At 61.7% G+C, this 55,157-nt stretch carries 52 protein-coding genes; 25 read left to right on the top strand and 27 right to left on the bottom strand.

Annotation, left to right across the window (positions count from 1 at the left end; genetic code table 11):
- Together Q7U49_RS15185 and Q7U49_RS15190 are read right to left on the bottom strand one after the other, a co-directional pair.
- Window positions 1-868 (bottom strand): alpha-ketoacid dehydrogenase subunit beta (locus Q7U49_RS15185; RefSeq protein WP_304765573.1); only part of this gene is annotated, 868 nt, incomplete at its 3' end.
- Window positions 869-870: 2 nt separating this feature from the next.
- The gene (locus tag Q7U49_RS15190; protein WP_304765576.1) at window positions 871-2,118 is read right to left on the bottom strand and encodes a 3-methyl-2-oxobutanoate dehydrogenase (2-methylpropanoyl-transferring) subunit alpha; all 1,248 of its coding nucleotides are present in this window, start codon (window positions 2,116-2,118) and stop codon (window positions 871-873) included.
- A 258-nt stretch (window positions 2,119-2,376) separates the two neighbouring features.
- Between Q7U49_RS15190 and Q7U49_RS15195 the strand changes: the two genes are divergently transcribed.
- Window positions 2,377-3,282 (top strand): dienelactone hydrolase family protein, encoded by a 906-nt coding sequence (locus tag Q7U49_RS15195; RefSeq protein WP_304765579.1) that lies wholly within the window; start codon window positions 2,377-2,379, stop codon window positions 3,280-3,282.
- Here the strand turns inward: Q7U49_RS15195 and Q7U49_RS15200 are convergent.
- From Q7U49_RS15200 to Q7U49_RS15210, 3 genes are read right to left on the bottom strand one after another with little or no spacing between them, the layout of a single operon-like run.
- A complete protein-coding gene (locus Q7U49_RS15200; protein WP_304765582.1) occupies window positions 3,279-4,136 on the bottom strand; it encodes a sulfurtransferase in 858 nt (285 codons plus the stop codon). The two genes, Q7U49_RS15195 and Q7U49_RS15200, sit on opposite strands and share 4 nt — an antisense overlap.
- Window positions 4,137-4,167: 31 nt before the next feature.
- Window positions 4,168-5,055, bottom strand: a complete 888-nt coding sequence (locus Q7U49_RS15205; protein WP_304765585.1) for a DMT family transporter — start codon at window positions 5,053-5,055, stop codon at window positions 4,168-4,170.
- Window positions 5,056-5,057: 2 nt separating this feature from the next.
- Window positions 5,058-6,200, bottom strand: coding sequence for an aromatic ring-hydroxylating dioxygenase subunit alpha (locus Q7U49_RS15210; RefSeq protein ID WP_304765588.1), 1,143 nt, complete (start codon window positions 6,198-6,200; stop codon window positions 5,058-5,060).
- Window positions 6,201-6,721: 521 nt separating this feature from the next.
- Here Q7U49_RS15210 and Q7U49_RS15215 point away from each other — a divergent pair.
- The 4 genes from Q7U49_RS15215 to Q7U49_RS15230 all read left to right on the top strand — a co-directional run bounded on the left by Q7U49_RS15215 (window position 6,722) and on the right by Q7U49_RS15230 (window position 11,045).
- Window positions 6,722-6,964 carry an exodeoxyribonuclease VII small subunit gene (locus Q7U49_RS15215; RefSeq protein ID WP_304765591.1) on the top strand — a complete coding sequence of 81 codons (243 nt, stop codon included), beginning with the start codon at window positions 6,722-6,724 and terminating at the stop codon, window positions 6,962-6,964.
- Window positions 6,961-7,914 carry a polyprenyl synthetase family protein gene (locus tag Q7U49_RS15220; RefSeq protein WP_304765594.1) on the top strand — a complete coding sequence of 318 codons (954 nt, stop codon included), beginning with the start codon at window positions 6,961-6,963 and terminating at the stop codon, window positions 7,912-7,914. Before Q7U49_RS15215 ends, Q7U49_RS15220 begins: the two co-directional genes overlap by 4 nt.
- Window positions 7,915-7,949: 35 nt before the next feature.
- Window positions 7,950-9,818, top strand: coding sequence for a 1-deoxy-D-xylulose-5-phosphate synthase (dxs, locus tag Q7U49_RS15225; protein ID WP_370654023.1), 1,869 nt, complete (start codon window positions 7,950-7,952; stop codon window positions 9,816-9,818).
- A gap of 141 nt (window positions 9,819-9,959) precedes the next feature.
- Window positions 9,960-11,045 carry a TRAP transporter substrate-binding protein gene (locus Q7U49_RS15230; RefSeq protein ID WP_304765597.1) on the top strand — a complete coding sequence of 362 codons (1,086 nt, stop codon included), beginning with the start codon at window positions 9,960-9,962 and terminating at the stop codon, window positions 11,043-11,045.
- A gap of 93 nt (window positions 11,046-11,138) precedes the next feature.
- Here the strand turns inward: Q7U49_RS15230 and Q7U49_RS15235 are convergent, their stop codons facing one another.
- From Q7U49_RS15235 to Q7U49_RS15245, 3 genes are read right to left on the bottom strand one after another with little or no spacing between them, the layout of a single operon-like run.
- Window positions 11,139-12,998, bottom strand: a complete 1,860-nt coding sequence (locus tag Q7U49_RS15235; RefSeq protein WP_304765600.1) for a TRAP transporter large permease subunit — start codon at window positions 12,996-12,998, stop codon at window positions 11,139-11,141.
- The gene (locus Q7U49_RS15240) at window positions 12,999-13,601 is read right to left on the bottom strand and encodes a TRAP transporter small permease subunit (RefSeq protein ID WP_304765603.1); all 603 of its coding nucleotides are present in this window, start codon (window positions 13,599-13,601) and stop codon (window positions 12,999-13,001) included.
- The gene (locus tag Q7U49_RS15245; protein ID WP_304765606.1) at window positions 13,598-14,782 is read right to left on the bottom strand and encodes a substrate-binding domain-containing protein; all 1,185 of its coding nucleotides are present in this window, start codon (window positions 14,780-14,782) and stop codon (window positions 13,598-13,600) included. Before Q7U49_RS15245 ends, Q7U49_RS15240 begins: the two co-directional genes overlap by 4 nt.
- 110 nt (window positions 14,783-14,892) lie before the next feature.
- Between Q7U49_RS15245 and Q7U49_RS15250 the strand changes: the two genes are divergently transcribed.
- Genes Q7U49_RS15250 through Q7U49_RS15260 form a run of 3 tightly spaced genes read left to right on the top strand, consistent with a single transcriptional unit; the run spans window position 14,893 to window position 17,149 of the window.
- A complete protein-coding gene (locus Q7U49_RS15250; protein WP_304765609.1) occupies window positions 14,893-15,633 on the top strand; it encodes an ABC transporter permease in 741 nt (246 codons plus the stop codon).
- On the top strand, window positions 15,630-16,349 hold the full coding sequence (locus Q7U49_RS15255) for a phosphate ABC transporter ATP-binding protein (RefSeq protein ID WP_304765612.1): 720 nt from the start codon (window positions 15,630-15,632) through the stop codon (window positions 16,347-16,349). The genes Q7U49_RS15250 and Q7U49_RS15255 overlap by 4 nt, the downstream gene beginning before the upstream one ends.
- A 47-nt stretch (window positions 16,350-16,396) precedes the next feature.
- A complete protein-coding gene (locus tag Q7U49_RS15260) occupies window positions 16,397-17,149 on the top strand; it encodes a substrate-binding domain-containing protein (protein WP_304765721.1) in 753 nt (250 codons plus the stop codon).
- A 17-nt stretch (window positions 17,150-17,166) separates the two neighbouring features.
- Here the strand turns inward: Q7U49_RS15260 and Q7U49_RS15265 are convergent, their stop codons facing one another.
- Window positions 17,167-17,493 carry a branched-chain amino acid transporter permease gene (locus Q7U49_RS15265; RefSeq protein ID WP_304765615.1) on the bottom strand — a complete coding sequence of 109 codons (327 nt, stop codon included), beginning with the start codon at window positions 17,491-17,493 and terminating at the stop codon, window positions 17,167-17,169.
- Window positions 17,490-18,197, bottom strand: a complete 708-nt coding sequence (locus tag Q7U49_RS15270; protein WP_304765617.1) for an AzlC family ABC transporter permease — start codon at window positions 18,195-18,197, stop codon at window positions 17,490-17,492. The genes Q7U49_RS15265 and Q7U49_RS15270 overlap by 4 nt, the downstream gene beginning before the upstream one ends.
- A 152-nt stretch (window positions 18,198-18,349) precedes the next feature.
- On the opposite strand from Q7U49_RS15270, the gene Q7U49_RS15275 reads away from it, so the two are divergent.
- A complete protein-coding gene (locus Q7U49_RS15275) occupies window positions 18,350-18,931 on the top strand; it encodes a TIGR00730 family Rossman fold protein (RefSeq protein WP_304765620.1) in 582 nt (193 codons plus the stop codon).
- Window positions 18,932-18,969: 38 nt separating this feature from the next.
- On the opposite strand, the gene modC is transcribed toward Q7U49_RS15275, so the two are convergent.
- Genes modC through Q7U49_RS15295 form a run of 4 tightly spaced genes read right to left on the bottom strand, consistent with a single transcriptional unit; the run spans window position 18,970 to window position 22,649 of the window.
- Entirely contained in the window at window positions 18,970-20,034 is a 1,065-nt protein-coding gene (modC, locus tag Q7U49_RS15280; protein ID WP_304765622.1) for a molybdenum ABC transporter ATP-binding protein, read from the bottom strand.
- A 10-nt stretch (window positions 20,035-20,044) separates the two neighbouring features.
- Window positions 20,045-20,743: a molybdate ABC transporter permease subunit gene (gene modB / locus Q7U49_RS15285; protein ID WP_304765625.1), complete on the bottom strand. Its 699-nt coding sequence runs from the start codon at window positions 20,741-20,743 to the stop codon at window positions 20,045-20,047.
- Window positions 20,740-21,516 (bottom strand): molybdate ABC transporter substrate-binding protein, encoded by a 777-nt coding sequence (modA, locus tag Q7U49_RS15290; protein WP_304765628.1) that lies wholly within the window; start codon window positions 21,514-21,516, stop codon window positions 20,740-20,742. The genes modB and modA overlap by 4 nt, the downstream gene beginning before the upstream one ends.
- On the bottom strand, window positions 21,513-22,649 hold the full coding sequence (locus Q7U49_RS15295; RefSeq protein ID WP_304765630.1) for a sigma-54-dependent Fis family transcriptional regulator: 1,137 nt from the start codon (window positions 22,647-22,649) through the stop codon (window positions 21,513-21,515). Before Q7U49_RS15295 ends, modA begins: the two co-directional genes overlap by 4 nt.
- 115 nt (window positions 22,650-22,764) lie before the next feature.
- On the opposite strand from Q7U49_RS15295, the gene Q7U49_RS15300 reads away from it, so the two are divergent.
- The 8 genes from Q7U49_RS15300 (at window position 22,765) to Q7U49_RS15335 (ending at window position 32,450) form a co-directional block, all read left to right on the top strand.
- Window positions 22,765-24,510, top strand: a complete 1,746-nt coding sequence (locus tag Q7U49_RS15300; RefSeq protein ID WP_304765633.1) for an ATP-binding protein — start codon at window positions 22,765-22,767, stop codon at window positions 24,508-24,510.
- 7 nt (window positions 24,511-24,517) lie between these two features.
- Window positions 24,518-25,894 carry a sigma-54 dependent transcriptional regulator gene (locus Q7U49_RS15305; RefSeq protein WP_304765636.1) on the top strand — a complete coding sequence of 459 codons (1,377 nt, stop codon included), beginning with the start codon at window positions 24,518-24,520 and terminating at the stop codon, window positions 25,892-25,894.
- Window positions 25,895-26,025: 131 nt separating this feature from the next.
- The gene (locus Q7U49_RS15310; protein WP_304765639.1) at window positions 26,026-27,945 is read left to right on the top strand and encodes a hypothetical protein; all 1,920 of its coding nucleotides are present in this window, start codon (window positions 26,026-26,028) and stop codon (window positions 27,943-27,945) included.
- Window positions 27,946-28,173: 228 nt separating this feature from the next.
- On the top strand, window positions 28,174-28,650 hold the full coding sequence (locus Q7U49_RS15315; protein ID WP_304765641.1) for a 4Fe-4S dicluster domain-containing protein: 477 nt from the start codon (window positions 28,174-28,176) through the stop codon (window positions 28,648-28,650).
- A gap of 12 nt (window positions 28,651-28,662) precedes the next feature.
- Window positions 28,663-30,516: an aldehyde ferredoxin oxidoreductase family protein gene (locus Q7U49_RS15320; protein WP_304765643.1), complete on the top strand. Its 1,854-nt coding sequence runs from the start codon at window positions 28,663-28,665 to the stop codon at window positions 30,514-30,516.
- A 60-nt stretch (window positions 30,517-30,576) separates the two neighbouring features.
- Window positions 30,577-31,872, top strand: a complete 1,296-nt coding sequence (locus Q7U49_RS15325) for an NAD(P)/FAD-dependent oxidoreductase (protein WP_304765646.1) — start codon at window positions 30,577-30,579, stop codon at window positions 31,870-31,872.
- A gap of 10 nt (window positions 31,873-31,882) precedes the next feature.
- Window positions 31,883-32,137, top strand: coding sequence for a MoaD/ThiS family protein (locus Q7U49_RS15330; RefSeq protein ID WP_304765649.1), 255 nt, complete (start codon window positions 31,883-31,885; stop codon window positions 32,135-32,137).
- 13 nt (window positions 32,138-32,150) lie between these two features.
- On the top strand, window positions 32,151-32,450 hold the full coding sequence (locus Q7U49_RS15335; protein ID WP_304765652.1) for a hypothetical protein: 300 nt from the start codon (window positions 32,151-32,153) through the stop codon (window positions 32,448-32,450).
- 98 nt (window positions 32,451-32,548) lie between these two features.
- On the opposite strand, the gene crcB is transcribed toward Q7U49_RS15335, so the two are convergent.
- The 13 genes from crcB to gyrA form a co-directional block, all read right to left on the bottom strand.
- Window positions 32,549-32,932: a fluoride efflux transporter CrcB gene (crcB, locus tag Q7U49_RS15340; RefSeq protein WP_304765654.1), complete on the bottom strand. Its 384-nt coding sequence runs from the start codon at window positions 32,930-32,932 to the stop codon at window positions 32,549-32,551.
- A gap of 20 nt (window positions 32,933-32,952) precedes the next feature.
- On the bottom strand, window positions 32,953-33,240 hold the full coding sequence (locus Q7U49_RS15345; protein ID WP_304765656.1) for a helix-hairpin-helix domain-containing protein: 288 nt from the start codon (window positions 33,238-33,240) through the stop codon (window positions 32,953-32,955).
- 27 nt (window positions 33,241-33,267) lie between these two features.
- Window positions 33,268-34,287, bottom strand: a complete 1,020-nt coding sequence (gene rfaD, locus Q7U49_RS15350; RefSeq protein ID WP_304765659.1) for an ADP-glyceromanno-heptose 6-epimerase — start codon at window positions 34,285-34,287, stop codon at window positions 33,268-33,270.
- Window positions 34,284-35,213, bottom strand: a complete 930-nt coding sequence (gene rfaE1, locus Q7U49_RS15355) for a D-glycero-beta-D-manno-heptose-7-phosphate kinase (RefSeq protein WP_304765662.1) — start codon at window positions 35,211-35,213, stop codon at window positions 34,284-34,286. Before rfaE1 ends, rfaD begins: the two co-directional genes overlap by 4 nt.
- On the bottom strand, window positions 35,210-36,367 hold the full coding sequence (lapB, locus tag Q7U49_RS15360) for a lipopolysaccharide assembly protein LapB (protein ID WP_304765665.1): 1,158 nt from the start codon (window positions 36,365-36,367) through the stop codon (window positions 35,210-35,212). The genes rfaE1 and lapB overlap by 4 nt, the downstream gene beginning before the upstream one ends.
- Window positions 36,357-36,659 carry a lipopolysaccharide assembly LapA domain-containing protein gene (locus tag Q7U49_RS15365; RefSeq protein WP_304765668.1) on the bottom strand — a complete coding sequence of 101 codons (303 nt, stop codon included), beginning with the start codon at window positions 36,657-36,659 and terminating at the stop codon, window positions 36,357-36,359. The genes lapB and Q7U49_RS15365 overlap by 11 nt, the downstream gene beginning before the upstream one ends.
- Before the next feature lie 70 nt (window positions 36,660-36,729).
- Window positions 36,730-37,035, bottom strand: a complete 306-nt coding sequence (locus Q7U49_RS15370; protein ID WP_304765671.1) for an integration host factor subunit beta — start codon at window positions 37,033-37,035, stop codon at window positions 36,730-36,732.
- 112 nt (window positions 37,036-37,147) lie between these two features.
- Window positions 37,148-38,830 (bottom strand): 30S ribosomal protein S1, encoded by a 1,683-nt coding sequence (rpsA, locus tag Q7U49_RS15375; protein WP_304765673.1) that lies wholly within the window; start codon window positions 38,828-38,830, stop codon window positions 37,148-37,150.
- Between the two features lie 157 nt (window positions 38,831-38,987).
- Window positions 38,988-40,985, bottom strand: a complete 1,998-nt coding sequence (locus tag Q7U49_RS15380) for a bifunctional 3-phosphoshikimate 1-carboxyvinyltransferase/cytidylate kinase (protein WP_304765676.1) — start codon at window positions 40,983-40,985, stop codon at window positions 38,988-38,990.
- Window positions 40,979-41,866 carry a prephenate dehydrogenase/arogenate dehydrogenase family protein gene (locus tag Q7U49_RS15385; RefSeq protein ID WP_304765679.1) on the bottom strand — a complete coding sequence of 296 codons (888 nt, stop codon included), beginning with the start codon at window positions 41,864-41,866 and terminating at the stop codon, window positions 40,979-40,981. The genes Q7U49_RS15380 and Q7U49_RS15385 overlap by 7 nt, the downstream gene beginning before the upstream one ends.
- 2 nt (window positions 41,867-41,868) lie before the next feature.
- The gene (pheA, locus tag Q7U49_RS15390) at window positions 41,869-42,951 is read right to left on the bottom strand and encodes a prephenate dehydratase (RefSeq protein ID WP_304765682.1); all 1,083 of its coding nucleotides are present in this window, start codon (window positions 42,949-42,951) and stop codon (window positions 41,869-41,871) included.
- 26 nt (window positions 42,952-42,977) lie between these two features.
- A complete protein-coding gene (gene serC, locus Q7U49_RS15395) occupies window positions 42,978-44,066 on the bottom strand; it encodes a 3-phosphoserine/phosphohydroxythreonine transaminase (protein ID WP_304765684.1) in 1,089 nt (362 codons plus the stop codon).
- Window positions 44,053-46,686: a DNA gyrase subunit A gene (gene gyrA, locus Q7U49_RS15400; RefSeq protein ID WP_304765687.1), complete on the bottom strand. Its 2,634-nt coding sequence runs from the start codon at window positions 46,684-46,686 to the stop codon at window positions 44,053-44,055. Before gyrA ends, serC begins: the two co-directional genes overlap by 14 nt.
- A 248-nt stretch (window positions 46,687-46,934) precedes the next feature.
- On the opposite strand from gyrA, the gene ompA reads away from it, so the two are divergent.
- From ompA to glnA, 8 genes are all read left to right on the top strand, one after another.
- Window positions 46,935-47,660, top strand: coding sequence for an outer membrane protein OmpA (ompA, locus tag Q7U49_RS15405; RefSeq protein WP_304765690.1), 726 nt, complete (start codon window positions 46,935-46,937; stop codon window positions 47,658-47,660).
- A gap of 167 nt (window positions 47,661-47,827) precedes the next feature.
- Window positions 47,828-48,268, top strand: coding sequence for a hypothetical protein (locus tag Q7U49_RS15410; protein WP_304765693.1), 441 nt, complete (start codon window positions 47,828-47,830; stop codon window positions 48,266-48,268).
- 15 nt (window positions 48,269-48,283) lie between these two features.
- A complete protein-coding gene (locus Q7U49_RS15415) occupies window positions 48,284-49,705 on the top strand; it encodes a bifunctional enoyl-CoA hydratase/phosphate acetyltransferase (RefSeq protein ID WP_304765696.1) in 1,422 nt (473 codons plus the stop codon).
- Window positions 49,706-49,715: 10 nt separating this feature from the next.
- On the top strand, window positions 49,716-50,900 hold the full coding sequence (locus tag Q7U49_RS15420; RefSeq protein WP_304765699.1) for an acetate/propionate family kinase: 1,185 nt from the start codon (window positions 49,716-49,718) through the stop codon (window positions 50,898-50,900).
- Window positions 50,901-50,942: 42 nt separating this feature from the next.
- Window positions 50,943-51,689 carry a 16S rRNA pseudouridine(516) synthase gene (locus Q7U49_RS15425; protein WP_304765702.1) on the top strand — a complete coding sequence of 249 codons (747 nt, stop codon included), beginning with the start codon at window positions 50,943-50,945 and terminating at the stop codon, window positions 51,687-51,689.
- A gap of 20 nt (window positions 51,690-51,709) precedes the next feature.
- The gene (locus Q7U49_RS15430) at window positions 51,710-52,609 is read left to right on the top strand and encodes an EI24 domain-containing protein (protein WP_304765704.1); all 900 of its coding nucleotides are present in this window, start codon (window positions 51,710-51,712) and stop codon (window positions 52,607-52,609) included.
- Between the two features lies 1 nt (window position 52,610).
- Window positions 52,611-53,414: a molybdopterin-binding protein gene (locus Q7U49_RS15435; protein WP_304765724.1), complete on the top strand. Its 804-nt coding sequence runs from the start codon at window positions 52,611-52,613 to the stop codon at window positions 53,412-53,414.
- A 234-nt stretch (window positions 53,415-53,648) separates the two neighbouring features.
- A complete protein-coding gene (gene glnA / locus Q7U49_RS15440; RefSeq protein WP_304765707.1) occupies window positions 53,649-55,064 on the top strand; it encodes a type I glutamate--ammonia ligase in 1,416 nt (471 codons plus the stop codon).
- Window positions 55,065-55,157 lie beyond the last annotated feature (93 nt).

Below are 55,157 nucleotides of genomic sequence, written 5' to 3' on the forward strand. Positions count from 1 at the left end.
GCCCATTGGTGCGCGTGGCTTCATGCACGATGACGCAGCGGCCTGTTTTCTTGACCGAAGCCACCAGCGTGTCGAGGTCAAGCGGCCACAGGCTACGCAGGTCGATCACCTCGGCATCGACGCCCGACTCTTCGGCCGCGGCTTCGGCCACATGCACCATGGTGCCGTAGGCGATGACGGTCACCGCGCTGCCGGGCCGGGTGACGCGGGCGCTGTCCAGCGGCACGGTGTAGTAGCCCTCGGGTACCTCGCCCAGCGGGCGTTTGCTCCAGGGCACCACCGGGCGCTCGTGGTGGCCGTCGAACGGACCGTTGTAGAGTCGCTTGGGCTCCAGAAAAATCACAGGGTCGTTGTTTTCAATCGAGGCGATCAGCAGTCCCTTGGCGTCATAGGGGTTGGATGGCATCACCGTGCGCAGGCCGCAGACCTGGGTGAACATGGCCTCGGGGCTCTGGCTGTGGGTTTGGCCGCCATAAATGCCGCCGCCACAGGGCATGCGGATGGTGATGGGGCAGGTGAAGTCGCCCGCCGAGCGGTAGCGCAGGCGTGCCGCCTCCGACACGATCTGGTCGGTGGCCGGGTAGACGTAGTCGGCAAACTGGATCTCGACCACCGGGCGCAGGCCGTAGGCGCCCATGCCGACCGCCGTGCCGACAATGCCGCCTTCGGAAATGGGGGCGTCGAACACGCGTTGTTTGCCGTGTTTTTGCTGCAAGCCCTCGGTGCAGCGAAAGACGCCGCCAAAGTAGCCCACGTCCTGGCCGTAAACGACCACATTGGGGTCACGCGTCAGCATCACGTCCATGGCCGAGCGCAGCGCCTGGATCATCGTCATGGGCATCGTGTTCATGGTGTTGGTGGCGCTCATGATCAGGCTCCCACTCCATGTTGCAGTTCTTGCCGTTGCCGCACCAGGTGCGCCGGCATCTGTTCGTACACGTCCTCGAACATGGTGGCCACGCTTTGGTCGTGCGCATCGGCCAGCGTGCCGAATTTTTCAGCTTCCTTTTGCGCCGCGGCCACTTGCGCCTCCAACTTTTTTTTTGCGGCTTCGTGTTCTTCGTCGGACCAGGCGCCCAAGCCGATCAAATGTTTTTTGAGGCGCTCGATCGGGTCGCCCAGCGGAAAGCGCGCAGGGTCATTGGCGGGTCGGTATTTGCTGGGGTCGTCGCTGGTGGAGTGCGGTCCGGCACGGTAGGTGACCCACTCGATCAGTGTCGGGCCAAAGCTGGAGCGTGCCCGCTCCAGTGCCCATTTGGAGGCCGCGTACACCGCCAGGAAGTCGTTGCCATCGACGCGCAGCGAGGCAATGCCGCAACCGGCACCGCGCGCGGCAAAGGTGGTGCCTTCACCGCCGGCAATGGCCTGGAAGGTGGAGATGGCCCACTGGTTGTTGACCACGTTGATGATGACCGGCGCCCGGTAGACGTGGGCGAAGGTGAGCGCGGTATGAAAGTCGGCCTCGGCGGTGGCGCCGTCACCGATCCAGGCGCTGGCCACCTTGTCGTCGCCTTTGATGGCGCTGGCCATAGCCCAGCCGACCCCCTGGATGACCTGGGTGGCGAGGTTGCCGGAGATCGAGAAAAAGCCCTGCTTCTTGCTGGAATACATCACTGGCAGTTGCCGTCCCTGCATCGGGTCACGGGCATTGCTGTAGAGCTGGCAGATCATGTCCACCATGTTGTTGTCCTCGCGGGCCAGCAGCAGGCCCTGCTGGCGGTAGGTGGGGAAACACATGTCGCCGTCACCAATGGCCAGCGCGTGGGCGCAGGCAATGGCCTCCTCGCCCAGGCACTGCATGTAGAACGACATTTTCTTCTGGCGCTGGGCAATCAACATGCGTGCATCAAAAGCGCGTGTCAGCAGCATGGCGCGCAAGCCGCGCTGCAGCAGTGCCACATCCATTTGCGGGGCCCAGGGACCGACGGCCTGACCGTTGTCGTCGAGCACGCGGATCAGCGCAAAGGCGAGGTCGTTGGTCTGGGCCGCCGCCACATCGACCGGCGGGCGGCGTTTGACGCCAGCAGCGGACAGCGGGAGGTAAGAAAAGTCGGTGTCGTGGCCAGGACGCCCGGTGGGCTCGGGCACGTGCAGGTGCAAAGGCTTGCGCTGTGGCATGGGATCAATCTCCTGGCGGACTTGTGGTCCAACAAAGAATACGTGTTAATCGGCCTGGTGTGCATCGGGTTAAGCACCTAGGCCACTTCAATCTGCCAAAAGCCAAGGGATCACCGCGGCGTTTGGCATTAAGGCAAATCATAGCCGATGGGCACCGACCCATCACCAGTCTGATTTGTGAGGATTTGCACGTTCTGGGCAACCTTTCGGGGCATTCGCGCTTAAGCTCACCAGCTTTAAACCCAACGGAGACCGCAGATGCTGAATCAGGATCAATCCCAAGACTTTGACGCTTTGTTGCCAGGCCAATCCACGGTGAACGGTGCCAGTCGTCGTACCGCACTGAAAGTGGCTCTGGGCGTGGGCTATGCGGCCACCGCCATGCCGATCATGGCGCAAACGGCCATCAAAACCCCTGCCGACGGTTTGACCACGGGCGAATCGACTTTCACTGTGGACGGCTTTTCGGTGCCGTTTTTCCATGCTGCCCCCGCCGGCAAGAAGAACCTGCCGGTGGTGCTGGTGATTCAGGAAATTTTTGGCGTGCATGAGTACATTGCCGACACCTGCCGTCGCTTTGCCAAGGCCGGTTACCTGGCGATTGCACCCGAGATGTTCGCACGCCAGGGCGACCCCAGCAGCTACGGGGAAATGGCCAAACTGATGGCCGAAGTGGTCTCCAAAGTGCCTGATGCGCAAGTCATGAAAGACCTCGACGGGGCCGTGGCCTGGGCTGGTGCCAACGGCGGCAACCTGAACAAAGTGGCGATCACCGGCTTTTGCTGGGGTGGCCGCATCACCTGGCTGTATGCCGCACAAAGCAAGAACGTCAAGGCCGGTGTGGCCTGGTACGGCCGTCTGGTGGGCAATGGCACCGCGCTCACCCCCAAGCACCCGTTGGACCTCGCTGCCAACCTGAATGCCCCGGTGCTGGGCTTGTACGGTGGCCAGGACGGCGGCATTCCGCTGACCACGGTCAACCAGATGAAGGATGCCATGGCCGGTGCCAAGGGCAACGCCGCTGCCCAAGCCTCGGAATTTGTGGTGTACAAGGATGCGCCCCACGCCTTCCACGCCGACTACCGCCCGAGCTACCGCAAAGACGCCGCCGAAGACGGATTCAAGCGTGCGCTGGCCTGGTTCAAGGCCAACGGCGTAGCCTAACCCCGCGCGACCGGCCGGCTGCGGTCACTGCACCACTCGCTCCAACTGCCGGCATAAAGCGCGGCGCGGCCCAGGCCGGCCACTTCCATGGCGATCAGGTTGGGCAGCGCGCTCACACCGCTGCCGCAGTGGTGCACCACGCTGGCCGGGTCGCGGCCAGCCAGCAGGGCGTCAAATTCGGCCCTGAGTTGTGCGGCCGGTTTGAAACGGCCGTCCGGCCCGATGTTGTCGGAGAAAAGGCGATTCAACGCACCCGGAATGTGACCGGCCACTGGGTCGAGCGGCTCCACTTCGCCCCGAAAGCGCGGTGCCGCACGCGCATCCAGGATGGTCTGGCCAGGGCGACCCAATTGGTTAAGCACCATCTCGGTGCTGGCCAGGACCGCCTTGGGCGCGCTCAAGGGGTAACTGCCAGCGGGTTGCGCCTGCTTGATGCCGGCCTCGACCGCTCCCCCCGCCGCCACCCAGGCCTGCAGGCCGCCGTCCAGCACCGCCACCGCTTCATGGCCCAGCCATTTCAGCATCCACCACATCCGTCCGCAGTAATTGGCGCCCTGGCGGTCGTACACCACCACCTGCATGTCCGCTGCCAAGCCGACGCTACCCAGCCAGGCGGCAAAAGCCTCACGAGCAGGCAGCGGGTGGCGGCCGCCACTGGCGGCATCCGGTGCGCCCTTGGCGCTCAGGTGGCGGTCGAGATCAGCGCGCACGGCACCCATCAGGTGTTGCTCAAGGTATTGCGTATCGCCGCCAGTGGGCTGCATCAGCTCGAAACTGCAGTCAAACACCATCAGTGGCTGGCCGCTGGCCATCAGGGTTTGCAGTTGGGGGGCGGAAATCAGGGTGCTGTACATGTGGGCTCCTTGGTGTGTCTTGGGTGACTGATCAATGTTCTTCGGCGGGTGTATCGGGCAGGGCGCGGGTGCGCAACACGGTGCCGGCAACGCCGCTGGCCACAATCAGCGCCATACCCGCCCAGCCCATCGGGGCGATCTGGTCGCCAAACAGGAACAGGCTGTAAAAGGCGGCAAACACAATGCCGGCGTACTGCAGGTTGGCCACCAGCAGTGTGGCACCGCGGCTGAAGGCGCGCGTCATGGCCCATTGGCCCAGTGACGCCAGCACCCCGATCGGAATCAGCCAGGCTGCTGCCTGCCAGCTCACGCTGGTCCAGGGCGTAAAGCCATCCCACAGCACCCCCACCAGCCCGACGAGCGCGGTACTGAACGCAAAGTAAAACACGGTGCGGCCTTCGGGCTCACCGACCTTGCCTAAAGCGGTGACCTGCATGTAGGCCATGGCCGCGCCCATGCCTGACAGCAGGCCCACCAGGCCGGCAAACAGCTGGTTCTGGTCGAGCGTGGGGCGCAACATCATCACCACGCCGGCAAAACCGGCCAGCACCGTGGCCATCAGGGCGCCCTGGCGGCTGCCTTTGCCATACATCAGGGCGCCGCCCACCACAAAAGCCGCCACCCAGACGCCGCTCATGTAATTGAGCGTCATGGCGGTGGCCAGTGGCAAGTGGGCAATCGCATAAAACCAGGCGGCCAATGAAAAGATCCCGATCACGGCGCGCCAGGCGTGCATCATGGGCACCGGCGTGGCCAGTGGTGTGCCTCTTGCGCGCAAGACCAGCACCATGAAAATGACGCTGACCAGGCCGCGGTAAAACACCAGTTCGGGCAGGCTGAAACTGCTTGAGGCCACCTTGATGCCGACCGCCATGGTGGCAAAGAAGAAGGACGCCAACACCATCCAGAGCGCTTGCATGCTTACAGGCCTTCTGGTCCCATTTCGCGGCGATACCAGTTGTGAAAGTGCTGCATGCCGTCTTCCATCGGGCTCGGGTAGGGGCCGACCTCGTTGTCGCCGCGCGCCAGCAGGGCCCGGCGCCCGGCGTCCATGCGCTCGCCAATCTCGTCGTCTTCGAGGCAGGTTTCCATGTAGGCGGCCTGCTGGGCCTCGACAAATTCGCGCTCGAAGGCGGCAATTTCCTCGGGGTAGAAAAATTCCACCTGGTTCAGTGTCTTGTCAGGGCCCATCGGGTGCAGCGTGGACACCGTGAGCACATGTGGGTACCACTCGACCATGATGTGCGGGTAGTAGGTGAGCCAGATGGCACCGCGCTCAGGCAGCGTGCCGTTGCGGTAGCCCAGCAGGGCATCGTGCCAGCGCTGGTAGGTCGGCGACCCGGGTTTGCCGAAGGCTTTGGAAACGCCCACGGTTTGCACCGAAAACTGTTCGCCAAACTGCCAGCGCAGGTCGTCACAGGTGACAAAGTGACCCAATCCGGGGTGGAACGGCCCCACGTGGTAGTCCTCCAGATAGACCTCGATGAAGGTTTTCCAGTTGTAGTTGCACTCGTGCAACTCCACCTTGTCGAGCACATAACCCGAAAAATCCAGTGCGCTTTGCTCGCCCATGCCGGTCAGGTCGGCGGCAATGTCGCGACCGTTGTCTTCAAACAGCAGCCCGTTCCATTGGCGCAGCGGGTAGTTGGCCAGGTTCAGGCAGGGGTCGGTGGGGAAGTGAGGCGCGCCCATGAGCTTGCCCGCGGGTGTCTGGCCGCTGCGGTCACCGGCGCTGTAGGTCCAGCGGTGAATCGGGCAGACGATGTTGCCGGCCGAGGCGTTTTGTAGCGAGCCCCGCCCTTTCAGCATGATGGCCTGGCGGTGCCGGCAGACGTTGGAGATCAGCTCGATGCCATTGGGCGTGTGCACCAGCGCGCGGCCCTCGGCCTCGTGCGCCAGCGTGGCGTAGTCGCCCACGTTGGGCACACTGGCGGCGTGACCCACATAGCGTGGTCCCCGCTGGAAAAGTTGCTGCACTTCGCGCTGGTAAAGCGCGGGATCAAAATAAGAACTAACTGGTAGTTGGCCGGTGGCCTGCTGCAGTTGAAGACTTAAATCAGACATGGGTGACCTGACCTAAAGACTCCCCACAGGGAGATGCGCGGGTGACCGGAGTCATGCGCGAAACAAAAGAATCCAGCCTGGGCTGGCGCAAGGTAGGGCATTGTACCTTTGGGGCGTGGCTTGGCGGGTGCGGTTCAAACGAAGTGGGTGAACTGCCGGGGCCAAGGTGGCATCACGGTGCTTGCCCCATCACCCGGCTGATTTGATGCGCTGGTGAGTCGATCCCCCGCAGAGGAAATTCTTGCAGCGTCATTCGGTAAAAATAAGCTGCCATATGGGCGCACAGGTGCGGGGATTGGGTCATGCGACCGGGCTTTGGCGGCAAAGGCGCGCGCAGACAGCAGGTCGGCGATAGGCGCCTTCTATTTCGTGCGTGATTTGCTCCCAAAACCGCATGCGCATGGCCCGGTCGCCGCGCCGGGCTTGATGTCAGGCCTGCTGCTGGAAAAGTTACCCGGGCGGATCCGCAGCGCGCGCCAAGGCATAAAATCGCACTTTTGATTCCGGGAGTGTTGCGTTATATGGTTACTGCCTCGAAACACGGACCTGCTGCGCCCGCGCACTACGAGGCTGCCTTGCAGGAGCTTGAGCAGCTGGTGGCCAGGCTCGAGTCCGGCGATATGCCTTTGGAACAATTGCTGACGCAATACCAGCGTGGCGCAGAACTGTTGAAGTTTTGCCGCGACCGGCTGGCCGCGGTCGAGGACCAGATCAAGGTGCTGGACCAGGGCACGCTCAAGGCCTGGAGCGGTGAATCAGCATGACGGAACCCTTTGATCTGAACCACTGGTGTGCGCACCACCTGCAACGCGTTGAACAGGCACTGGACACTTGGGTCAGTGTCGACGCGACCGCCGACCTGGATCACGCGGCACCCGCCGAGCTCATGGTGGCGATGCGCTATGCGGTGCTCGATGGCGGCAAGCGCCTGCGCCCGCTGCTGGTGATGGCGGCCTTTGAGGCCGTCACCCAGGGTATGCGCCAGGCCGGCCTGGCGGTGGCGGCTTCTGACGAAGAGCTGGCCTTGCGCGCCGCTTGCGCGGTCGAACTGATCCACGCCTACTCCCTGGTCCATGACGACATGCCCTGCATGGACAACGACGTGCTGCGCCGTGGCAAGCCCACGGTCCATGTGGAATTTGGCTCGGCCAGCGCCTTGTTGGCGGGTGATGCGCTGCAGGCCCTGGCCTTTGAATTGTTGACCCCGGATAATGCTGCCGTGCCCGCCAGCCGGCAGGCCTGCCTGTGCCGTTTGCTGGCGCGTGCGGCGGGTTGTGCTGGCATGGCCGGCGGCCAGGCCATTGACCTGGCCAGTGTCGGACGCGCCCTGAGCGAAGACCAGTTGCGTGAAATGCACCAGCTCAAGACCGGCGCCCTGTTGCAGGCCAGTGTCATGATGGGCGCCGCCTGCGGCGACGCCACGGCCCAGGCGCGGCAAGCCCTGCAGACCTATGGCGCGGCCATGGGCCTGGCGTTTCAGGTGGTCGACGATATTCTGGATGTCACGGCCGATTCCGCCACGCTGGGTAAAACGGCGGGCAAGGACCAGGCCCAGGACAAGCCCACTTATGTGTCGCTGATGGGGCTGGAGCCCGCCCGGCGTTATGCTCAGACCCTCTTTCAGCAGGCGTTGGTGGCGCTGGCTGCCAGTGGTTTACCCGATACCCGCGCGCTGCAAGGCCTGGCAAGTCTGCTGGTGCAGCGTTCCAGCTGACGCGCTGCACCCTGTCAAAATTCGAGCCTATGTTGATGAATAACCCCTATCCCTTGTTGCAGACCATCCAGGCGCCGGCCGACCTGCGGCATTTGCAGCGCGAGCAACTCGACGCCCTGGCCACCGAGCTGCGTGCCTTTTTGCTGGAGAGCGTGTCCAAGACCGGTGGCCACCTGAGCTCCAACCTGGGTACGGTCGAACTCACGGTCGCACTGCACTATGTCTTCAACACCCCGTACGACAGGGTCGTCTGGGACGTGGGACACCAGACTTATCCGCACAAAATCCTCACAGGCCGGCGTGAGCGCATGGGCACGCTGCGCCAGTTGGGTGGTCTGAGCGGTTTTCCGCAGCGCGCCGAGAGCGAATTCGACGCTTTTGGCACGGCGCATTCCAGTACCTCCATTTCGGCCGCCCTGGGCATGGCCATGGCCTCGCGGCTCAAGGGTGAGGACCGCCATGCCATTGCCGTCATTGGTGACGGCGCCATGACCGCTGGCATGGCTTTTGAGGCCATGAACAACGCCGGGGTGTCAGACTGCAACTTGTTGGTGATCCTGAACGACAACGACATGTCGATCAGCCCGCCAGTCGGCGCTCTGAACCGTTACCTGGCCAAGCTGCTCAGCGGCCAGTTTTATGCGGCTGCCAAAAGCGCCAGCAAGAACGTGTTGCGCGGTGCGCCACCGCTGCTGGAACTGGCGCGCCGCATCGAAGAATCGGCCAAGGGCATGGTCAGCCGGGTCACCCTGTTCGAGAAGTTCGGTTTCAACTACGTCGGGCCGATCGACGGTCACGACGTGCAGACGCTGGTGTCGGTGCTGGAAAACATCAAGCACCTCAAGGGTCCGCAGTTTTTGCATGTGGTCACCAAAAAAGGCCAGGGCTACAAGCTGGCCGAGGCCGACCCGGTGGCCTACCATGGCCCCGGCAAGTTCGACCCGGCGGTGGGCCTGCAACAATCAACGTCGGCCAGCAAACCCACGTTCACTCAGGTCTTTGGTGACTGGCTTTGTGACATGGCCGCCGCTGACGACCGGCTGGTGGGCATCACCCCGGCCATGCGCGAGGGTTCCGGCATGGTGGCGTTTGAGCAGCGCTTTCCGCACCGCTATTTCGATGTCGGCATTGCCGAGCAGCATGCCGTGACGTTTGCCGCCGGCCTGGCCTGCGAAGGCCTCAAACCGGTGGTGGCGATCTACTCCACCTTTTTGCAGCGCGGTTACGACCAGCTGGTCCACGACGTCGCCATCCAGAACCTGCCGGTGGTGTTTGCGCTCGACCGTGCCGGCTTGGTGGGGGCCGACGGCGCCACCCATGCCGGCGCCTACGACATCTCCTACCTGCGCTGTATTCCCAACCTCAGTGTGGCCTGTCCGGCCGATGAAAACGAGTGCCGCCAGTTGCTCAGCACCGCGTTTGCCCAAAACAGCCCGGTGGCCGTGCGGTACCCGCGTGGCGTCGGTGCCGGTGTGCCGGTCAGGAATACGCTGGACGCACTGCCTTTTGGCAAGGGCGAAATCCGCCGCAGCGGCCAGCGCATTGCCATTCTGGCCTTTGGCACGCTGCTGTACCCGGCGCTTGAAGCCGCAAAGGCCCTGGATGCCACGGTGGTCAACATGCGTTGGGCCAAGCCACTCGATGTGGTCTTGCTGCTGCAGGTGGCCGCTGGCCACGAGGCCCTGGTGACCGTGGAAGAGGGCGCCGTGATGGGCGGGGCCGGCAGCGCTGTGCTGGAAGCGCTGGCTGGCGCCGGCATGACCCGACCGGTGTTGCAATTAGGCTTGCGTGACGCCTTCATCGAGCACGGTGATCCGGCCAAATTGCTGGCCCTGGAAGGCCTGGACGCACCCGGGATCGAAGCCGCTGTCCGTGCCCGCTTTGCGTTGGCGCAAGCTTTGTGAAAAAGCAAGTCTTTTCGAGGGTAAACCCGCCCGCTTGCAGAGGGTGCGCTTCTTAGAATATCAGGTGACACTTAAGCGTCATGGTCATGCCTTGCTGCATGGCATGACATGGAATTCAGTTTGCAAACAAGGAGTAAATCAATGGATCGTCGTTCGCTTATCAAAAATGCAGGTATCGCGGGTGTTTTGGCCGCCGGTGTGGCACCCGCCGTGCATGCCCAAGGCGCCACTGTGCGCTGGCGTCTGGCTTCGAGCTTCCCCAAGTCATTGCCCACCATTTTTGGCAGTGCCGAGATGTTTGCCAAGACCGTTAAGGAATTGTCGGGCGGCAAGTTTGAAGTTTCGGTGCATGCGGGCGGTGAATTGATGCCTCCGTTTGGCGTGGTCGATGGCATTCAGAACGGCACGGTCGAGATGGCCCAAACGGCGTCTTACTACTTCACCGGCAAGGATCCCATTTTTGCCTTTGGTTGCGCTGTGCCGTTTGGCCTGACTGCGCGCCAGATGGATGCCTGGATGGAGCACGGCAATGGCCGCAAGCTGATGGACGAGTTCTATGCCAAGTACAACATCAAGAGCCGCAGCGCAGGCAACACCGGCACCCAGATGGGCGGCTGGTACCGCAAGGAAATCAAGACCGTGAACGACCTCAAGGGTCTGAAGATGCGCATGGGCGGCGGCCTGTTTGGCGAAGCCATGCAAAAGCTCGGTGTGGTGTCGCAAAACATGCCCGCCGGCGAGGTCTACCAGGCGCTTGAAAAAGGCACGCTCGATGCCACCGAGTTCGTGGGCCCCTACGACGACCAGAAGCTGGGCTTCAACAAGGTGGCTCCGTTCTACTACTACCCCGGCTGGTGGGAAGGCGGCGCAGAACTCGAGTTTTTCATCAACACCAAGGCCTATGCGGCGCTGCCGCCCGAATACCGGGCCATGGTGGACGTGGCCACGGCCGTGGCGGCGCGCGACATGACGGCCAAGTACGATGCCTTCAACCCGATTGCCCTGAAGAAATTGGTGGCCGACGGCACCAAGCTCAAGCCCTTCCCCAAGGCTGTCATGGACGCCGGCTTCAAGGCTTCCATGGAAGTATTTGCTGCCCACGAAGCCAAGTCGCCAGAGTTCAAGAAAATCCACCAGGACATGCGTGCCTTCCAGCGCGACCAGCTGCTGTGGCTGCGTTTCTCTGAAATGCGTTTTGACAGTTACATGGCAGGCGTCAAGATCTAAGTCTCAGACGGTCCTGAAACGCCTCAAACAGCCAGGGTGCTGTTTGAGGCGTTCTTATTTGTGCAGCTCGGCCTGATTGGCCGAGGCACTGCCTCAGGGCTTGGCTTTTTTGCCGTCCTTGGCAATGGCTTCCTGCATGGCGGCCATGGGGTCGGCTTCTTCGTCCAGGGCGGGCGGTGCTTCCAGGGTGGGCGCGGCGTTGTCAGCGGGTGTGGCTTCTTCTGCGGGCGTCGCTTCATCGGCTGTGGGCTCGTCGGCGCCGTCCATGGGTTCGGTATCCAGCATTTGCAGTTGTTCCATCACAGCGGCGTCGCTCAGGCCCTTGTCGGTGGCCATGTTGCCTACCACCAGTGACGGGAACACCATGATGGCGACCACCATGATGAGCTGCAGCACGATGAAGGCTATCGAGCCCTTGTAGATCTCGTTGGTGCTCACGGCCCGGATGGTCTGGCCGGTCACGCGGTCCTTGTAGTCGAACTTGGCGGCCACGCTGCGCAGGTAAAACAACGCAAAGCCGAACGGCGGTGTCAGGAACGAGGTTTGCAGGTTCATGGCGATGATCACACCAAACCAGATCATGGCCATGTCAGGCGTCATGCCGGGCACCAGGCCGGGCAGAATTTTCTCGGCCACCGGGGCCAGCAGCGGCAGCACGATGAAGGCGATCTCGAAGAAATCGATGAACATGCCCAGCACAAACACCAGGATGTTCACCACAATCAAAAAGCCCCAGCCGCCACCCGGCATGTCGGTGAACAGGTGCTCCACCCAGATGTGGCCGTCGGCTGCGTTGAAGGTGAAGCTGAACACGGTGGAGCCGATCAGGATGAACAGCACGAACGAGGCCAGCTTGGCCGTGTTTTCCAGGGCCTGACTGAGCAGCGGCATGGACAGGCGACGCTTGCCAATGGCCAGGATCAGGGCACCGAGTGCGCCCATGGCGCCGCCCTCGGTCGGCGTGGCCACCCCTAGAAAAATCGTGCCCAGCACCAGAAAGATCAGGATCAGCGGTGGCATCAGCACAAAGGTGACCTGCTCGGCCAGTCGGGACAGCAGGCCCATTCTTGTGATGCGGTTAAAAAGCGCCAGCACCAGCCCGGTGATGGAGGCCAGCGTCAGGGTCATGATGACGATCTCGTCACCTGCGGAAGGCATGCTGCGCTCCAGCCAGCGGGTCATCAGGCTGTTGTGCACCTGGGACCAGCTCCAGCCCACCGCCGCACAAATCAACACCAGCACCAGCAAAGAACGGTGGCCCGAACTGCCATTGGGCTCGCGGTAAATCCGGGCTTCCTGGGGCAGGGCAGGCACCCAACCCGGCTTGACCAGTGCCACGATCACGACAAATCCGATGTACAGGCCCACCAATAGCAGGCCGGGCAACAAGGCGCCGGCATACATGTCGCCCACGGAACGACCCAACTGGTCGGCCAGCACAATCAGCACCAGCGACGGCGGGACTGCCTGCGCCAGCGTGCCCGAGGCGGTGATGGCACCGGTGGCGATGGTGCGGTTGTAACCGTAGCGCAGCATGATGGGTAGCGAGATCAGACCCATGGAAATCACGGCAGCCGCCACCACGCCGGTGGTGGCTGCCAGCAGCGCACCCACCAGAATCACGGCAATGGCCAGGCCGCCGCGCAGCGGGCCAAAGACCTGGCCCACGGTTTCAAGCAAGTCCTCGGCCATGCCGGAGCGTTCCAGAATGATGCCCATGAAGGTGAAAAACGGAATCGCCAGCAGCGTGTCGTTTTGCATGATGCCAAATATGCGCAGTGGCAGCGCCTGAAACAGCGAGGCCGGAAAGATACCGGCCTCCATGCCGATGAAGCCAAATGCCAGGCCGGTCGCGGCCAGGGCAAACGCCACGGGAAAACCGGTCAGCAAGAAGGCGAACAGTCCGCAAAACATGAGCGGCACAAATTGTTGTGCCAGAAAGGTGGTCTGCATTTATTTGCCCTCAGCCAGTTTGCGGGCAACGATGGCCTCGAGTTCTTCCAGGTGTTTTTCCTCGTCTGATTTGTTGACCTCATGCGACAACGCGTCGGGGCCCTGGCCTTTCAGGAAAGCAATGCGCTTGATCAATTCCGACAGCCCCTGCAGGGCCAGCAGGGAAAAACCCAGTGGAATCAGGCCGTAGGCCGGCCAGCGGATCAAGCCGCCGGGGTTGGGTGACATTTCACCCGTAGCCAGCGCGTTGGTGAACAGCGGCCAGCTCAAGGCGATGCTGAGCAGACAAAACGGCAACAGCACGATGAGGATGCCGACCACGTCAATCCAGTTGCGCGTGCGCGCCGTTAATTTGGAGGCAACGAAATCAATGCGGACGTGCGAATTTTTCAGAAAACCATAACCAGCGCCCATCAGAAAAACAGCGGCAAACAGGTACCACTGAATCTCCAGCAGGCCGTTGGAGCTGACGTTGAACATTTTGCGCACGATGGCGTTGCCGGCGCTGATCAGGGTGGTGGCCAGGATCAGCCACATGCTGAGTTTGCCGATCCAGGTGGTGATCTGGTCGATCAGCCGGGACAGCGCGAGAAATGGGGTCATGGTGTTTTCATTGTGTTGAAGGCCAGCAAGCTGGCGCCCTGAATTTTAGGGCGTGATGCCGGTGTTTTGTCCTGCCGGTAGTCCCACCAGGGCAAAACCTTGCGCATGGACTGCACCCGGCCACTTTGCTGTGCCTGGTAGCCCGGTATGGTGTTGATCTGGCCGAGCCATTGGGGAGTTTGCAACAGGTGCAGCAGGGCTGCGATGCCGGGCTGTGCCAGCGCCGACTTGAGGCACACCAGGTGGTAGCTTTCGTCTGCCAGCGGCACGAAGTCGAGGCCGGCGGCTTGGGCTGCGGCGGCAATGCCCAGGCCCGCATCGCACTGGCCTGCCGCCACCGCTTGCGCCACGGCGCTATGTGAGGGCTCGGTGTGGTCATAGCCTGGCAACTGGCTGGCCAACAGGCCGGCCTGGGCCAGCAGTTCGTCCAGCGCCACGCGGGTGCCACTGCCCAGCGTTCGGTTGGCAAAGCGGGCCTGGCGCTGCACCACGTCCTGCAAGCTGTGCAAACTCAGCGGGTTGCCCCGCACCACCATCAGTCCCTGGGTGCGCCGGGCAAAGCCGATGATCTTGTGCTGGCCCGGTTGCAGCAGCGGCTTGTAGATGCGCTCCGTCAGGGTTTTTTTGCCGGTTCCCAACAGGGTGTGAAAGCCGGCCATCACGCAGCGGCCTTCGTTGAGCGCGCGAATGGCGTCGACACTGCCAGTGAAGCGGATGTCCAGGTGCAGCCGGCCGCTTTCCTGGGGCAAGGCCAGGTGGTCGCCCTGCAGGGCGTGCTCGCGCAGGCGCGAGAGCGCGTCGTCATGGCTGGCATACAGGGTGACCACATGCACGCCGTTGTCAAAGGCCAGCGCGTAGCTGCGCTCCAGCTCGGCGCGCAAGGCCTCGATTTGGGGTGACAGACGGGCCTGCGCCCGGCGCTCGGCCCACATCAGCTTGCTGCCAAACTCCGTCAGGTGGGCGCGCTGGCCTTTCTCCCAGATCACCAGCTCGTTGCCCAGTTCGTTTTCCCAACGCTTGAGCTCGCCCCAGACGTGGCGGTAGCTCAAACCCAGTGCGCGCGCACCGCCCGAGATCGAGCCCTGGCTGCTCACCGCCTGCAGCAGGTCGATCAGCGGGTTGCGCAGCAGCGCCGGGCTGCTGTCTTTGGAGAGGGTGTAGTGGAGTTGCAGCCTATGCACGGTGGTTCATATCGCCAGGTTTTTGATCGGTGGCTAGGATAGCCGAATCCAACACGGACAGGGCTTGCGCACTTTGTGTGGCTGCAGCCGGTCCTGCCATTTTTCTCTTCATGACCACTTTTTCCGAAAGTGCGGCCACCGCGCTGCAACTCATCACCACGATGGACGCCGAATTGCTCACGATTGTGGGTCGTTCCCTGGCGGTGAGCGCGACCGCCTGCGCGCTGGCCTGCAGCCTGGGGCTGGTGCTGGGCGCATGGCTCGGCGTGGCACGTTTTGCCGGGCGCGGTGCGGTGCTGGCGCTGCTCAACACCTATTTGGCCGTGCCCTCGGTGGTGGTGGGGCTGGTGGTTTACCTGCTGCTGTCGCGCTCTGGGCCGCTGGGATTTTTGGGCTGGTTGTTCAGTTTCAAGGCCATGGTGCTGGCGCAAGCCGTGCTGGTGCTGCCGGTGGTCACCGCCCTGACGCGCCAGGCGGTGGAAGATGCGCAGAATTTGCACGGCGAACAACTGCAGTCGCTGGGTGCCCGGCCGCTGGTGCGCAGCCTGCTGCTGGCCTGGGATGAGCGTTATGCCTTGCTCACGGTGCTGATCGCTTCCTTTGGCAGGGCCATCTCCGAAGTGGGTGCGGTGATGATTGTGGGTGGCAATATCGACGGCTTTACCCGCGTCATGACCACGGCCATTGCCCTGGAGACCAGCAAGGGTGACCTGCCGCTGGCGCTGGGCCTGGGGCTGATTTTGCTCGCGGTGGTGCTGCTGCTCAATGCCTTGATTGCCGGGCTGCGGCGCTGGCGCGAGGCACGGGTGGGCGGCACGACACCCGCCGCCGCACTGGCGGTGTCGGCATGAGCGCGGTGTTTGCCCTGAACAGTGCCTCGGTGCATTTTGGCCTGCCGGCACGCGCCGTGCGCGCGCTTTCTGATGTCAGCTTGCAGATCCACTTGGGTGAGCGGGTGGCCTTGGTGGGGGCCAATGGCTGCGGCAAGAGCACCTTGCTGCGCGTGCTGCATGGCTTGATTGCGCCCACTTCAGGGCAGGTTCAAAGCCAAGCGGACTTGCGCCAGGCCATGCTGTTTCAAAAACCGCACCTGATGCGTCTGTCGGTGCAGGCCAATATTGCGCTGGGTTTGTGGCTGCGCGGCACGCCCTGGAAGCAGGCCAAGGAACAGGCCTTGACGGCGCTGGCGCGCGTCGGCTTGCGGGCGCTGGCTGCGCGCAATGCACGCCAGCTCTCGGGCGGCCAGCAGCAGCGTGTGGCCATGGCGCGCGCCTGGGCTTTGCAGCCAAAGGTGCTCTTGCTTGATGAGCCCACCGCCAGCCTGGACCCGCACGCCAAGCGCGAGGTGGAGGCCCTTATCGAGGAATTTGCCAGCGGCGCAGAGGCCATGACCCTGGTGTTTGCCAGCCACAACCTGGGTCAGGTCAAGCGCCTGGCCAGCCGGGTGATTTACCTGGAGCAGGGCCACGTGCTGGCCGACCTGCCGGTGCATGATTTTTTTGGTGGATCTTTGCTGCAGATGCAGTACCCGGCGGCCCATTTGTTTGTCAAGGGAGAACTGGTATGAAAGCCGTGGTGAAGCTGGCGCTGGTCGCCACGTCCGTGCTCGTGTCCATGGGCGTGCTGGCGCAGTCCATTGTGGTGGCCTCCACCACCTCGACCGAGCAGTCGGGGCTGTTTTCGGTGTTGCTGCCCGCGTTCAAAAAGGCCAGCGGCATCGACGTCAAGGTGGTGGCGCTGGGCACCGGCCAGGCGATCGACATGGGCCGTCGTGGCGACGCCGACGTGCTGTTTGTGCACGACAAGCCGGCCGAAGAAAAAGTGGTGGCCGAGGGCTTCGCCGTCAAGCGCCTGGAGGTGATGACCAACGACTTCGTGGTGGTCGGCCCGGCAGCTGACCCGGTCAAGGTCAAAGGCCGGGATGTGGTCGACGCGCTCAAGAAAATTGCCGGCGCCCATGCCGGTTTCATCTCGCGCGGCGACAAGAGCGGCACCCATGCGGCCGAGTTGCGCTTCTGGCAAATAGCGGACCTGGCCGGCAAGCAGGGCAGCGGCTACAAGTCTTGCGGTTGCGGCATGGGCCCGGCGCTCAACATGGCGTCCAGCACAGGCGCCTATGTGCTCACCGACCGTGGCACCTGGCTCAACTTCAAGAACCGGGGTGAACTCAAGGTGTTGGTCGAAGGCGACCTGCGCCTGTTCAACCAGTACGGTGTGATGCTGGTGAATCCGGCCAAACATCCGCACGTGAAGGCGGTCGATGGCCAGAAGTTTGTCGATTGGGTGACCGGCAGTACAGGCCAGGCAACGATTGCCAGCTACAAAATTGGCGGCGAACAGCTGTTTTTTCCGAATGCGGTGAAATAGACCCTTGTCGGAGCTTATTACCGGCCCCCGTTGCGCAGCAACACATACAGCGCGGTGCCTGCCAGAATGCTCAGCAGGGGGTGCTTTTTCCACCACTGCAAGGCCACCACCACGGCGACGGACATCGCTTCGGCCCAGGGGCCTGCGAGATTGTCTCGGGCATGGCCGACCAGCGTGTGCAACAGCAACAGGGTCATGATGGCCAGTGGCAAAAAGCGCCCGAGTCGCTGCACCAGCGGGCTGTTTTGCAGGAAGCGCGCGGCCAAAAAGGGCAGGGCGCGCAGGCCAAAGGTCACCACGGCCATGGCCACAATGGCGCCGATGGCGTAGGGGATGTCGATCATGGGCTCACCTTCCTGGTGCCGGATTGGCGCCAGAGCAGCCCGGCCAGCACGCTCAGGCCGATGGCGGTCAGCAAGGCTTGTTGCGGCAGCAGCGTCCAGGCGACGGCGTAACTCGCCACAGCAACCCAGAGGGGCGCGGCCGAGTCCGCTTTGCGCCACTGCTCGACCGCCAGCACGGCAAACAGGGCGGCCAGGGCAAAGTCCAGCCCCACCAGTGAGATTTGCGCCTGCGCGCCGATCACGGCGCCCAGCAAGGTGCCCAGCACCCACCAGCCCTGGTTGAGCAAGGCCACGGTGACCATCTGGCGCGTGCTGGTGCCGCTGGGCAGTGTGGTCAGCACCGAATAGGTCTCGTCGGTCAGGGCAAACACCAGGTACCAGCGCGCCCAGGGCTTCACAGGCAGTTTGTCCAGCAGCGACAGCCCATAAAAAACGTGGCGCAGGTTCACCACCAGGGTGGCCAGCGCAATCGACGCCCAGGGCAGGCCGGCGGCCAGCATCGGCACCATCATGAACTGGGCGGCACCGGCAAACACCAGCACACTGGCCATGACAGCCAGCCACCAGGGTGCGCCGGCTTGCACAAACAGGAAGCCGAACACCATGCCCAGCGGCACATAACCCATGGCCACCGGCACCGAGAGTGAGAGCACTGAGCTCGGTGGTGCCTGCGCGGCTGGCGTTGGGTTGGAAGAGGTGGTCATGAAGCAAGAGAAAGGGGGCAGCAATGGTGCGAAAAGGTGCGCCATGGCAGAGCCGCCGATTGTGCCAGCCAGCGCTGTGTGATCGCGCCCGACCCTGGCTGCATCCCACGGAGGTGGCCCGCGCGCGGGTGCGACGTTGCCATAATCAAACCATGAACAATATCTGCGTTTACTGTGGCTCCAGCCCGGGTCGGCTCGAAACTTATGCCGCTGCTGCGCGCGCACTTGGCGAGGCGCTGGTGGCGCGCGACCTGGGGCTGGTGTATGGCGGTGCCAGCATTGGGCTCATGGGGCTGGTTGCCGACTCCGTGCTGGCGCTTGGCGGCCGGGCCGTGGGCGTGATCCCGCAAGGTCTGGCGCGCAAGGAGGTGGTGCACCGACATTTGACCGAACTTCACGTGACGCAGTCCATGCATGAGCGCAAAACCCTGATGGCCGAGCTCTCCGACGGCTTCATCGCCATGCCGGGTGGCATCGGCACGTTTGAGGAAATTTTTGAAATCTGGACCTGGGCTCAGCTTGGCATCCACGCCAAACCCTGCGGTCTTCTGAACGTGGCGGGTTACTACGATGCGCTGACCGCCTTTCTGGATCACGCGACGGCGGAGGAATTTCTCAAGCCACCGCACCGTTCCTTGCTGATTGTCGAGCCGACGCCGCAGCTGTTGCTGGATCGGTTTGCCAGCTATCAGCCACCAAGCATCCGGAAGTGGCTGGATCAGGACGAATCCTGAAGCCGTAATTTTTTTGGTTCTTCGTGGGCGTCAGTGCTTCATTCCATCAACGCCACCGACTTGATCAGGGCGAATGCCTGCATTCCGGGCTTCAGTGCCAGTGTCTGGCAGGAATAGGCGGTAATTTCCGCCAGCAACTGCTGACCGTCGGGTAGCAGGCAGACGACAGTTACGCGGCCCGGGGCAACCGGGTGAAGGGCTGCGATGGCGATTGGTAACTGGTTCAAAATGCTGAGGCCCTGAGGTTGCTCCGTTGCCAGACTCACATTGCGCGCCAGTACGCGCAAACGCGAAGCCGATGGGTTGGCTCCGGGCGCCAGGCTCAAACGCAGCTGCAACGCCTCGTTGCCGAAGGTGGTCAGGCCGTGCTCGTCAGTCGCGTGCAGTGTGCCCTGCAACACACTGACCGGACCTTCTTCATCAAACAGCGGCGAATCGGGCCGGGCCAGGGCCTCGCGCAGGGTCTCGATGCGCTCGATGTGGCCGTCCGCCATGAAGATCACGCGACTGGCCAGACGCTCCACTTCACGCGGCGCATGGGTGATGTAGAGCACCGGCAGGCCGGTCTCTTGCGCCAGCGCGTCAATCAAGGCCAGCAATTCGGCCTTGGCCTGCCAGTCGAGTGCCGACAGGGGCTCGTCCATGCACAGCAGGCGGGGTTGTGACAGTAGCGCGCGCGCCATGGCCACGCGCTGGCGCTCGCCCCCTGAGAGCGTGGTCACGGCCTGATCCAGCAGGTGGCCGATGCCCACGCGCTCGGCCATTTTTTGCAGCGCACCAGCGGGCGCTGCCGGGGCGCGCTGGCAGGCGTAGTCAAGGTTGCCGCGCACCGTCAGGTGCGGAAACAGCGCAGCGTCCTGAAACACAAAACCGATGTTGCGCTGGGTGGTGGGCAGGCGCCAGGCCTGGTTTTGCCAGGTTTCGCCGTTGAAACGCAGTTGGCCGCGGGTGTCGCCGTCAAGCCCGGCGATGGCGCGCAACAGCGTGCTTTTGCCAGAGCCCGAGCGGCCAAACAACACGCTGATGCCTTGCGCCGCAAAGGAAAAGGCACCGCTTTGCAGCGCAAAGTTGCCTTTTTTCAGGGTCAGTTGGCCTTCAATCATGGGGGCTCGGTCAGCGCGGTTTGAGCGGGCTCATCATGCGCTGGTTGATGGCATAAAACAGCAGCAGGGTCAGGAACGAAAAGCCCAGCAGCACGGCTGACAGCCGGTGCGCCGCGCCGTACTCCAGCGACTGGGTGTAGTCGTAAATGGCGATCGACACCACCCGCGTCTCACCGGCAATGCTGCCACCCAGCATGGCGATGACGCCAAACTCACCCACGGTGTGGGCAAAGGTGATGACCACGGCGGTCAGGATGCCGCCGCGCGACAGTGGCAGCACCACGCTGAAAAACCGGTCCAGCGCGCTGGCGCGCAGGGTGGCGGCGGCATCGAGCAGGCGTGGGTCGATGGCACCGAAGGCTTCGCGCAAGGGCTGCACCGCAAAGGGCAGCGAGTAAATGACCGAGCCGACCAGAATGCCCCAGAAGCTGAACGCCAAATGCTGCAAGCCGATTTGTTCCAGCGCGCCGCCCACCGCCCCCTGGGGCCCGAGCACGATCAGCAAATAGAACCCGATCACCGTGGGCGGCAAGACCAGCGGCAGCGACACCAGGGCGGTGACGCCATTGACCCAGCGGCTGCTGGAGCGCGCCAGCCACCAGGCCAACGGGGCCGACAGCAGCAGCAGGATGAGTGTGGTCAGGCCGGCCAGCTTGGCGGTCAGCCAAATCGCCTGCCATTCACCGGAGGTCATGCCGGCAAAATTCATGGCCGGGCCTCGGTGACCAGGTCAAAGCCGTTGCGCCGCAGTACCCCACGGGCCTCGGGCGTGCCCATGAACTGGGCCAGGGCCCGGGCGGCCGGGTTGTTTTGACCATGGCGCGTGATGACAAAGGCCTGCTCCAGCGGCTGGTGGGTGTCGGCCGGAATCAGCCAGTAGCCGCCTTTGGCCTTGAGTGTGTCGTTCAGGGCCAGCGACAGGGCGATGATGCCGACCTCGGCCGCCTGGCTGTCAACGAGTTGGACGGTGTGCGAAATGTTTTCGCCAAACACCAGCCTGGGCTGCAGCACGGTCCACAGGCCGGCGTGTTGCAGCGCTTCTTTGGCGCGTGCGCCGTAGGGCGCATGGTCTGGCGAGGCAATGGCGATCTTGCGAAATTCGGGGCGGGTCAGGCTACGCAGACTGAGTTGGCTGGCATCGACCTTGGCGCTCCAGAGCACGATGCGCCCCAGCGCGTAGCTTGTGACCGGTGCCACTGCCTGGCCGCTGGCCACCAGTTTTTTCGGGTAGCTCACATCGGCCGAGAAAAAAATGTCAAACGGCGCGCCGTTTTCAATTTGCTGCATGAACTTGCCCGAGGAACCCATGATGAGGTCCAGCCGGTGCTCGGGGTGGCTTTTCTGAAACAGGGGAGCAAGTTCATTGAAAGCAAAGCGCAAGTCGGCGGCGGCGGCTACCCGGGCGGTTGCGGCCTGGCTGAGTGCGCTTGCCGTGAACGCAAAAAATGCCAGCAGCAGGGGCAACAAGCGGTAGCTCTTCATGCCGGCTTTTGCCCGAGTTTGCGGTACAGCGTGGCGCGGCTGATGCCCAGGGCGCGCGCCGCCTGGCCGACATTGCCACGGGCCTCTTCGACCGCTTTGCGGATCATCACGGCCTCGACCTCGCGCAGCGCCAGCGCTGGCGCCGCACGGCTGCCGGCCTGCAGCGTGTGGGCTTCATCGGCGCGACTGATGGCCTGGGCCTGCAGGCGCAGGCCGCTCCAGAGCGGCAATTCGATCGGCTTTCCGGGGCGTTTGGCGGCGTCGAACAAGGGCTCGAACGACATGCCAAAGACCTCGCTGACGTGGATGGGCGCCTGGCCGGGTGCGGCCAGGCCAGGCACCATTTGCCGCGCCACCGGGTTGGCCCCGGTGATCCAGCCCTCGGCATCCAGGCACAGCAGGCCATCGGCGTCGCTGCCCAGGGCATTGCCGGGCCAGTTCAGGCGCAGCAGCAGGGCGTGGGGCTGGGCCGTGAGCAGGGCGTTTTCGATCTTGCTGGCCGACTGCATGACCAGATGCTTGAGTTCCGGGCGCTCCTGCGCGTCGACCCCGGTCACATCGAGCATGCCCACACACGCACCATCGGGACCCAACAGCGGGGCGCCAGCGCAGCTGTAAGCCGAGGTCTGGTCAAAAAAATGCTCGCCACGGTGCAGCCAGACCGGTTGCAATTCGGCCAGCGTGGTGCCAATGGCGGTGGTGCCCATGCTGCGCTCGGACAGGTCGGTGCCGACACGGGTGATCAGGTGGGCGCGCGGGTCGGCGTGGTCGATGGCGCCGCAGGCGTCGACCACCACGCCGTCGGCATTGGTCAGGATGGCGAAGTAGCGCGTGTTGACAATGGCGCGCGCCAGGTTCTGCAGCATGGGTTGTGCTGCGGCAATCAAGCTGTGGTTGGCTTCCAGGGTGTAACGCAGCAAGGGCGCGCTGACCTGCGAAAACTGGACTGCGCTGGCGGGCTGCAAGCCCGAATTCAGGCAGCGCTGCCAGGAGCGTTCAACCCATGGCGCGACCCAGCCCGGCGTGGCGGCTTGGCCGTCGCGCATGAGGCGCTGGCGCGCCAAGGCTATGCGCGCCAGGCGGCTGTGCGCGGCATTGGTGTGGGGGTCGGTGGGGTGCACGGTGAAATCCATTAAGCTCTGAATTTATCGTATTTTGAATGCATCGGCGAACCCGCTTGTCAGGGCGCCGGCTTGCAGGCACACTTTGCTTGTGAAATTAAAAACATCTGTTTCTTCCCCGCGCCGTGTGAAAGCCGCCTTGATGTGGCCGTTTGCCCTGGTATTGGCCTTCATTTTGATGGCCTTTGTGACCACGGCGTATTTTTTGCAGGTGCAGACCCGCGACCGCGCCTTGTCCGAGCGGGTCTCGGCGGTCGCCAAGTTGGTCGACCAAAAGCTGGACAAGGACACCAAGCTGATGCGTGCCGTGGTGCACACCATGCAGGGAATCCCGGCCCTCACGGCGGCGTTTTCCAGCCAGGATCGCCGTGCCTTGTTGCGTGAGGCAGGGCCGCTGTTTCAAAGCCTGCAAGACGACTACCGCATCACCCACTTGTACTTCAACAGTCCGGAATTGGTGAATCTGGTGCGGATCCATAGCCCGGACGAGTACGGCGATGTCATCACGCGTGACACCACGGTGCAGGCGCGACAGCTCAATGTGCCCATTCATGGCCTGGAATTGGGCGCCCTGGGAACCCTGACGCTGCGCCTGGTGGCCCCCTGGCAAAGTGCACAAGGGGTGGTGGGGTATGTCGAGATGGGCGAGGAAATTGGTCACCTGCTGGATGAAATTCATAAAACCCTGACGGTTGACTTGTTTGTGCTGGTGGATAAGGAATTTCTGCCAGCCCAACAGTGGCATCACGGCTTGGCCCTGCTTCAGAGGCAGGGCAACTGGAGTCGCTTTGAGCAGCAGGTCGTGGTGGCAAACACCCGGGAACATCCCCCGGCGGCCATGAACGAGTCCGTCTTGGCCGCCTTGCGTACCGGTGTCACCCATGTTTTCAAACAAGACGATCAAACCCTGCATCTGGCCATGTTGTCGCTTGATGATGCGAGTGGCCGGCGCATTGGCGATCTGGTGGTGATGCGCGACATCACCGGCTTGCAGAAGAGCTTTCAGCGCTCCATCACGGGCGTGACGCTGATGAGTCTGCTGGTGGGCGCTTTTGTTCTGGGGCTCTTTTATTTTGCGCTGGACCGGGTGGAGCGCGACTACCAGCGTCAGCATGATCTGGAACACCAGTTGCTGCGCGTGGGCACCGAACATGCCCGCATTCTGCAAATTGAAAAGCTGTCGGCGCTGGGCACTATGGTGGGCGAGATTGCGCACCAACTCAACAACCCGCTGGTTGGGGTGGTGAACCTGACCCAGTTGGCGCAGCGCGAAACGGGCAACCCGCAGCGGACCCGCGAACTTCTGGCCGAAATCCGACACGCCGGCCAGGACTGTCATGCTTTCATTGCGTCCATGCTGCGTTTTGCCAAGGTGTCCAAATTCGAATGCCATCCTACCGATCTGGCCCAGGTGGTTGAAGAGACCGTGCTGATGTTTCGTCAGACCCTGCGCCACCAGATGCCTGTCGAGTTGGTGTTTCCCGAAGAAAAGGTGGTGCTGCTGATGGACGCCATTTTGCTGCGCCATGCCTTGTTCAACTTGCTGCTCAATGCCGCGCAGGCCACCGACGATGAAAGCCCGGTGGTGATCAGTCTGCAAGCCCAGCCACACCCCGAAACAGGCGCACCAGGCTGGCGTCTGGCCGTTCGCGACCATGGCAAGGGCATTGCGCCCGAAATCCTGGACAAGGTGTTCACGCCGTTTTTCACCACCCGCCACGAAGGCACGGGCCTGGGGCTGCCGGTGGTGCAACATGTGGCCTTGCTGCACCAGGGTTTTGTCACCGTTGAAAATTTGCCTGAGGGTGGCACGCAATTTGCGGTTTGGTTGCCGCAAACCACCACGACCAATCCCGTACATACCCACTCCTAGCCCACTCATGTTGCCCAAGATTCTGGTCGTTGATGACGACCGTTACACCCGGACACTGCTGGAGCAGATGCTTCGCACCTCGGCCCACGTCCACCTGGCCAGTGAGGGGGATGAGGCGCGGCGGTTGTTCGCCACGCATGACTTCAATCTGGTCTTGATGGACCAACGCTTGCCAAGCCACCAGGGACTGGATTTGTTGCGCGAGTTTCGCGCCCAGCGGCCACGCATGGTGGCCATTCTGATGACCGGATTTGCCGATGTGCGTGATGCCGTGGCGGCTGTGCGTGAGGGGCTGTTCGATTACCTGACCAAGCCTTTTGAAGACCTGGAAGCGCTGGAGGCCGTGATCGGCAAGGCGCTTGAAATTGACGCCGCCTACCGTGAAATTGACACCCTGCGCATCCGCTTGGCCAAAGCTTCGGGCGCACCTTTGGTGGTTGGGCAATCAGCCGCGATGACGCGTTTGCTGGGGCAGCTGCAGCAAGTGGCCGGTCTGGACACCACGGTCCTGCTGGAAGGCGAAAGTGGCACCGGCAAGGATGTGATGGCCAGGTACATTCATGCGCACAGCCAGCGTGCTGACCAGGCTTTCCTGGAAGTGAATTGTGGTGGCTTGCCCGAGTCCTTGCTGGAAAGCCTGCTGTTTGGTTATGAGAAGGGCGCGTTTACCGGTGCCGCCCAGGCGACCGCCGGCTATTTTGAAAAGGCCAATGGCGGCAACCTGTTTCTGGATGAAATTGCCGACATGAGCCCCAAGTTGCAAAGCAATTTGTTGCGCGTACTACAAGACCACAGCTTTTGCCGCATTGGCAGCACCCATCGGCGCTCGACCGACTTTCGCCTGATCTGTGCAACCAACCGTTCGCTCTTGGGCGAGGTCAAAGCGGGGCGTTTTCGCGAGGATTTGTACTACCGGATCAATGTGGTGGCTGTGTTTTTACCGCCACTGCGTGAGCGCGAGGGCGACGTGTTTCGTCTGGCGGTTCATTTTCTTGAACTTTTCAACGCCAAGTTTGGCAAGCAATGTGGCCCTTTCACGCCGGCCGCGCTGGCTTCCCTGGAAGCCCATTCCTGGCCAGGCAATGTGCGCGAGCTCCAGCATTGCATCGAGCGCGTGGCTGCCATGCAGCCGGGCGGCGTGATTGACGCTGTTCACCTCGGTCCCGGATGCAGTTTGCAGATGGCACCTGCGTCGCCCACCCTGACGCCATCAGCCGCTGAACTCGGCTACCAGGAGGCGCGCGCCAGCTTCGAGCAGGCTTATTTGAAGGGGCTCCTTGAGGCTGCCGGCGGCAATGTTTCCGAGGCGGCGCGTTTGAGCGGCATTCCCCGTCAGAACCTTTACGTGCGGATGAAGCGTTGGGGCTTTGTCACTGATTCATGACAACTGTCGTGATTGCCTGACAGTTTTTTAAGCGCATTGGATGGATTCTGCGGCGTCTTCTGATGCAGTAGTCGTGGCACGAAGCTTGCCTAGTTCAATCGGGTGATGTTCACTCTATGAAGGAGATCGTGATGCGAAAGACTGTTGTTGGGAGCCTGCTGGCCCTGGCCTCGACGTTTTTGATTTATGGCTGTACGCAGACTGAAATCAAAGGCGTTGCCAACGCGCCGGTAGCAGGTGTTGTTGAAGATGGCAGCAAGGAGACTTTCCAGAAGGTCTCCAACGCCACGGTGTGGTTGATTCCGTCGTCCGACGTGGTGGCCATGGGCAAGACGCCCATCGAAATCAAGAAAGACGCCAAAAATGACGAGCCGCTGGAAGATAACCTGACGGCCAACCGCGACCGTTACCTCAAAGCGAGGACCGATGCCAAAGGCGAGTTCAAATTTGCCGCTGTCCCCATGGGCAAGTACTTCGTTTATGTGGAGCCTGCCAACAACAAGTATTTGCCTGGGGGTGACAAGTCGCGCGTGGCCATGACCAGCGATGAATTGTCCAAGGCGCCGCTGAAGATCAAGGTCTCTGGCAATACGCCGGCAGGCGCCACCTACATTGGCAGTTCGGCCTGCATTGAATGCCACGAAGACCAGAAGCACTTCACCAAAACGCTGCACCGCCTGGGCATCACCGTGATTGGCAAGCCCAGCAAGTTGCAGGATTTTTCCAACTTCCCGGACTTCAATAAAGGCCTCGACAAGCTCATGGCCGGCACCAAGTTCTGGTTCCATGGCTACGACTCAAAGCGTGGCTTTGACAAGTACCTGATCAGCACCAAGGCCCCGGCCGATGCTGCCAGCGTGAGTTTTACCGCCACGTTCTACAAGGACAAGGACGGCTCGCTGAAGTTCCGTGCCGAAAACGTCAAGAATCCCCAGGATGCAGCGCGCGTTTATCCGGTTGAAATGACTTATGGCGGCGGTGTTTACAAACAACGTTACCTGGTGCGTGTGGGTCCTAACCTGTTCCCGTTTGTCCAGTTCAACCAGAACGGCGACGACTCCTTTGCCGACCGCAGCCGCAAGGAATGGCGTGATTACCATGCCGACTGGTTCTACAACGAAACCACCAAGCAGCTGGCTGACCCGCCGCAAGCCAAATCGTTCGACAAGGAATGTGCCTCTTGCCATGCCAATGGTTACACCCTGACCAAGACTGCGGCAGGTGATTACATTGCCGGTTCCAGCAATGACCGCAATGGTGAGATCGACACAGATGGGGATGGCAAACCCAACGAGATCAACATGGGTTGCGAGACCTGCCACGGCCCGGGCTCGGTGCACAACGCCGCCAAGGAAATCGACATGCCGTCCACCATTGTCAGCCCCAACAAGCTGGCTGCCGAGCGCGCCTCGATGATCTGCGGTCAGTGCCATAGCCGGCCTCAAGGCAACCTGAAAAATGACCAGCCGGTCAACAAGGACAACAAGATGATGCTGCCGGGCACATCGCGCAACGTGTACCTGAACGAGTACACCACGCGTGAGGATGCCGCCAAGAACGACTACTGGGCTGATGGCCTGCATTCCAAGTCGCATCACCAGCAGTACACCGACTTCATCAAGTCATCCAAGTACCGCAATGGCACACAACTGGTGGCCTGCTCGGATTGCCACGACACCCATGGCACGGCCAAGTTTGCGCATCAGATGAAAACAGACTCCAAGTCGGTTGAGTCCTGCAACAGTTGCCATGTCAACACCATGGACCTGAAGAAGCACCTGGCAGACAAGGCCAAGTGCACGGTGGACCCGGCCCAGATCACCTGCGCCAGTTGTCACGTCACCAAGACCATGCAAACCGGTGCCGGCTTTGGCAAGGGCTTGACGGCGGCCGATGGCAAGAACTACTGGACCAACGACATCAGCTCGCACATTTATGACGTGCCGCGCAAGGACAATGTCGGTGTGAAGGGTGTGGCCCCGGGTTCGGCCATGCCGATCCCGTACACCAATGCCTGCGGTGCCGCATGTCATGATGTCAAGAAGCTGTAGCTGATAATTCAGTCTTTGCGTCATTAAAAACCGCCGGTTAGTCCGGCGGTTTTTTTTTGGTGTTCGTGTCTCAATTTGAGAATTTGTGACGACGCCCCTTATCCGACTAGGGTTATCCCTAGGCTTATTTTTTCGCCAAACTCCAACAATACCCATGCAACTGATTTCATAGGAATGGCGACGCGGTCGTTCACCCAGTTTCATTTTTTACCCACAGGAGACCTCCACATGCAAAAGGTGTTGCACATCACCGCAGACAAATGCACCGGCTGTCTGCAGTGCGAAATGGCCTGTTCTTTCGAGAACTACGGCACCTTCGCCACCGCCAAGTCACGCATCAAGGTGTTCAACTTTCACCATACCGGCAAGAAAGTGCCGTACACCTGCACCCAGTGCGACGAAGCCTGGTGCCTGCACGCGTGCCCGGTGGAAGCCATCACGCTGGACAAGGCCACCGGCGCCAAGGTGGTGAACGAAGCCACCTGCGTAGGCTGCAAGGTTTGCACCATCGCCTGCCCGTTTGGCACCATCAACTATGTACAGGAAACCGGCAAGGTGCAAAAGTGCGACCTCTGCGGTGGCGACCCGGCCTGTGCCGACGCCTGCCCCACCGGCGCCATCACCTTCATCGACGCCAACTGGACCGGTCTGGGCAAGATGGAACAGTGGGCAGATAAATTGGCTAACCAGCCTTCGGCTGCATAAGGAGAAACGAACATGTCATGGGCAGGAAAAATCCTCCGCGTTAACTTGAGCGCCGGTACCGTCAAGTCTGAACCCCTCAATATGGAATGGGCGCAAGCCTACATTGGCTCGCGTGGCCTGGGTACCAAGTACCTGGTCGAAGAAGTGGATGCCACCGTCGATCCGCTCTCTGCTGAAAACAAGATCATCTGGGCCACCGGCCCGCTGACCGGCACCATGGCCTCCACGGGCGGGCGCTACACGGTGATCACCAAGGGCCCGCTGACTGGTGCCATTGCCTGCTCCAATTCGGGTGGCTACTGGGGCGCCGAGTTCAAAATGGCCGGCTGGGACATGGTCATTTTTGAAGGCAAGTCGGCCAAGCCGGTCTACCTCTACGTCAACGACGACCTGGCCGAGCTGCGCGATGCGTCTCATCTGTGGGGCAAGAGCGTCTGGGAAACCGAAGAAATCATCAAGAAGGGCCTGCAAGACCCGCTGACGCGCGTGTCGAGCATCGGCAAGGCCGGCGAAAACGGCGTGTTGTTTGCGGCCGTGGTCAATGACCTGCACCGCGCGGCAGGCCGCTCTGGCGTGGGTGCTGTGATGGGCAGCAAGAACCTCAAGGCCATTGCGGTGCGTGGCACCAAGGGCGTGGGCAACGTCAAGGACCCGAAGGCTTTCATGGCCGCCACCAAGGCCGCCAAGAAAGTGCTGGCCGATAACGGTGTCACCGGCACGGGTCTGCCCGCCATGGGCACCCAGGTGCTGATGAGCGTGATCAACGAAGTGGGCGGCCTGCCCACGCGCAACCACCAAGACAGCCAGTTTGAAGGCGCCATGGACATCGGTGCCGAAGCCATGGCCAAGCCGCGTGCCACCGACGGCAAGAAACACCTGGTGACCAACCAGGCTTGTTTTGGCTGCACCATTGCCTGCGGGCGCATCAGCAAGATGGACGAAGGCCACTTCACCATCGAGAACAAGCCGCAATACCGCGGTGCCAACGGCGGCCTGGAGTACGAAGCCGCCTGGGCACTCGGTGCCGCCAACGGCGTCAACGACCTGGAATGCCTGCAATACGCCAACCTGCTGTGCAACGAAGAAGGCATCGACCCGATCAGCTTTGGCGCCACCGTGGGTGCCGTGATGGAACTCTACGGCATGGGTGTGCTGACCAAGGAGCAAATCGGCATTGAAGCCCCGTTTGGCTCGGCTCGCGCGCTGGCCTTTCTGGCCGAGGAAACCGTCAATGGCCGCGGCTTTGGCAAGGAAATTGGCCAGGGCTCCAAGCGCCTGACCGCCAAGTACGGCCACCCCGAACTCAGCATGTCCTCCAAGGGGCAGGAATTCCCGGCCTATGACGGCCGCGCCATCCAGGGCATTGGTCTGGCTTATGCCACCAGCAACCGGGGCGGCTGCCATTTGCGCGGTTACACCATTGCCTCCGAGATTCTGGGCATTCCGGTCAAGACCGATCCGCTCGAGTCGCAAGGCAAGCCCGAACTGGTCAAGGCCTTCCAGGATGCCACTGCGGCATTTGACTCAAGTGGCCTGTGCATCTTCACCACCTTTGCCTGGGGCCTGCAAGACCTGGCGCCGCAAATCTCGGCGGCCTGTGGCGACCAGTACACCATTGAAGAGCTGGCCAAGATCGGTGAGCGCATCTGGAACATGGAGCGCGAGTTCAACAACCGTGCCGGTTTCACCAAGGCCGACGACAGCTTGCCTGCGCGACTGACCACGGCCGCGGAGGCTTGCAAAACCGGCCCGGCCAAAGGCAAGTTCAACGAGCTCGCCACCATGCTGCCGCTGTACTACGAAGCACGTGGCTGGGACCCTGAAGGCCGCCCGACCGCAGCCACCAAAGAGCGCCTGAGCCTGTAAGCGTCTATAGCAACACACAAGACGGCTCTGAAAGGAGCCGTTTTTTCTGGAGAAATCATCATGACCCACCACGTCATCCTCGGTGCCGGCCCGGCCGGCGTCATTGCCGCCGAGACCATCCGCAAGCTCAGCGCCCACGACAGCATCACCATCATCGGCGATGAGCCCGAGCCAGCTTATTCGCGCATGGCCATTCCTTATTTGTTGATGGGCAATATCGACGAGGCCGGCACTTACCTGCGCAAAAGTCCGACGCACTTTGACGACCTGAACATCCAGGTGCGTGTGGCGCACGTAAAGCAGGTGCAGGCAGACACCAAAACAGTGGAGTTGGATGGTGGCGTAAGTATCCGTTTTGACACCTTGCTGGTGGCGACGGGCTCGCGCCCGGTGACACCGCCTGTGCCCGGCATCAAGTCGGAAGGGGTGCACCGGTGCTGGACGCTGGCCGATGCGCGCGCCATTGCGGCGCTGGCCCAGCCCGGTGCCCGCGTGCTGCAGCTCGGCGCCGGCTTCATTGGCTGCATCATCATGGAAGCGCTGGCGGCGCGCGGTGTGAAATTGAGCGTGGTTGAAATGGGTGACCGCATGGTGCCGCGCATGATGGGCCCCACCGCCGGTGGCATGATTCGCGACTGGTGCGAGGCCAAGGGTGTGGAAGTGTTCACCAGTACACGGGTCGAGTCGATCGAGCCCGGCAAGCCCTTGACCGTCAAGCTCTCCAACGGCAAGACCATGCAGGCCGACCTGGTGATCAGTGCCGCCGGCGTGCGCCCGGCCATTGGCTACCTGGAAAATTCGGGCATCACTTGCCTGCTGGGTGTGCTCACCGACGAGCATCTGCAATCCAATGTGCCCGGCATTTATGCCGCCGGCGACTGCGCCGAAGCGCTGGACAAGGTGAGCGGCAAGATGATCGTCAGCGCCATCCAGCCCAACGCCGCCGAGCAGGCCCGGATTGCCGCTACCAACATGGTGGCCTTCGCGCGCGGCCAGGCTCCCAGGGCCAACTTGAAGGGCGTGACACAAATCAACGTGCTCGACACACTGGGGCTGATTTCGGCGAGTTTTGGCGACTGGGAGGGTGTGCCCGGGGGCGACCATGTGGAACTGACCGACAAGGCCCAGGGCCGCCATCTGAGCCTGCAATTCAAGGACGACGTGCTGGTGGGCTGCAACAGCGTGGGCTGGACCGAGCATGTGGGCGTGATGCGCGGTTTGGTCGAAGGCCAGATCAAATTGGGCGACTGGGCCAGCACCCTGAAGCAGGATCCGACCCTGTTGATGGAGGCCTACCTGGCCGCAGCGCAAGGACAAGGCGACTGGTCGGGTGCAGCCGACACGCGCCGACGTTAAAGTTTGTTGCATGAAAATTACCCTGAAACTGTTTGCGTCACTGACCGACTACCTGCCGCCCGAGTCTAAATACACCAACATCGTGGCCCTGGATATTGCGCCGGACACCACCATCGACCAGTTGGTGGCGCAGTACCGTTTGCCCGAGAAATTGGTACACCTGGTGCTGGTGAATGGCAGCTATGTCGCACCCGAAAAGCGCTCAACGCAAACCCTGGCCGAAGGTGATGTGCTGGCTATCTGGCCGCCGATTGCCGGCGGCTGAGGGTCATTGACGCATGCAGGATTTTTATGCCGAGCGCTTCGAGCGCGAGATGGGTTGCACCGAGGCCGAGTGGCTGATGTGGCTGCCCCAAGCCATTGGCGACCACCACTGGAAACAACAGGCAGGTGCGGCTGGTGTGCGCATTGGCGACGGCGCGCTCGGCCTGAAATGGCAGGTAGCCGCGCCCCGGGTGATCGGGCTCATCAGCATTCCGGTGCTCAAGGTGAGTTTTCGCTTTGCCGGGCTGGACGATGCTGCGCGTCACGTCTTCATGAAACGCTTTGATCTCTACATGCAGCGCGGCGGCGGCTAGGGTAGCCTGGGCGGCAGAGCGGTCTGCGCAGGGAAAGGAGGAGCCCGCAGGGCGGGGGGCACGCAGCAGAACGCTCTGCCGCCCAGGCTCCTGGTGGGTCAGGCTGACGCCCTGATGAAAAACTCGGCTGTCCTGATGCCCGCCACGGTGAGCAGCAGTGAGCCGAACAGGTGCAGGGCGGCCGTACCAACACCGAGCAGGTAGCGTTGTTGCCCGAGCATGCCTACCACTTCAGCTGAAAAGCTGGAAAAGGTGGTGAGCGCGCCCAGAAAGCCGGTGATGATCGCCAGCCGCCAGGCCGGATCCAGATGCGGCAGGGCCTGAAACACCGCTACCGCTGCGCCCACCAGGTAGCCTCCCACCAGGTTCGCTGCCAGCGTGCCCAGGGGCAGCGCCGCGCCGGGGTTGAGCCACACACCCAGTCCCCAGCGGGCCAGCGCGCCCAGGCAGGCGCCCACACAGATGGCCAGCACGGAAAGCATGCGATGAGGTCCGCTGTACTTTATTTTTTGGCAGCAGGCGCTGCCTTGAAGACGGCACCGTTGACGGTCACGCCTTCACCTGAAAAGTTGGCCGCCTTGATTTCTGCGATGCCCTGCACCCGCGTGATGAAGTCGTTCCAGTCCTTGAAGTTGCCTTTTTTGCGTTCCAGGAGAATTTTGCCCGAGGTGCCCGGGCCGATGCCCCTGATGCTGTCAAGTTCGGCCTCGGTGGCTTGGTTGATGTCGAGTGCGGCATGACACGACAGGGCAGACATCAGCACAACGAGGGCGAGGGATTTTTTGAACATGGCGGTCTCCTTGAATGTTATTTGGATTTAGCCCTGCTGCGCCAGCCACTGCACATACTGGGTTACCCCCGTTTGTACATCCGCAAAGACATGGTCGCAACCGGTGGCGCGCAGCGCGCCCAGGTCAGCCTGGGTGTAGCACTGGTACTTGCCACGCAGCGCATCGGGAAAGGGAATGTATTCCAGCAGACCCTCGGTGCCGAGCTGCGCCAGCGTCAGGGGCGCTTGGCCGTCAGCCTGGCGCAGCGCATTGACGACCGAACTGGCGACGTCGTTGAAGGGCTGGGCGCGACCACTGCCCAGGTTGAAAATGCCCGAGATGCCGGGGTGGTCAAAGAACCACAGGTTGACCGCGACCACGTCGTCGATGAAAACGAAGTCGCGCATTTGCGCGCCTGGGGCATAGCCACCGTAGTCACCAAACAGCTTGACCTTGCCCTCGGCCCTGAACTGGTTGAACTGGTGAAACGCGACGCTGGCCATGCGCCCCTTGTGCTGTTCGCGCGGGCCATACACATTGAAGTAGCGAAAGCCGACCACCTGGCGGGTGAGTCCGGTCAGGGCGTTCTCGAACTTTGGTCCGCACTCCAGGCGCATGCGCTGGTCAAACAGCAGTTTGGAGTAACCGTAGACATTGAGCGGGCGCTCAAAAGTCGGCGCTTCGCGGAAGGTGTCCGAACCGCCGTAAGTGGCGGCGCTGGAAGCATAGAGCAGGCGGGCGCCGCGCTTCTGGCAGGTCTGGTACAACTGCACCGAGGTGCTGTAGTTGTTTTGCATCATGTACTGGCCGTTGCTCTCCATGGTGTCGCTGCAGGCACCCTCATGAAAAACGGCTTCGACCTTGCCGTAGGCGTCGGCGGCAAAGGCATCGTAAAAATCTGCGGCATCGACATAGTCGGCAATCTGCAAGTCAACCAGGTTGCGAAACTTGTCGCCCTGGGTCAGGTCATCGACGGCAATGATGTCGGTCAGGCCGCGGGCGTTGAGGCCCTTGATGAGGTTGGAACCAATAAAGCCGGCAGCACCGGTGACAACGATTCGGGTCATGCGAACAACTCCTCAAAAGAAACAGTGGCGGTGCCAAACTTGCCAACCACCAGGCCACCGGCCCGGTTGGCCCAGGGCAGCGCCTCGCGCAGACTCATGCCTGCTGCCACCAGCGCGGCCAGGGTGGCGATCACGGTGTCTCCGGCGCCAGTGACATCGAACACTTCGCGCGCCTGCGCCTTGACGTCGGCACGCCCCTGCGCGTCGAACAGGGTCATACCTTCTTCACTACGGGTCAACAACACGGCCTGCAGCCCGAGTTGCTGGCGCAGGTTTTGCACCTTGACCTGCAGGTCGGACTCGTCTTGCCAGGCGCCAATGACTTGTTGCAGCTCGGCCCGGTTCGGGGTGATCACGGTGGCCAGCTGGTAACGCGAATAATCCGAGCCCTTGGGGTCGATCAGGATGGGTTTGCCGGCTTCAACGGCGCGCGCAATCATGTCGCTCACATGGGCCAGGCCGCCCTTGCCATAGTCAGAAAACAGCACAGCCTGATGGCTGGGCAAGAGGTTCGTGAAGCGGGCCGTTTGCGTGGCCAACACCTCGTTTTTGGGGGTGTTCTCAAAGTCCAGCCGCAACAATTGCTGCTGGCGCCCGATGACGCGCAGCTTGACCGTGGTCTTGAGTTGCGCGTCGCGGCCGAAACAAGTCTGGATGCCGGTGTCGGCCACCAGCGCCTCCAGCTTGTGGCTGGCCTCGTCCTCGCCCACCACCGTCAGCAGCGAGGCCTGACCGCCCAGCGTGACCACGTTGAAAGCCACGTTGGCAGCGCCACCGGGGCGCTCTTCTTCGCGTGTGACGCGCACCACCGGCACCGGGGCTTCCGGGCTGATGCGGTCCACCGCGCCGTACCAGTAGCGGTCCAGCATGACGTCGCCTACCACCAGCACGCGGGCGGCAGACATTTTTTCTTTGGAGATGCTCATAGTTCCTCGACCCGGCGCGCGGGGTAACTGTCCCAGGCCTGGCAGCCGGGACATTGCCAGAAATGTTGCGTGGCCTCAAAGCCGCAAGCGGCGCAGCGGTAACGCAGCAGGGGCTTGATGGCATGGTCGAGGGCGCGTTGCACCTGGGGGTGAAATTGTTCGTGCTCGAGCTTTTCACCGGCGATCCAGCGCGTGGCCGCCACCAGAGAAGGCTCTTTTTCCAGATGATGGGCATACCAGTCGCGGGCACTGTTTTGGGCGGCCGGGTCAGCGTTGGAAAGTGTGACGATGGCCTCAAGCACATCCAGCGAGGCCTGCTCGGTATACAAGGCCTGAAGCCGGGCCAGGGTGGGGGCGGCATGGTCGCTGCGCAGGGCCAGGTCGGCCAGCGGGCGCACGATCAGGGGGATGGCGGCGGGGGTGCTGTCAAGCGCCTGCATCAGGGTGTGCCAAGCTTCACCGGCGTGCCCCATCTGCGCTTGCAGCTGGGCCAGGTCCAGGCGCGAACGTGCGGCCTCGGGGGCCTTGCTGATGGCGCGCTGCAACAACTCCAGCGCCGCTGCTGGCTGACCCTGGGCCACTTGCCCGGCGGCTTGCTCACACAGGTAGTGGGCCAGCCGCGGTGCAAAGCTGCCCTGGGCGTCACTTTCCAGCTTTTCCGCCATCAGGGCGGCCTGAGGCCAGTCCCGACTGCGCTCGTAGTTGGCCAGCAGGGCGAGTCGGGCCTGGGCTTCAAAAGGCGTACCTTCGAGCTTGAGCAAGGCGGTCTCGGCGTGGTCCAGCAAGCCGGCCTTGAGGTAGTCCAGCGCCAAGGCGTGCTGTGCCCGGTGCCGGTCCGCCTGGCTGATGTCAGCGCGTGACAGCAGGTGCTGGTGCACGCGCACGGCGCGTTCAAACTCGCCGCGGCGGCGGAACAGGTTGCCCAGGGCAAAGTGCAGCTCCGAGGTGTCAGGGTCGTTTTGGACCGCCTCGATGAAGGCGTCAATGGCCTGGTCCTGTTGCTCGTTGAGCAAATAGTTGAGGCCCTTGAAATAGGCTTTGGGCGCCTGGCGGTTTTCCAGCCGGATCTGACGCAGGTCCAGCCGAGATGCCAGCCAGCCCAGCACAAAGGCCAGGGGCAAGCCCAGCAAGACCCAGCTCAGGTCAAATTCCATCAGCGTAAACCGGAGGTGTGCCTGGCGCCATGGGCTCAGCGGCGGTCTGGGGTGCGGCAGGTGCCTGTTGGGCCTGGCGATGGCGCCACCACCACGGGGTCATGCCCAGCACGCCAACCGCCACGCCGATGGCAAAGGCACCCAGCACCACCAGCACCATGGGGGCGAGCCAATACTGACCAAAAAAGAAGTGCACCGTGGCGATTTGCTGGTTGTTGAGCGCAAAGGCGAACAGGGTAAAAAATATGGCGATCTTGAGGATCCACCTAAGCAACCACAGGATGTGTTTCATCGACGATTCCCAGAGATTGCAAAGATTCTAGCGCCTGACTTTGCCGGCAAGCGCACAAGCTGGCGCAGCGTCAAGGCGCAGGCAGCAATTCGTCGGTGCGCTGGTCAACGGCCAAGCGCAAGGCTTTGCCCGGCTTGAAGTGAGGCACTTTTTTTTCTGGAATGGCGACGCTCTCACCGCTGCGCGGATTGCGTCCCATGCGGGGCGGACGGTAGTTCACTGAAAAACTGCCAAAACCGCGAATTTCAATGCGATGGCCGCGTGCCAAGGCATCGTTCATGGCCTCCAGAATCGCCTTCACCGCAAATTCGGCATCGCGCTGGGTGATCTGGCCAAATCGTGCTGCAAGTTCTTCAACGAGGTCGGAGCGGGTCATAAACCAATACCTTTGCGGGACAGATCTTTAGCCTGTCCCCAACTGACTAATAAGAAAAAAACGACCGGGTGCACAGGGCAACCGGCCGTTCATTCAGTTCAGCAATAACGCTTTAGTTATTGTTGTCGAGCTTGGCGCGCAACAGGGCGCCCAGGCTGGTGGTACCGGCGTTTTCACGGGCCGACTGCTGGCTCAAGCTTGCCATGGCTTCGCTCTGGTCAGCGGCGTCCTTGGCCTTGATGGACAATTGAATGTTGCGGGTCTTGCGATCCACGTTGACCACCACAGCGTTCACTTCGTCGCCTTCCTTGAGCACGTTGCGGGCATCTTCCACGCGGTCGCGGGAGATTTCCGAAGCACGCAGGTAGCCGATGATGTCGTCGCCCAGGTCGATCTCGGCGCCCTTGGCATCCACGGACTTGACCTTGCCAGTGACCACAGAACCCTTGTCGTTGATCGACGAGAAGGTGGTGAAGGGGTCGGAGTCGAGCTGCTTGATACCCAGCGAAATGCGTTCGCGGTCGACGTCAACGGCGAGCACCAGTGCTTCCACTTCCTGGCCTTTTTTGTACTCGCGCACGGCAGCTTCGCCGGGCTCGTTCCAGGACAGGTCAGACAGGTGCACCAGGCCGTCAATGCCGGCAGCCAGACCCACGAACACGCCGAAGTCGGTGATCGATTTGATCGGGCCCTTGACGCGGTCGCCGCGCTTGGTGTTCTGTGCGAACTCCTGCCATGGGTTGGCCTTGCACTGCTTCATGCCCAGCGAAATGCGGCGCTTGTCTTCGTCGATTTCCAGAACCATGACTTCGACTTCGTCGCCCAAGGCAACGATCTTGCTCGGCGCCACGTTCTTGTTGGTCCAGTCCATTTCGGACACGTGGACCAGGCCTTCGATGCCGGGTTCCAGTTCCACAAATGCGCCGTAGTCGGCGATGTTGGTGATCTTGCCGAACATGCGGGTGCCTTGGGGGTAACGGCGGTTCACGCCCATCCACGGGTCATCACCCATTTGCTTCAGACCCAGCGAGACACGGTTTTTCTCGGTGTCGAACTTCAGGATCTTGGCGGTGATTTCCTGGCCAGCCGTCACGACTTCAGAAGGGTGACGGACACGACGCCAGGCCATGTCGGTGATGTGCAACAGGCCGTCGATACCGCCCAGGTCGACAAATGCGCCGTACTCGGTGATGTTTTTCACCACGCCCTGAACAATCGCGCCTTCTTTCAGCGTGTTCATCAACTTGGAGCGCTCTTCGCCCATGGAGGCTTCCACCACGGCACGGCGGCTCAGCACCACGTTGTTGCGCTTGCGGTCGAGCTTGATGACCTTGAATTCCAGGGTCTTGTTCTCGTACGGAGACAGGTCTTTGGTCGGACGGGTGTCGACCAGCGAGCCGGGCAGGAAAGCGCGGATGCCGTTGACCAACACGGTCAGGCCACCCTTGACTTTGCCGCTGGTCTGGCCAGTGACAAATTCGCCGGTTTCCAGCGCCTTTTCCAGCGCCATCCAGGAAGCCAGGCGCTTGGCGGTGTCGCGGCTCAGGATGGTGTCGCCGTAGCCGTTTTCGATGGAGCCGATGGCCACCGACACGAAGTCGCCGACCTGGACTTCAGTTTCGCCCTGGTCGTTCTTGAACTCTTCCAGCGGCACGTAGGCTTCAGACTTGAGACCGGCGTTCACGACCACAAAGCTGTGCTCGATACGAACCACTTCGGCAGTGATCACTTCGCCCGGGCGCATTTCTGTGCGTTGCAAGGACTCTTCAAACAAGGCGGCAAAAGATTCAGACATGTTTTGATGCGGTGTTAAGCGCAGGTTATTTCGCGGGTTTAAGCGCGGGGTTAAGTTTTTTTGAGCCTCATCCGCAGTGCGCCAGTGCAGCGCGAGGGGGCGGATGAGGGCCGGTGCATTGGCCAGGGCCGTTGCGGTTGTTGCCCTTGAGACAGGATCAAAAGGGCTGTTTGCCTTGCCACCAATCCAACACCAATTTAACCGATTCTTCAACCGATAAATGGGAGTTGTCAAGCAACCTGGCATCTGCGGCCGGCTTGAGAGGCGCGACGCTGCGGGATGAATCCCGGGCATCACGTGCTTCCAAGTCGGCGCGAAGAGTGTCGAGTGTAGTTGATTTCTCTTTTGAAATCAACTGTTTAAACCGCCTTTGCGCGCGCTGTTCGGCGCTTGCGGTTAAAAATACCTTGAGTGGGGCGGCGGGAAAGATCACGGTGCCCATGTCACGGCCATCGGCCACCAAGCCGGGTAGGCGGTGAAAACCGTGCTGCAAGTCCACCAGCGCGGCGCGCACCTTGGGCAAGGCGGATACTTTGGACGCATTCGTGCCGGCTTCTTCGGTACGAATGGTCTCGGAAACGTCTTCACCTGCCAGCAGCACCTGGTCGCCGGTGAATGCAAGATGCAAGCCTTGCGCCAGCTTGGCGATAGCGTCTTCGCCACTGGCGTCGAGCGGCAACTGTGCGCGCGTCGCCGCCAGCGCGGTGATACGGTAGAGCGCGCCCGAGTCCAGCAGGTGGTATCCCAACTGCTTGGCCAACTGCGCCGCCAGCGTGCCTTTGCCCGACGCCGTGGGGCCATCGACGCAAATGACAGGAATCTTGGCCGGGTCAGCCTGCACCAGAGAGAACAGCGCCTCGAAAAAGTCGGGAAAGGTCTTGGCGACACACTTGGGGTCTTCAATGCGGACCGGCAGACCCGCGGGGTTGAAGGCGGCCAGCGCAAAACACATGGCCACGCGGTGGTCATCATAGGTGTGGATGCTGGCGGCTCTCCATTGCGCGGGGCTGGCCGGCGGGGTCACCCGGATGTAGTCGGCTCCTTCGATCACGGTAGCGCCGAGCTTGCGCAACTCAACGGCCATGGCGGCAATGCGGTCGGTTTCCTTGACGCGCCAACTGGCAATGTTTCTTAACGTGGTGGTGCCTTGGGCATACAAGGCCATCACGGCCAGCGTCATGGCGGCATCGGGAATGTGGTTGCAGTCGAGGTCGATGGCGGTGAGCGGCCAGGCGCCGCGCGAGACTTCCAGCCAGTTCGGGCCACTGACCACACGGGCGCCCATCATCTGGGCGGCCTCGATGAAGCGGATGTCGCCCTGAATCGAATCGGCTCCAAGCCCGTCGATGCGGATGCCGCTGCGGCCCGTGGTGGCCGGCGCAATGGCACCCAGGGCGATGAAATAACTCGCCGAAGACGCATCGGCCTCGACAAAAAAGGTGCCTGGCGACTGGTACTGGCTGCCCGCTGGAATCGTGAAGCGCTGCCAGCCGTCGCGCCTGACCACAATGCCGAAGCGCGCCAGCAGGTTCAGCGTGATCTCGATGTAGGGCCTGGAGATCAGTTCACCCACGACGTCGATCACGATGTCCTGCCGGGCCACCAGGGGCAGCGCCATCAGCAGGGCGGTCAGGAACTGGCTGGACACATCGCCGCGCACCTGAATCGGCGCGCCGAGCTTGAGACTTGGCTGGCCAATGTGCAAGGGCGGGTAGCCGTCCTGACCCAGGTAGTCGATCTGGCAGCCCAGTTGGCGCAGCGCGTCCACCAGGTCGCCGATCGGGCGCTCGTGCATGCGCGGCACACCGCTCAACTCGAAGCTGCCTCCCATCAGGGCCAGCGCGGCAGTGAGCGGCCGGATGGCGGTACCGGCATTGCCCATGAACAGCTGGGCTTGCCTGTTTTTTGCTTGACCCCCGAGGCCGTCAATGACCACGGTGTTGCCGGTTTGTTCGATGTCACAGCCCAGGGCGCGCAAGGCCGCCAGCATGACGCGGGTGTCATCGGAGTCAAGCACATCGTGCAAGGTGGTACGACCCGGGGTCAGGGCGGCCAGCAGCAGCACCCGGTTGGAGATGCTTTTGGAACCCGGCAAGGTGATGGTGCCGCCAGCGGACAGCATGGGTGGCAGGTCGACGAAGAAGGTGTTCAGCATGCAGGTTTGGGGTGGTGATGTTGTTTGAGATGCCATTGGCTGCGAGCCGAGCTGGCCTGCGCAATCAGCGTTTCCAGCGCCGCACCGTCCCCCTGCGACATCAGGGCTTCGAACGCCTGCAATTGCGCACGAAAGTGCTGGCTTTGGGCCAGCAGTTCCTGTCGGTTGGACAGCAGGATGTCGCGCCAGACCTTCGGGTCGCTGGCCGCAATACGTGTGAAATCACGAAACCCGGGGCCGGCAAGGGACAAGAATTCCTGCCCCTGGGGCTGGCCCGTCACGGCATTCATCAGGGCAAACGCCAGCAGATGGGGCAAGTGGCTGACCGCTGCAAAGGCCGCGTCATGGGCTTCGGGTGACATCTGCACCACCTTGCAACCCAGCGCCCGCCAGACCGCCAGCGCCTGCTGGCGCTGCTTGTCCAGGGTGTCGGCCATGGGTGTCAAAATCACCTGGCAGCCCTGGTACAGCTTGGCGTCGGCGTGCTCCACCCCGGCCATTTCCTTGCCGGCAATCGGGTGGGCTGGCACAAACGAGCCGATCCCGTAGCCCAGCGTGCGCTGGGCAGCGGCAATCACGTCGGCTTTTGTTGAACCTACGTCCATGATCAGCATCTGCGGTGTGACGGCGGGCGCAATCAATTGCAGGGTGGCCTCGGTTGCGGACACCGGCACCGCCACCAGCACGATGTCGGCACCGCTGGCGGCCTGCTCAGGCGAACTGGCCGCCGCGTCAATGACGCCAAGTTGCAGGGCCTTTTCCAAGGTGCCGGCCGAGGGGCTGTAACCCACCACGCGTTGCACCAAGCCGGCGCGCTTGAGCGCCAGCGCAAAGGAGCCGCCCATCAGGCCGCAGCCGATCAATCCGAGTTGATCAAACATGCTTATTCGCTGACCGGGTAGGTGCCAAGCACTTTGTAAAACGCGCACAGGCCGCGCAATTCCTCCAGCGCGGCCGCCACATGGGGCTGGCTGGGGTGGCCTTGCAGGTCGATGTAAAAGTAGTATTCCCACTGGCCCGAGCGCGCTGGCCGTGACTCGAAACGGGTCATGGAAACGCCGTGTTTCTTCAGCGGCACCAACAGGTCATGCACCGCCCCCGGCCGGTTCGTGACCGACACGATCAGGCTGACGCAGTCATTGCCCGTGGCTTGCGGCGCTGCCAGCGTTTGAGGCAGGCAAATGATGGCAAAGCGGGTGCGATTGAAGGCGTCGTCCTGGATCGCGTAGGAGGCGATATGCAGGCCAAATTCACTGCCGGCTCGCTCGCTGGCAATGGCGGCCCAGGCCGGGTTGGTGGCGGCCAGGCGGGCACCCTCGGCGTTGCTGGCGGCAGCGCGTCGCTCGGCATGGGGCAGGTGGGTGGTGAGCCAGTCCTGGCACTGCGCCAGGGCTTGTGGGTGGGCGTAAACAGCCTCGATATCGTGCAGCGAGGGCTCCAGGCGCAGCAGGTTGTGCCGCACCAGAAAGCTGGTTTCACCAATGATGTGCAAGGGCGAGTTGAGCAGCAAGTCGAGTGAGCGCGAGATTACGCCTTCAGAGGAGTTCTCGATCGGCACCACGCCAAATTCGGCGCTGCCAGCCGCCGTGGCGCGAAACACTTCGTCAATGCTGACGCACAGCACGCGTGACATGCTGCCGCCAAAGAACTGGATCGCGGCCTGCTCGCTGAAGGTGCCCGCCGGGCCCAGGTAGGCCACCCGTTGCGGCGCTTCCAGTGCACGGCAGGCCGACATGATTTCACGCCAGATCAGGCTCAGGCTCTGGTCTTTGAGCGGGCCGCCGTTGTGGGCCTGCAAATTGGCAATGACCTGCGCTTCGCGGTCGGGGCGGAACACGGCCGAGCCGTCCAGCCGCTTGATTTCGCCCACTTCATGGGCCAGGCTGGCACGCTGGTTTAGCAGGGTGAGCAGTTCCAGATCCAGGGCATCAATCTGGATACGCAATTCAGGAAGGGTTTTTGCCATGGGCTGGTTTGGGTAAAAGAGAGGCTTCAGCCGTGTTGAGTTTCGAAGTCACGCATGTACCTCACCAGCGCTTGCACGCCCTCCAGAGGCATGGCGTTGTAAATGCTGGCACGCATGCCGCCCACCGATTTGTGGCCCTTGAGTTGCAGCAGGCCGCGTTCGCGGGCACCGCTCAGAAAGGCGTCGTTCAGGCTCTCATTGCGCAGGTAAAACGGCACGTTCATGCGCGATCGGCAGTCTTTGGCCACCCGGTTGAGGTACAGCCCGGAGTTGTCGATGGCGTGGTACAGCAGGTCGGCCTTGGCGATGTTGCGGGCCTCCACCGCCGCGATGCCACCCTGGGCTTTAAGCCACTTGAACACCAGCCCGGCGATGTAGATCGAATAGGTCGGCGGGGTGTTGAACATCGAGTCGTTGTCGGCCACGGTGCGGTAGTTGAAGGCACTGGGACACACCGGCAGGGCGCGGTCGAGCAGGTCGTCGCGAACCACCACCAACGTCAAGCCGGCTGGACCCAGATTTTTCTGGGCGCCGCCAAACGCCAGCCCGACGCGTGACCAATCCACCGGGCGTGACGCCACATGCGAGGAAAAATCAATCACCAGTGGCGCATCGCAGCCCAGCGCCTTCAGGTCGGGCAGGGTGTGGTACTCGACGCCATTGATGGTCTCGTTGCTGCAGATGTGCACATAGGCTGGCTTGTCACTGAGCTGCCATTGGGCAGGATCCACCAGCGTGGTGTGGCCGTTGCCCTGGGTGTTGGCGGCCTCAGTCGCGTTGCAGTATTTGCGTGCTTCCCCCAAAGACTTCTGGCTCCAGCTGCCGGTGACGACAAAGTCAGCCGTTTGACCCTGTGACAGGTTCAGCGGCACGATGGCGTTTTCGGCCAGGCCACCGCCCTGCATGAAAAGCACCTTGAAGTTTTTTGGAACTGCCAGCAACTCACGCAGATCAGCCAGGGCTTGCTCGTGAATGGCACCGAATTCCTTGCCCCGGTGGCTCATTTCCATCACACCCATGCCGCTGCCGTGCCAATCCAGCATTTCGGCGGCGGCCTCGGCCAGCACCGCGTCGGGCATGACGGCGGGGCCGGCGGAAAAGTTAAAGGCTCGCATCGCTGTCATCGTCTGTGCTGTCTTCGGCGGCGGGAATGGCATCGTTTTCAACAATGCGTTGCAGTCCGCTCAGTTGGGAACCGTCGTCCAGACCGATCAAGGTGACACCCTGGGTGGCACGGCCGAGTTCGCGGATTTCCGAGACGCGGGTGCGCACCAGCACCCCCTTGTCGGTGATCAGCATGATTTCGTCGTCAGCGTGCACCAGCGTGGCAGCCACCACCTTGCCGTTGCGCTCGCTCTGCTGGATGGCGATCATGCCCTTGGTACCACGGCCATGGCGGGTGTACTCGGCAATGCTGGTGCGCTTGCCATAGCCGTGCTGGGTGGCGGTGAGCACGCTCTGCGTTTCGTCTTCGGCGACCAGCATGGCGATCACGCTTTGTCCCTCTTCGAGCATCATGCCACGCACGCCGCGCGCCTGGCGTCCCATCGGGCGCACGTCGTTCTCATCAAAACGCACGGCCTTGCCGCCGTCAGAGAACAGCATCACGTCATGCTGGCCGTCGGTCAGGGCGGCGCCAATCAGGTAGTCGCCTTCGTCCAGATCCACGGCAATGATGCCGGCCTTGCGCGGATTGGAAAACTCCACCAACGCCGTCTTCTTGACCGTGCCCATGCTGGTGGCCATGAAGACAAACTGGTCGGCGGGAAAGCTGCGCTTTTCGCCGGTAAGGGGCAGCACCACGGTGATTTTTTCACCCTCTTGCAGCGGGAACATGTTGACGATGGGCCTGCCGCGCGAACCACGCGAGCCTTGCGGCACTTCCCATACCTTGAGCCAGTACATGCGGCCGCGGTTGGAAAAGCACAGGATGTAGTCGTGGGTGTTGGCAATGAACAGCTGGTCGACCCAATCGTCGTCCTTGGTGGCGGTGGCCTGTTTGCCACGACCGCCGCGCTTTTGCGCCCGATATTCGCTCAAGGGCTGGCTCTTGATGTAGCCGCTGTGGCTCAGCGTGACCACCATGTCGGTCGGGGTGATCAGGTCTTCGGTCGACAGGTCGAACGAACTGTGCTCCACCAGCGAGCGGCGCGCGCCCAGCTTGGTCATGCCAAACTCGGTTTTGATGGCGGTGAGCTCGTCACCGATGATGACTGAGACGCGTTCGGGTCGCGCCAGGATGTCCAGCAAGTCGTCGATCTCGGCCATCACCTCTTTGTACTCGGCAACGATCTTGTCTTGCTCCAGGCCGGTCAGGCGTTGCAAACGCATCTGCAAAATTTCCTGGGCCTGGGTGTCGGACAGGCGGTACAGGCCGTCCTTGCCCATGCCGTATTGTTTTTCGAGTCCGTCGGGGCGGTAATCGTCGGCATTGACCACGCCGCCGTCGGCACGCGTGCGGGTCAGCATTTCGCGCACCAGCGTGCTGTCCCAAGGGCGATTCATCAACTCGGCCTTGGCCACCGGAGGTGTCGGCGATTCGCGGATGATGCGGATGAACTCGTCAATGTTGGCCAGCGCCACAGCCAGGCCTTCCAGCACATGGCCGCGTTCGCGCGCCTTGCGCAGGTTGAACACCGTGCGCCGTGTCACCACCTCGCGGCGGTGCTGCAAGAAGACTTCGACCAAGTCTTTCAGGTTGCACAGCTTGGGTTGGCCGTTGATCAGGGCCACCATGTTCATGCCGAAGGTGTCCTGCAGCTGGGTTTGTTTGTACAGGTTGTTCAGCACCACCTCGGGCACCTCGCCGCGCTTGAGTTCGATCACCAGGCGCATGCCGGACTTGTCAGACTCGTCCTGAATGTGGCTGATGCCTTCGATCTTCTTTTCGTGCACCAGCTCGGCCATGCGTTCTTGCAACGTCTTCTTGTTGACCTGGTAGGGCAATTCGTCGACGATGATCGATTGGCGCTGACCCTTGTCGATATCCTCAAAGTGGCACTTGGCGCGCATCACCACGCGGCCACGCCCGGTGCGATAGCCGTCCTTGACGCCGTTGATACCGTAAATGATGCCGGCGGTCGGGAAGTCGGGCGCCGGAATGATTTCCATCAATTCGTCGATGGACGCCTCCGGATTGCGCAGCAAGTGCAGGCAGGCATCCACGACTTCATTGAGGTTGTGCGGCGGGATGTTGGTGGCCATGCCCACGGCAATGCCACCCGAGCCATTGATCAGCAGGTTGGGCAGGCGCGCAGGCAGCACCAAGGGCTCCTTTTCGGAGCCGTCGTAGTTGGGGCCGAAGTCCACCGTTTCCTTGTCCAGGTCAGCCAGCAGTTCATGGGCAATTTTGGCCAGACGGATTTCGGTGTAACGCATGGCGGCCGCGTTGTCGCCGTCCACCGAGCCGAAGTTGCCCTGGCCGTCCACCAGCATGTGGCGCATGGAAAAATCCTGCGCCATGCGAACGATGGTGTCGTACACCGACTGGTCGCCGTGGGGGTGGTACTTACCAATCACATCACCAACGATACGGGCCGATTTTTTGTAGGCCTTGTTCCAGTCGTTGTTGAGCTCGTGCATGGCAAACAGCACACGCCGGTGCACCGGCTTGAGTCCGTCACGCGCATCGGGCAGGGCGCGCCCGACGATCACGCTCATGGCGTAATCCAGGTAGCTGCGGCGCATCTCGTCGGCAAGACTGGTGGGCAGGGTTTCTTTGGCGAACTGGGTCATGAAAGAGGCTTGTGGGTATACAAGTTATAAGTTAGCTGAACATTTTAAGCTGCGAAAGTGTGGCACTCGCGCAACGGACTTTGCGAAAAATTAAGCTGTCCTATTTTTGCCAAGCGCTGTGTGTGCTGGCGCACCAACGACCGAGTTTGTTGTGGCACAATGACCTTAACGTTTTGGGTGATTGGCACCTCAAGCGTAGTGTTTTATGTAAATCTGCGCTGCTGCGCAATTTTCCCTTTAGGAGAACCATGATGAAAATGAATAATCTGGCAGTGCTGTTCGCAGCAGCAGCTATCGCCTTACCCATGGCTTCGAGCGCTCAAAACGCGCAACCGTTTCCGGCTAAACCCATCGCCAGCCCGACAGCTGACGACTTCAAGTATGCCTCCGGTGAAAATCAGTGGCGTTCAACCGATGGCAAACCTGTCATGAACGGGACCAACGAACTCTGCTGGCGCAATAGCTTCTGGACGCCCGCCACCGCCTATCCGGGTTGCGACGGCTCCATTCTGAAACCTCTGCCTGTAGTTGCTGCTCCGGCTCCTGCGCCTGCTCCTTATGTTGCACCGGCACCGGCACCGGCACCGGCTCCTGCCCCCGCACCCGCGCCCGTGGCACCTGCCAAGGTCACCTACGCCGCTGACGCTTTCTTTGACTTTGACAAGTCCGTGCTCAAGCCTGAAGGCAAAGCCAAGCTCGACGATCTGGTCGCCAAGACCAAGGACATCAACCTTGAAGTGGTGATTGCCGTCGGTCACACCGACGCCGTGGGTACCGATGGTTACAACCAGAAACTGTCGGTGCGCCGTTCTGAAGCCGTCAAGGCCTATTTGGTGTCCAAGGGCATCGAAAAGAACCGTATCTACACCGAAGGCAAGGGCGAAGCCCAGCCTGTGGCGGACAACAAGACCTCTGAAGGCCGTTCCAAGAACCGCCGCGTGGAAGTCGAAGTTGTGGGTACACGCGCCAAGTAATTGGTTCGCCCTCTAGCGCTTTGCGCGCAGGAAAAAAACCCGCTTCGGCGGGTTTTTTTATGGGCGATGGGATGTGCCTTCCCCCTGGGATCCGGACAATGCGAAGAAAAAACAAAGCTGTGTTTGATGAATGGCGGATACTAGGGTTTACCCTAAAATGTGCTTTGATGAAATTCTTGATTGGGGTACGAATTTTGACCATGCAGGATAACCAGGCCTTGATTCAGCGCTTGAGTGCTTCGATGGAGATGCTCAACGTGCGCATCGCGCGTCTGGCTTCAGCCATGCATGTGCCGCTGGATGACCCACAGGCTGTGGCTGCATTAATGGCAACTGACCGGATACCAGCGGTCGCAGTGGAGCGTCGCAAAACCAGCGTTGACCTGGCGCGAGTCCACATCAGTTCTGACCGTCGTCACGCCCACGAGCGCGAGGAATTGCGTGGCTTGCTGGTCTTGCGCTACCACATGGAGACCAGCAGCCTCAATGAAAACGGTTGGGTGGTCACCTCGGAGGCGATGGCCCAGGCTGAAGAACATCTGCTTCGGCACGGGTTCAAGCCGGGAGCCGATGGTTTGCGATTGGATGGTTTTTTTAACGTTGCATAAATTGTTTGGATTGATATGAACCTGCCTTCGGATACTGAACTGATTGAAAACTACACGTTTTCCGAGATCACCCTGGGGCAGAGCGCGCGTCTTTTGCGCACCCTGACCCTGGAAGACATCCAGGCTTTTGCCGCCGTGTCGGGTGACACGAATCCGGCGCACCTGGACTCGGTCTATGCCAGTGACAGCCTGTTCCATGGTGTGATCGCCCACGGCATGTGGAGCGGGGCGCTGATATCCGCCTTGCTGGGCACCCAGTTCCCGGGTCCGGGCACCATCTACCAGGACCAGGCGCTGCACTTTGTCAAACCTGTTCGTGTTGGTGACACGCTCACGGTGACGGTGACTGTGACCTCATTGAACCCTGTCAACAACAGCGTGGAACTGGACTGCCGTGTTTTCAACCAGCGCGGTGAATTGGTGTTGAGTGGAGTCGCCAAGGTGCTGGCGCCGACCAACAAGGTGCGTCTGCCGCGTGTGGCGGCGCCGCGTATCCAGTTGTTTGACCCGCTGGCACGCTTCAATGACTTGCTGGCGTTGGGGCACCAGCTGGAAGCGGTGCGCTGTGCCGTGGTGCACCCCTGTGACGCGGGCTCGCTCAGTGGCGCCATGGACGCCGCGCGTTATGGACTGATCGTGCCGGTGCTGATTGGTCCCGAGGTGCGCATTCGCCATGTGGCGTCCGAGGCCGGTATTGACTTGACGGGCGTTGAAATCCTGCCGGTGCCGCACAGCCATGCAGCGGCCGAAAAGGCCGCCCAAATGGCGGCCGTCTGGGACGTCGAGATGCTCATGAAGGGCAGCCTGCACACCGACGAACTGATTTCCGCGGTGCTGGCCCAGCCGGCCCTGCGCACGGGTCGGCGCATGTCGCACGTGTTTCGTTTTGATGTGCCGCTGTACCACAAGCCGCTGCTGATCACCGATGCGGCGCTCAACATCCACCCCACCCTGAAAGAGAAAGTCGACATCATCCAGAACGCCATTGACTTTGCGCGTGTGCTGGGCGTGACTGAGCCCAAGGTGGCCATTTTGTCGGCGGTGGAAATGGTGAACTCCAATATCCCGTCCACGCTGGATGCAGCCGCCCTGTGCAAGATGGCTGAGCGCGGCCAGATCACCGGCGGTGTGCTGGACGGTCCGCTGGCGTTTGACAATGCCATTTCATTGCAGGCGGCCCAAATCAAGAACATTGAATCAGCGGTGGCTGGCCACGCCGACATTCTGGCCGTGCCGGACCTCGAGAGCGGCAACATGCTGGCCAAACAGCTGGAATACCTGGCCGGTGCCAGTGGTTCCGGCATTGTGCTGGGCGCCCGCGTGCCGATTGCGCTGACCAGCCGGGCCGATGGCCCCTCGAACCGGGTGGCATCGGCGTTGCTCGCCCTGCTGGTTGCGCACAACGCGCGCCGCGATCACCCCCGTCCTGTTTGGTAAGGGTTTGAACATGTCTATTTTGTCGGTCAATGCGGGCTCGTCGAGCCTGAAGTTTTCGCTCTACCCGCTGGCGCAACACCAGGTGACGCCTCAGATACTGTCAGGCAATATCGAGGGGCTTGAGCCGGGCGGTTCGCCTGAGATGCGCTGGACCTTTCAAGGTCAGAGTCACAGCCGCCAATTGAATCTGGGGACCGATCAGGTCTTTGCCCAGGCCCTGTCGAGTTTGCGCGAACTGCTTGTGAGTCTGCCCGACACCCCTGCCATGCAGGCGGTGGCGCACCGGGTCGTGCACGGTGGTGCGCAATACCGTGCCAGTGTGCTGGTCACTGACGTGGTGCTGGCCGACCTGACCCAACTGAATGCCCTGGCGCCACTGCACCAGCCGCACAACCTGGCCGGCGTCAGGGCCTTTGCCAAGGCGTTTCCTGACGTGCCTCAGGTGGCGTGTTTTGACACCGCCTTTCATGCCACCCTGCCCGAGCTGGATTACCGCTTTGCCTTGCCCGAGGCGCTGACCCAGCAGGGTCTGCGCCGTTACGGCTTTCACGGCCTGTCGTACCAGTATGTGATGGGTGCGCTGCTGGCGCACAGCCGCCGCGCCAAAGGCCGGGTGCTGATGGCCCACCTGGGCAACGGCGCCAGCCTGTGCGCCGCGCGCGAGGGCAAGAGCTGCGCCACCACCATGGGTTTTTCTGCGCTGGACGGTTTGATGATGGGCACGCGCACCGGCGCCCTTGACCCTGGTGTGCTGCTTTATTTGCTGGCACAGGGCTGGGATCATGACCGACTCCAAGCCTTGCTTTACAAGCAAAGCGGTCTGCTGGGGGTGTCGGGCATTTCGGCCGACATGCGCCGCCTGCGCGCTGACAGTTCAGCCAGCGCCAAGTTGGCCGTGAACATGTTCACCCACCGGGTACTGCGTGAAGGTGGTGCCTTGGTGGCCTGTTTGCAGGGGCTGGATGTGCTGGCCTTCAGTGGTGGCATTGGCGAGCATGATGTCGCCTTGCGCCATGACCTTGGCCAGCAGCTGGCCTGGCTTGGGGTGGTGATCGATCCGGTGCTGAACCTGCAAGCCACCGGCGACCAGATCATGGCCATCCACGGGCAAGCCAGTGCTGTTGAGGTGTGGGTGGTACCCACCGACGAAGGTGTGGTGGCAGCGCGCGAAGCCGCGCAACTGATCGCGGCCTGAGCCGGCTTGCCCGCCCGCGCCGGGCTTTGCGATACTCGGTGCATGCAACTCCAAGATATTCTTTATTCCCAGGGCTTTGGCACCCGGCGTGTGTGTGCCGGTTTGATTCAGCAGGGTCTGGTTCAAGTCTATGAATCGGGTCCGTCAGAGGCCCCCGTCAAGTGCCTTCAGGCCGCCGCTGAATTTGCCGCCGAAGGCCTGCGCTTTCAGGTGCAGGGAGTGGACTGGCCGTATGCCGAGAAGGCCTACATCCTGCTGAACAAGCCGACGGCCACCGAGTGCTCACAAAAGCCGTCCACTTACCCCAGTATCTACACCTTGCTGCCTTCGCCGCTGCGGCTGCGGCCGCAAAAGGGCGCGGTGCAGGGCGTGCAGGCGGTCGGCCGGCTCGATCAGGACACCACCGGTTTGTTGTTGCTCACCGACGACGGCAAGTTCATTCATCGCATGAGCTCACCGCGGCATCATGTGCCCAAGGTCTATGAGGTCACGGTCAAGCACCCGCTCGATGCGCGCCAGGTCGACCAGTTGCTCGCTGGCGTGGTGCTTGACGATGACCCAAAACCGGTGCGTGCGGCAGCCTGCGAGGCGGTGTCCGAGTTCCATTTGCGCCTGACCCTGACCGAAGGCAAGTACCACCAGGTCAAACGCATGGTTGCTGCCGTCAGCAACCGGGTTGAGGCGCTGCACCGATCGCAAATGGGCGGCCTGCGTTTGCCCGATGACCTGGCGCCAGGTCAGTGGCGCTGGCTCAGTGCGGCCGATCTGGCCAGCATTGCCGGCGGCTAAGCTGCGTTATGCTCACCAGCATGAGCTTGTTGTTTGATTCCTTTTGGCGTGCTTTGGCCTATGGTTTGAAGCCCAGGGTCGTCGCGCTGTCGTTTTTGCCGCTGCTGCTGATGACGGGCCTGGCGCTCGGTCTGGGTTATTTTTACTGGGACGGTCTGCTGGCTGCCGTGCGGCTGTGGCTGGAGTCGTCAACCCTGATGGCCAGCCTGACCGCCTGGATGCAAAGCTTTGGCATGGGTGATCTGAAGGCGGCATTGGCGCCGCTGATCGTGATTTTTGCGGTGACACCGCTCATCGTGGTGGTTTCGCTGATGACGGTGGCGCTCATGATGACGCCGGCGCTGACTTCGCTGGTGGCGAAAAACCGATTTCCCTTGATGGAGCGCAAACGCGGGGGCTCCTTCCTGGCCAGTTTGTGGTGGTCGCTGGTGTCCACACTGTTGGCGCTGGTGGCACTGGTCGTGTCGGTGCCGCTATGGTTGATCCCGCCGCTGATTTTCATTTTGCCACCGCTGATTTGGGGTTGGCTGACCTACCGGGTCATGGCTTTCGATGCTTTGGCCGACCATGCCAGCGGCGAGGAGCGGCGAGAAATTTTTCGTCGCTACCGGATCAGTCTGCTCGGCATTGGCCTGTTTTGCGGTTTTCTGGGCGCGGCCCCGAGCCTGATCTGGGCCTCGGGTGTCCTGCTGGTGGCGGCCTTCGTTGTGCTGGTGCCGCTGGCGATCTGGCTCTACACCATGGTGTTTGCTTTTGCCTCGCTGTGGTTTGCCCACTTTTGCCTGGCGGCGCTGCACTTGCTGCGTGAGGAACGTGCCCGCGCCGCCGCCGCGCCCACGCCGCCGGATGCCTTGAATCTCGACTCTCTGACCCTGAACGATGCAAGCAAGCAAACCCAACCACCCCCAGCGCAGCCCTGACATGGTGCCCAATTTCGGCCTGATCGTGATTGGCGACGAAATCCTGTCGGGCAAACGCGCTGACAAACATTTGCCCAAAGTGATCGAGTTGCTCAAGGCGCGCGGCCTGAGCCTGGCCTATGCCGATTACGTGGGCGACGACCCGGACCGCATCACCGCCGCCTTGCAACGTGCTTTTGCATCCGGCGATGTGGTGTTCTCAACCGGTGGCATTGGTGCTACGCCCGATGATCACACGCGCCAGTGTGCGGCGCGCGCGCTGGCTGTGGACCTGTTGCTGCACCCGCAGGCCAAAGCCCTGATCGAGCAACGCATGCAGGAGGTTGCACTGGAACAAGGCAAGCCCTTTGACCCCAGCCAAGCCGACAACCTGCACCGCCTCAACATGGGCGTTTTTCCGCAGAGCGCAGAGATCATTCCCAACCCCTACAACAAGATTCCCGGTTTCACTTGTGGCCGGGTTCATTTCGTGCCCGGCTTTCCGGTGATGGCTTGGCCGATGATTGAGTGGGTACTGGACACCCATTACGCTGCTTTCTTTGCCAAGGACACCTGGCTTGAGCGTTCAGTGATCGTTTTTGGTGCAATGGAGGCCACCTTGACGCCGCTGATGGAGACCATCGAACGCGACTTCAGCGGCATCAAGGTATTCAGCCTGCCCAGTGTGGACCACCCGGAGTTCGGGCGTCATATCGAGTTGGGTGTCAAGGGTGCGCCTGAGGCCGTGGCCGCTGCGTTTGCCGCGCTACGTGACGGCCTGACACCATTTCAGGTCAAGTTGGGCCCTGAAATGGTGCGTTCCTAGGATTTTAAATCAGCGCTCGTCTCGAATGCATTATTTTGGTGCATCCGAGGCGAGCGCAGCGCAAGCCCCAGCAGCTTAATTCGCCGCCTGCGCAGGTCGCTTTATTTGAAAATGCCGAAACACAAGGCAAAATACGACCCATGACGGATCCAGTCAAAAGTTGACAGGTCTGGCACAAAACCTGCATTCCCAGTCCCAAATCCCTTTTAACAACCGTTCCTTTTGGAGTAACTCATGGCCAAGACCGTCCCAGACGTGATGAAGATGGTGAAAGACAACGAAGTCAAGTTCGTTGACTTCCGTTTCACCGATACCCGTGGTAAAGAGCAGCACGTGACCGTGCCTGTGTCCCACTTTGACGAAGACAAGTTTGTGTCTGGTCACGCGTTTGACGGCTCATCCGTGGCTGGTTGGAAAGGCATTGAGGCCTCGGACATGCAACTCATGCCCGACCCCAATACCGCCAACATCGACCCGTTCTTTGAAGAGACCACCCTTTTCATGAGCTGCGACGTGATTGAACCCACTGACGGCAAAGGCTACGAGCGCGACCCCCGCTCGGTGGCACACCGCGCTGAGGCTTACTTGAAAGCCTCCGGCATGGGTGACACGGCCTACTTCGGTCCCGAGCCGGAATTTTTCTTGTTTGACGATGTGCGCTGGAACACCGACATGTCCGGCACCTTCTTCAAAATCGACGACTACGAGGCACCCTGGAATTCCGGTAAAAAAATCGAAGGCGGCAACCGTGGCCACCGTCCCACCACCAAAGGTGGTTATTTCCCAGTGCCTCCGGTGGACAGCACCCAAGACATGCGGTCTGAGATGTCCCTGATTCTTGAATCCCTGGGCATCCCGGTTGAAGTGCACCACCACGAAGTGGCAGCCCCTGGCCAATGCGAATTGGGTACCAAGTTCAGCACGCTGGTACAGCGCGCCGACTGGACCCAGGTCTTGAAGTACGTGGTACAAAACGTGGCCAATGCCTATGGCAAAACAGCCACCTTCATGCCCAAGCCCATCGTGGGTGACAACGGTTCCGGTATGCACGTGCACCAGTCGATCTGGAAAGACGGCAAAAACCTGTTTGCCGGCGACGGCTATGCCGGTCTGAGCGACTTTGCCCTGTACTACATTGGCGGCATCATCAAGCACGCCCGCGCCCTGAACGCCATCACCAACCCTGGCACCAACAGCTACAAGCGCCTGGTGCCCGGTTTTGAAGCCCCTGTGAAGCTGGCTTACTCTGCCAAGAACCGCTCGGCTTCGATCCGTATTCCCTATGTGGCCAACCCCAAGGGTCGCCGCATCGAGGCACGCTTCCCCGATCCGCTGATGAACCCTTACCTGGGCTTCTCTGCGCTGATGATGGCCGGCCTGGACGGTGTGGAAAACAAGATCCACCCTGGCGAAGCCGCCACCAAGGACCTGTACCACCTGCCACCCGAAGAAAACGCATTGATCCCGACCGTGTGCCACAGCCTGGACCAGGCGCTGGAGTGCCTGGATGCAGACCGCGCCTTCCTGACCAAGGGTGGCGTGTTCACCGACGGCTTGCTGGACGCCTACATCGAGCTCAAGATGGGCGAAGTCACGCGCTTGCGCATGGCCACTCACCCGATTGAATTTGACATGTATTACTCGCTGTAAACAGCGGCAACGGGTTGTGCTGGACAACCCTGGGGTTAAAAAAGGGGACGGCTCAGGCCGTCCTTTTTTATTGTGGGAAACTCACAACCCATA

This window comes from Rhodoferax sp., assembly GCF_030653815.1.
Taxonomy (GTDB): Bacteria; Pseudomonadota; Gammaproteobacteria; order Burkholderiales; family Burkholderiaceae_C; genus Rhodoferax.

What these genes read in the sequence shown, in the direction of transcription:
- Q7U49_RS15190 (WP_304765576.1), bottom strand. Translation starts at nt 2,118, where the DNA reads ATGCCACAGCGCAAGCCTTTGCACCTGCACGTGCCCGAGCCCACCGGG.
- Q7U49_RS15195 (WP_304765579.1), top strand. Translation starts at nt 2,377, where the DNA reads ATGCTGAATCAGGATCAATCCCAAGACTTTGACGCTTTGTTGCCAGGC.
- Q7U49_RS15200 (WP_304765582.1), bottom strand. Translation starts at nt 4,136, where the DNA reads ATGTACAGCACCCTGATTTCCGCCCCCCAACTGCAAACCCTGATGGCC.
- Q7U49_RS15205 (WP_304765585.1), bottom strand. Translation starts at nt 5,055, where the DNA reads ATGCAAGCGCTCTGGATGGTGTTGGCGTCCTTCTTCTTTGCCACCATG.
- Q7U49_RS15210 (WP_304765588.1), bottom strand. Translation starts at nt 6,200, where the DNA reads ATGTCTGATTTAAGTCTTCAACTGCAGCAGGCCACCGGCCAACTACCA.
- Q7U49_RS15215 (WP_304765591.1), top strand. Translation starts at nt 6,722, where the DNA reads ATGGTTACTGCCTCGAAACACGGACCTGCTGCGCCCGCGCACTACGAG.
- Q7U49_RS15220 (WP_304765594.1), top strand. Translation starts at nt 6,961, where the DNA reads ATGACGGAACCCTTTGATCTGAACCACTGGTGTGCGCACCACCTGCAA.
- dxs (WP_370654023.1), top strand. Translation starts at nt 7,950, where the DNA reads ATGAATAACCCCTATCCCTTGTTGCAGACCATCCAGGCGCCGGCCGAC.
- Q7U49_RS15230 (WP_304765597.1), top strand. Translation starts at nt 9,960, where the DNA reads ATGGATCGTCGTTCGCTTATCAAAAATGCAGGTATCGCGGGTGTTTTG.
- Q7U49_RS15235 (WP_304765600.1), bottom strand. Translation starts at nt 12,998, where the DNA reads ATGCAGACCACCTTTCTGGCACAACAATTTGTGCCGCTCATGTTTTGC.
- Q7U49_RS15240 (WP_304765603.1), bottom strand. Translation starts at nt 13,601, where the DNA reads ATGACCCCATTTCTCGCGCTGTCCCGGCTGATCGACCAGATCACCACC.
- Q7U49_RS15250 (WP_304765609.1), top strand. Translation starts at nt 14,893, where the DNA reads ATGACCACTTTTTCCGAAAGTGCGGCCACCGCGCTGCAACTCATCACC.
- Q7U49_RS15255 (WP_304765612.1), top strand. Translation starts at nt 15,630, where the DNA reads ATGAGCGCGGTGTTTGCCCTGAACAGTGCCTCGGTGCATTTTGGCCTG.
- Q7U49_RS15260 (WP_304765721.1), top strand. Translation starts at nt 16,397, where the DNA reads ATGGGCGTGCTGGCGCAGTCCATTGTGGTGGCCTCCACCACCTCGACC.
- Q7U49_RS15265 (WP_304765615.1), bottom strand. Translation starts at nt 17,493, where the DNA reads ATGATCGACATCCCCTACGCCATCGGCGCCATTGTGGCCATGGCCGTG.
- Q7U49_RS15270 (WP_304765617.1), bottom strand. Translation starts at nt 18,197, where the DNA reads ATGACCACCTCTTCCAACCCAACGCCAGCCGCGCAGGCACCACCGAGC.
- Q7U49_RS15275 (WP_304765620.1), top strand. Translation starts at nt 18,350, where the DNA reads ATGAACAATATCTGCGTTTACTGTGGCTCCAGCCCGGGTCGGCTCGAA.
- modC (WP_304765622.1), bottom strand. Translation starts at nt 20,034, where the DNA reads ATGATTGAAGGCCAACTGACCCTGAAAAAAGGCAACTTTGCGCTGCAA.
- modB (WP_304765625.1), bottom strand. Translation starts at nt 20,743, where the DNA reads ATGAATTTTGCCGGCATGACCTCCGGTGAATGGCAGGCGATTTGGCTG.
- modA (WP_304765628.1), bottom strand. Translation starts at nt 21,516, where the DNA reads ATGAAGAGCTACCGCTTGTTGCCCCTGCTGCTGGCATTTTTTGCGTTC.
- Q7U49_RS15295 (WP_304765630.1), bottom strand. Translation starts at nt 22,649, where the DNA reads ATGGATTTCACCGTGCACCCCACCGACCCCCACACCAATGCCGCGCAC.
- Q7U49_RS15305 (WP_304765636.1), top strand. Translation starts at nt 24,518, where the DNA reads ATGTTGCCCAAGATTCTGGTCGTTGATGACGACCGTTACACCCGGACA.
- Q7U49_RS15310 (WP_304765639.1), top strand. Translation starts at nt 26,026, where the DNA reads ATGCGAAAGACTGTTGTTGGGAGCCTGCTGGCCCTGGCCTCGACGTTT.
- Q7U49_RS15315 (WP_304765641.1), top strand. Translation starts at nt 28,174, where the DNA reads ATGCAAAAGGTGTTGCACATCACCGCAGACAAATGCACCGGCTGTCTG.
- Q7U49_RS15320 (WP_304765643.1), top strand. Translation starts at nt 28,663, where the DNA reads ATGTCATGGGCAGGAAAAATCCTCCGCGTTAACTTGAGCGCCGGTACC.
- Q7U49_RS15325 (WP_304765646.1), top strand. Translation starts at nt 30,577, where the DNA reads ATGACCCACCACGTCATCCTCGGTGCCGGCCCGGCCGGCGTCATTGCC.
- Q7U49_RS15330 (WP_304765649.1), top strand. Translation starts at nt 31,883, where the DNA reads ATGAAAATTACCCTGAAACTGTTTGCGTCACTGACCGACTACCTGCCG.
- Q7U49_RS15335 (WP_304765652.1), top strand. Translation starts at nt 32,151, where the DNA reads ATGCAGGATTTTTATGCCGAGCGCTTCGAGCGCGAGATGGGTTGCACC.
- crcB (WP_304765654.1), bottom strand. Translation starts at nt 32,932, where the DNA reads ATGCTTTCCGTGCTGGCCATCTGTGTGGGCGCCTGCCTGGGCGCGCTG.
- Q7U49_RS15345 (WP_304765656.1), bottom strand. Translation starts at nt 33,240, where the DNA reads ATGTTCAAAAAATCCCTCGCCCTCGTTGTGCTGATGTCTGCCCTGTCG.
- rfaD (WP_304765659.1), bottom strand. Translation starts at nt 34,287, where the DNA reads ATGACCCGAATCGTTGTCACCGGTGCTGCCGGCTTTATTGGTTCCAAC.
- rfaE1 (WP_304765662.1), bottom strand. Translation starts at nt 35,213, where the DNA reads ATGAGCATCTCCAAAGAAAAAATGTCTGCCGCCCGCGTGCTGGTGGTA.
- lapB (WP_304765665.1), bottom strand. Translation starts at nt 36,367, where the DNA reads ATGGAATTTGACCTGAGCTGGGTCTTGCTGGGCTTGCCCCTGGCCTTT.
- Q7U49_RS15365 (WP_304765668.1), bottom strand. Translation starts at nt 36,659, where the DNA reads ATGAAACACATCCTGTGGTTGCTTAGGTGGATCCTCAAGATCGCCATA.
- Q7U49_RS15370 (WP_304765671.1), bottom strand. Translation starts at nt 37,035, where the DNA reads ATGACCCGCTCCGACCTCGTTGAAGAACTTGCAGCACGATTTGGCCAG.
- rpsA (WP_304765673.1), bottom strand. Translation starts at nt 38,830, where the DNA reads ATGTCTGAATCTTTTGCCGCCTTGTTTGAAGAGTCCTTGCAACGCACA.
- Q7U49_RS15380 (WP_304765676.1), bottom strand. Translation starts at nt 40,985, where the DNA reads ATGCTGAACACCTTCTTCGTCGACCTGCCACCCATGCTGTCCGCTGGC.
- Q7U49_RS15385 (WP_304765679.1), bottom strand. Translation starts at nt 41,866, where the DNA reads ATGTTTGATCAACTCGGATTGATCGGCTGCGGCCTGATGGGCGGCTCC.
- pheA (WP_304765682.1), bottom strand. Translation starts at nt 42,951, where the DNA reads ATGGCAAAAACCCTTCCTGAATTGCGTATCCAGATTGATGCCCTGGAT.
- serC (WP_304765684.1), bottom strand. Translation starts at nt 44,066, where the DNA reads ATGCGAGCCTTTAACTTTTCCGCCGGCCCCGCCGTCATGCCCGACGCG.
- gyrA (WP_304765687.1), bottom strand. Translation starts at nt 46,686, where the DNA reads ATGACCCAGTTCGCCAAAGAAACCCTGCCCACCAGTCTTGCCGACGAG.
- ompA (WP_304765690.1), top strand. Translation starts at nt 46,935, where the DNA reads ATGATGAAAATGAATAATCTGGCAGTGCTGTTCGCAGCAGCAGCTATC.
- Q7U49_RS15410 (WP_304765693.1), top strand. Translation starts at nt 47,828, where the DNA reads ATGAAATTCTTGATTGGGGTACGAATTTTGACCATGCAGGATAACCAG.
- Q7U49_RS15415 (WP_304765696.1), top strand. Translation starts at nt 48,284, where the DNA reads ATGAACCTGCCTTCGGATACTGAACTGATTGAAAACTACACGTTTTCC.
- Q7U49_RS15420 (WP_304765699.1), top strand. Translation starts at nt 49,716, where the DNA reads ATGTCTATTTTGTCGGTCAATGCGGGCTCGTCGAGCCTGAAGTTTTCG.
- Q7U49_RS15425 (WP_304765702.1), top strand. Translation starts at nt 50,943, where the DNA reads ATGCAACTCCAAGATATTCTTTATTCCCAGGGCTTTGGCACCCGGCGT.
- Q7U49_RS15430 (WP_304765704.1), top strand. Translation starts at nt 51,710, where the DNA reads ATGAGCTTGTTGTTTGATTCCTTTTGGCGTGCTTTGGCCTATGGTTTG.
- Q7U49_RS15435 (WP_304765724.1), top strand. Translation starts at nt 52,611, where the DNA reads ATGGTGCCCAATTTCGGCCTGATCGTGATTGGCGACGAAATCCTGTCG.
- glnA (WP_304765707.1), top strand. Translation starts at nt 53,649, where the DNA reads ATGGCCAAGACCGTCCCAGACGTGATGAAGATGGTGAAAGACAACGAA.